At 33.3% G+C, this 57671-nt stretch carries 40 protein-coding genes, 1 tRNA gene and 1 pseudogene; 15 read left to right on the top strand and 27 right to left on the bottom strand.

Translation table 11 applies throughout. The annotated features are described in order from the left end of the window. Window positions 1–174: 174 nt before the first annotated feature. The 10 genes from IR213_RS08345 to IR213_RS08300 form a co-directional block, all read right to left on the bottom strand. Window positions 175–1632, bottom strand: a complete 1458-nt coding sequence (locus IR213_RS08345; RefSeq protein WP_194311851.1) for a glycoside hydrolase family 30 protein — start codon at window positions 1630–1632, stop codon at window positions 175–177. A 108-nt stretch (window positions 1633–1740) separates the two neighbouring features. Next, window positions 1741–3033 (bottom strand): family 16 glycosylhydrolase, encoded by a 1293-nt coding sequence (locus tag IR213_RS08340; RefSeq protein ID WP_194311850.1) that lies wholly within the window; start codon window positions 3031–3033, stop codon window positions 1741–1743. A gap of 19 nt (window positions 3034–3052) precedes the next feature. Then, complete coding sequence (locus IR213_RS08335) at window positions 3053–4615, bottom strand: sugar porter family MFS transporter (RefSeq protein ID WP_194311849.1); 1563 nt, start codon at window positions 4613–4615, stop codon at window positions 3053–3055. Window positions 4616–4666: 51 nt separating this feature from the next. Next, window positions 4667–6115, bottom strand: a complete 1449-nt coding sequence (locus IR213_RS08330; RefSeq protein ID WP_228479131.1) for a glycoside hydrolase family 30 protein — start codon at window positions 6113–6115, stop codon at window positions 4667–4669. Window positions 6116–6131: 16 nt separating this feature from the next. Next, window positions 6132–6965, bottom strand: a complete 834-nt coding sequence (locus IR213_RS08325) for an endonuclease/exonuclease/phosphatase family protein (protein ID WP_194311848.1) — start codon at window positions 6963–6965, stop codon at window positions 6132–6134. Between the two features lie 337 nt (window positions 6966–7302). Further along, window positions 7303–8406, bottom strand: coding sequence for a glycoside hydrolase family 16 protein (locus IR213_RS08320; RefSeq protein ID WP_194311847.1), 1104 nt, complete (start codon window positions 8404–8406; stop codon window positions 7303–7305). 81 nt (window positions 8407–8487) lie between these two features. Beyond that, window positions 8488–9435, bottom strand: coding sequence for a hypothetical protein (locus IR213_RS08315; RefSeq protein ID WP_194311846.1), 948 nt, complete (start codon window positions 9433–9435; stop codon window positions 8488–8490). 10 nt (window positions 9436–9445) lie between these two features. Further along, window positions 9446–10546, bottom strand: coding sequence for a hypothetical protein (locus tag IR213_RS08310; RefSeq protein ID WP_194311845.1), 1101 nt, complete (start codon window positions 10544–10546; stop codon window positions 9446–9448). Between the two features lie 15 nt (window positions 10547–10561). Then, window positions 10562–12070 (bottom strand): RagB/SusD family nutrient uptake outer membrane protein, encoded by a 1509-nt coding sequence (locus IR213_RS08305; RefSeq protein WP_194311844.1) that lies wholly within the window; start codon window positions 12068–12070, stop codon window positions 10562–10564. A gap of 27 nt (window positions 12071–12097) precedes the next feature. Continuing rightward, window positions 12098–15220, bottom strand: coding sequence for a SusC/RagA family TonB-linked outer membrane protein (locus tag IR213_RS08300; RefSeq protein ID WP_194311843.1), 3123 nt, complete (start codon window positions 15218–15220; stop codon window positions 12098–12100). A 345-nt stretch (window positions 15221–15565) separates the two neighbouring features. On the opposite strand from IR213_RS08300, the gene IR213_RS08295 reads away from it, so the two are divergent. After that, the gene (locus IR213_RS08295; RefSeq protein ID WP_194311842.1) at window positions 15566–18439 is read left to right on the top strand and encodes a helix-turn-helix and ligand-binding sensor domain-containing protein; all 2874 of its coding nucleotides are present in this window, start codon (window positions 15566–15568) and stop codon (window positions 18437–18439) included. A gap of 151 nt (window positions 18440–18590) precedes the next feature. On the opposite strand, the gene IR213_RS08290 is transcribed toward IR213_RS08295, so the two are convergent. Continuing rightward, window positions 18591–18665 (bottom strand) — tRNA-Val (locus IR213_RS08290). Between the two features lie 114 nt (window positions 18666–18779). On the opposite strand from IR213_RS08290, the pseudogene IR213_RS08285 reads away from it, so the two are divergent. Next, window positions 18780–20417 (top strand): annotated as a pseudogene (locus IR213_RS08285) (ABC transporter ATP-binding protein); the annotation flags it as partial. A gap of 53 nt (window positions 20418–20470) precedes the next feature. Here IR213_RS08285 and IR213_RS08280 read toward each other — a convergent pair. After that, entirely contained in the window at window positions 20471–21634 is a 1164-nt protein-coding gene (locus tag IR213_RS08280; protein WP_194311841.1) for a proline dehydrogenase family protein, read from the bottom strand. 92 nt (window positions 21635–21726) lie between these two features. Between IR213_RS08280 and aroB the strand changes: the two genes are divergently transcribed. From aroB to IR213_RS08260, 4 genes are all read left to right on the top strand, one after another. Beyond that, on the top strand, window positions 21727–22794 hold the full coding sequence (gene aroB, locus IR213_RS08275; RefSeq protein WP_194311840.1) for a 3-dehydroquinate synthase: 1068 nt from the start codon (window positions 21727–21729) through the stop codon (window positions 22792–22794). A gap of 288 nt (window positions 22795–23082) precedes the next feature. Beyond that, window positions 23083–24483 carry a type III PLP-dependent enzyme domain-containing protein gene (locus tag IR213_RS08270; protein WP_194311839.1) on the top strand — a complete coding sequence of 467 codons (1401 nt, stop codon included), beginning with the start codon at window positions 23083–23085 and terminating at the stop codon, window positions 24481–24483. Window positions 24484–24565: 82 nt separating this feature from the next. Beyond that, window positions 24566–25537: a deoxyhypusine synthase family protein gene (locus IR213_RS08265; RefSeq protein WP_194311838.1), complete on the top strand. Its 972-nt coding sequence runs from the start codon at window positions 24566–24568 to the stop codon at window positions 25535–25537. A gap of 9 nt (window positions 25538–25546) precedes the next feature. Beyond that, window positions 25547–25951, top strand: coding sequence for a DNA primase (locus tag IR213_RS08260; RefSeq protein WP_194311837.1), 405 nt, complete (start codon window positions 25547–25549; stop codon window positions 25949–25951). Window positions 25952–26035: 84 nt separating this feature from the next. Here the strand turns inward: IR213_RS08260 and ettA are convergent, their stop codons facing one another. From ettA to holA, 3 genes are read right to left on the bottom strand one after another with little or no spacing between them, the layout of a single operon-like run. After that, window positions 26036–27730, bottom strand: a complete 1695-nt coding sequence (gene ettA / locus IR213_RS08255) for an energy-dependent translational throttle protein EttA (RefSeq protein ID WP_194311836.1) — start codon at window positions 27728–27730, stop codon at window positions 26036–26038. Between the two features lie 20 nt (window positions 27731–27750). Beyond that, complete coding sequence (locus IR213_RS08250) at window positions 27751–27933, bottom strand: CAL67264 family membrane protein (protein WP_194311835.1); 183 nt, start codon at window positions 27931–27933, stop codon at window positions 27751–27753. Window positions 27934–27983: 50 nt separating this feature from the next. Beyond that, window positions 27984–28988, bottom strand: a complete 1005-nt coding sequence (holA, locus tag IR213_RS08245; protein ID WP_194311834.1) for a DNA polymerase III subunit delta — start codon at window positions 28986–28988, stop codon at window positions 27984–27986. A gap of 48 nt (window positions 28989–29036) precedes the next feature. Between holA and IR213_RS08240 the strand changes: the two genes are divergently transcribed. From IR213_RS08240 to IR213_RS08230, 3 genes are read left to right on the top strand one after another with little or no spacing between them, the layout of a single operon-like run. After that, window positions 29037–29498 carry a type I restriction enzyme HsdR N-terminal domain-containing protein gene (locus tag IR213_RS08240; RefSeq protein ID WP_194311833.1) on the top strand — a complete coding sequence of 154 codons (462 nt, stop codon included), beginning with the start codon at window positions 29037–29039 and terminating at the stop codon, window positions 29496–29498. Next, window positions 29499–30503 carry a glycosyltransferase family 2 protein gene (locus IR213_RS08235; RefSeq protein ID WP_194311832.1) on the top strand — a complete coding sequence of 335 codons (1005 nt, stop codon included), beginning with the start codon at window positions 29499–29501 and terminating at the stop codon, window positions 30501–30503. 45 nt (window positions 30504–30548) lie between these two features. Then, on the top strand, window positions 30549–31382 hold the full coding sequence (locus IR213_RS08230) for an OmpA/MotB family protein (protein ID WP_194311831.1): 834 nt from the start codon (window positions 30549–30551) through the stop codon (window positions 31380–31382). A 111-nt stretch (window positions 31383–31493) separates the two neighbouring features. Here IR213_RS08230 and IR213_RS08225 read toward each other — a convergent pair whose 3' ends face one another. From IR213_RS08225 to IR213_RS08215, 3 genes are all read right to left on the bottom strand, one after another. After that, the gene (locus IR213_RS08225) at window positions 31494–32114 is read right to left on the bottom strand and encodes an L-threonylcarbamoyladenylate synthase (RefSeq protein WP_194311830.1); all 621 of its coding nucleotides are present in this window, start codon (window positions 32112–32114) and stop codon (window positions 31494–31496) included. 79 nt (window positions 32115–32193) lie between these two features. Further along, on the bottom strand, window positions 32194–34518 hold the full coding sequence (locus IR213_RS08220) for an ATP-dependent helicase (protein ID WP_194311829.1): 2325 nt from the start codon (window positions 34516–34518) through the stop codon (window positions 32194–32196). Between the two features lie 58 nt (window positions 34519–34576). Continuing rightward, window positions 34577–35344 carry a sulfite exporter TauE/SafE family protein gene (locus tag IR213_RS08215; protein WP_194311828.1) on the bottom strand — a complete coding sequence of 256 codons (768 nt, stop codon included), beginning with the start codon at window positions 35342–35344 and terminating at the stop codon, window positions 34577–34579. A 100-nt stretch (window positions 35345–35444) separates the two neighbouring features. Between IR213_RS08215 and IR213_RS08210 the strand changes: the two genes are divergently transcribed. After that, window positions 35445–35966 carry a DUF7935 family protein gene (locus IR213_RS08210; protein WP_194311827.1) on the top strand — a complete coding sequence of 174 codons (522 nt, stop codon included), beginning with the start codon at window positions 35445–35447 and terminating at the stop codon, window positions 35964–35966. Here the strand turns inward: IR213_RS08210 and IR213_RS08205 are convergent. From IR213_RS08205 to IR213_RS08180, 6 genes are read right to left on the bottom strand one after another with little or no spacing between them, the layout of a single operon-like run. Further along, window positions 35958–36863, bottom strand: coding sequence for a patatin-like phospholipase family protein (locus IR213_RS08205; protein ID WP_194311826.1), 906 nt, complete (start codon window positions 36861–36863; stop codon window positions 35958–35960). The two genes, IR213_RS08210 and IR213_RS08205, sit on opposite strands and share 9 nt — an antisense overlap. 7 nt (window positions 36864–36870) lie before the next feature. Beyond that, window positions 36871–38937, bottom strand: a complete 2067-nt coding sequence (locus IR213_RS08200) for a M1 family metallopeptidase (protein WP_194311825.1) — start codon at window positions 38935–38937, stop codon at window positions 36871–36873. 1 nt (window position 38938) lies between these two features. Further along, window positions 38939–39562, bottom strand: a complete 624-nt coding sequence (locus tag IR213_RS08195; RefSeq protein ID WP_194311824.1) for a transposase — start codon at window positions 39560–39562, stop codon at window positions 38939–38941. Between the two features lie 24 nt (window positions 39563–39586). After that, window positions 39587–40132, bottom strand: coding sequence for a DUF1697 domain-containing protein (locus IR213_RS08190; RefSeq protein ID WP_194311823.1), 546 nt, complete (start codon window positions 40130–40132; stop codon window positions 39587–39589). A 1-nt stretch (window position 40133) separates the two neighbouring features. Next, window positions 40134–41072 (bottom strand): HNH endonuclease, encoded by a 939-nt coding sequence (locus IR213_RS08185; RefSeq protein ID WP_194311822.1) that lies wholly within the window; start codon window positions 41070–41072, stop codon window positions 40134–40136. Then, window positions 41065–43275 (bottom strand): hypothetical protein, encoded by a 2211-nt coding sequence (locus IR213_RS08180; RefSeq protein ID WP_194311821.1) that lies wholly within the window; start codon window positions 43273–43275, stop codon window positions 41065–41067. Before IR213_RS08180 ends, IR213_RS08185 begins: the two co-directional genes overlap by 8 nt. A 255-nt stretch (window positions 43276–43530) precedes the next feature. Here IR213_RS08180 and recG point away from each other — a divergent pair, with 255 nt between their 5' ends. The 5 genes from recG to pheT all read left to right on the top strand — a co-directional run bounded on the left by recG (window position 43531) and on the right by pheT (window position 54109). Continuing rightward, window positions 43531–45639: an ATP-dependent DNA helicase RecG gene (recG, locus tag IR213_RS08175; RefSeq protein ID WP_194311820.1), complete on the top strand. Its 2109-nt coding sequence runs from the start codon at window positions 43531–43533 to the stop codon at window positions 45637–45639. Window positions 45640–45907: 268 nt separating this feature from the next. Continuing rightward, complete coding sequence (locus tag IR213_RS08170) at window positions 45908–46969, top strand: efflux RND transporter periplasmic adaptor subunit (protein ID WP_194311819.1); 1062 nt, start codon at window positions 45908–45910, stop codon at window positions 46967–46969. Between the two features lie 95 nt (window positions 46970–47064). Beyond that, on the top strand, window positions 47065–50163 hold the full coding sequence (locus IR213_RS08165; protein WP_194311818.1) for an efflux RND transporter permease subunit: 3099 nt from the start codon (window positions 47065–47067) through the stop codon (window positions 50161–50163). Between the two features lie 84 nt (window positions 50164–50247). Continuing rightward, window positions 50248–51561: a TolC family protein gene (locus IR213_RS08160; protein WP_194311817.1), complete on the top strand. Its 1314-nt coding sequence runs from the start codon at window positions 50248–50250 to the stop codon at window positions 51559–51561. Between the two features lie 127 nt (window positions 51562–51688). Beyond that, a complete protein-coding gene (gene pheT / locus IR213_RS08155) occupies window positions 51689–54109 on the top strand; it encodes a phenylalanine--tRNA ligase subunit beta (protein ID WP_194311816.1) in 2421 nt (806 codons plus the stop codon). A gap of 97 nt (window positions 54110–54206) precedes the next feature. Here the strand turns inward: pheT and IR213_RS08150 are convergent, their stop codons facing one another. From IR213_RS08150 to IR213_RS08140, 3 genes are all read right to left on the bottom strand, one after another. Continuing rightward, on the bottom strand, window positions 54207–54764 hold the full coding sequence (locus tag IR213_RS08150) for a fasciclin domain-containing protein (protein ID WP_194311815.1): 558 nt from the start codon (window positions 54762–54764) through the stop codon (window positions 54207–54209). Between the two features lie 172 nt (window positions 54765–54936). Beyond that, window positions 54937–56718, bottom strand: coding sequence for a 30S ribosomal protein S1 (gene rpsA / locus IR213_RS08145; protein ID WP_194311814.1), 1782 nt, complete (start codon window positions 56716–56718; stop codon window positions 54937–54939). Between the two features lie 557 nt (window positions 56719–57275). Beyond that, complete coding sequence (locus tag IR213_RS08140; protein ID WP_194311813.1) at window positions 57276–57503, bottom strand: hypothetical protein; 228 nt, start codon at window positions 57501–57503, stop codon at window positions 57276–57278. Between the last annotated feature and the right edge of the window lie 168 nt (window positions 57504–57671).

The raw sequence follows: 57671 nt of genomic DNA, 5'->3' as shown, positions 1-57671 counted from the left end.
TACTTAACCACCATATTTAAAGAATTGCCGCAACATTACCAGCAGTCCAATTAAAAATGAGTGATCTTCCTTCATTAATCAATTCAACGACTGGTTTTCCTGTAGTCATAATTAAATTATATATAACAAAAAGACTAATAATAGGAGAAAAATTAATATATAATTAACTGTATATTAATACACTAAAGTTTGAATGGCATGAGGCAAAATTGAAACTTCTGTTGCACTTGTGCCAATACATAAATTATAAATCACTTTTTTACTACTTTGATTCATTACAACAGTAACGACTTTTCCATTTTGGTTTAAAAAAGAGGTAGTCATTAAAATACTACGACTTGACACACTGCTGATTCTTTTAGCATTTTTATCAATAAATTTTGAAAAATGTCCAATGAAATAGTATGAAGGTGTATAAATTAATTCACTAGTATTGGTGTCATAATGAATTGGGGCAAAACAGAAATTACCTACGTGATTTGGCCCTCCATTTTCATCTAAAAGGATGTTCCAATCAGTCCAACCCACAGTTCCGTTATTAAAATCGTTAATCATTGATTTACCATAACGTTCTCCGTTTTTCCAAAGTTGGTATTTTTTTGCATTAAAACTTTCAACGCAGCCTTCGGTAAAAAGTAAGTTTTTGTTGGGATACATTTCGTGTACTTTACCCACGTTTTCATACATTTGCTCACCACCACTCCAGTTTTCGTACCAGTGAAAACCAATTCCCCAAACATATTTACTGGCTTCCGGGTCATCAAGAATTGTACTAGCTCTTTGAGATAACAAATCTCTGTTGTGATCCCAAACCGAAATCTTTTTATCGCCAAGCCCTGCTTTATTTAATGTTGGACCAAGATAATTCTTTAAAAAATCACGTTCGTTTTCGGCTGTAAAAATACACGATTCCCATTTTTGAGTCGCCATTGGCTCGTTTTGAATTGTTAATCCCCAAACCGGAATCCCTTCTTTTTGATAACTATTTATAAATTTCACATAATAATTTGCCCATGATTGATAGAATTCAGGTAATAATTTTCCACCTTTCAGCATGTTTTGGTTGTCTTTCATAAAGGCCGGCGGACTCCAAGGAGAGACAAATAATGTTAATTTCCCTCCAGCTGTTTCCATAGCTTTTTTAATCAAAGGAATTTTAAATTTACGGTCATGGTCAATGTTGAAGGTCTTCAATTCCTTATCCCCTTCATCTACATAAGTATATGTATCACTGCTAAAATCACAACTATTTATGTTGGTTCTAATTAAAGTATAGCCAATCCCTTTGTCTTTAGAGAAATAAGCATTCAACAATTCTTGTTGTTTTGCTTTTGATAATTTTGCAAAAACTTCGGCACTGGCATCAGCTATTGCACCTCCAATTCCTAAAAATGTCTGGAAAGTCTTGCTTGGATTTACAAAAATACAAGTCTGGGTTTCAAGAGGTTGTTTTATTTCAGAGAATTTCAAATTATCAGTATTTGTCAATCTTAAATTTGTGCTGTCAGCAGAACTGTAAACACTAATTACTTTGTTTTTTGTAGAAAAAGGTTTCTGCAAAGTTTTGCTTTTTTGCTGAGAAAAGGTACTGGCTGTGATCAGCAAAATGAATGTGATAATTGTTGCTTTCATATTTTAACTTTATTTTAAAATTTTTCTAATTCTTACATTTCCATTTTATTGGAAATATTTTAGTGTTTTTTTCCTGTACGATTTTAAAAACCTTGCAGGTTTATTTATTTATTTTAATTCGTAAACTCTCACATAATCAAAAATTAATTTTTGAGATGTTAATGCCGGATCTATTTCTCCGCCCATTCCCCCTCCCATTGCAAGGTTTAAAATTAGATTTTGCGGTATTTTATTATATGGCCAAGTCAAACTTCTTGGTTCAGTGAGCTGATAGTCAAAATATTTTTTTCCGTCAACATACATTGTCATACCAGATGGCAACCATTCAAGAGTATAATTATGAAATTCTCTATTCATATTTTCAACATCTGTAATAAACGGTGTCTGATTTCCTTTCTTAAAATAATACCCCTCGTAATGGACGGAACCATGTGTTTTACCATTTCCTGTATTGTCATCTATTTCAGAACCCACATTTTCTAATACATCCACTTCACCACAATAAGGCCAAGATAATTCATCTACATATGAATCACCTAATAGCCATGCTGCTGACCAAGTTCCTCTTCCTACAGGGACTTTTGCTCTAAATTCGATTTTTCCATACAAGAAACTTTCTTTACCGCGAGTAGTTAATCTTGCCGAAGTCCAAGGTTTCCCAGCATCATTTTTTCTGGCTTCGATAATAAGGTTTCCTCCTTCTTGTCTTGCGTTTTCAAGCCTTTTTTTAGTATAATATTGTGGTTCATTATTGCCCCAACCCCAATTTCCAATGTCATAAGTCCATTTTGTTTGATCTGGAAATCCCTTTCCGTTAAACTCATCACTCCAAGTTAATTTCCAATCCTTTCCTGTAGTGTTTTGTTTAATTACTAAAGGAGAAGCTTTATGTTCTAGTATTAAAGTGAATTCAATTCTATCAATTAATAATACACTTTTTCCTATATGAAGTTTCATTAAGTGAGTCATTGCAGCCAAGGGAGAACCATCTGTTTGAACAAAACTATTTGAACTATTCTCTGAAACAGTCATATTTCTGGTAATGTTATATTTCCGACCTTCTTTGTTACCTATGTAATCTTCTATCCAACAATTTGCAGCTTTAACTTCTTTGTTTTTTGCAAAAAGACGTACAATGTATCTTCCTGAAACAGGAATGTTTACACTATAATTTAGCCAAGAACCATCTTGACTTGTTTTGACAAATCCATTATTTAACAATGTCACATTTCCAGAATTTTCGGTAAAGTCTTCTGCTTCTACAATTATTACTTTTGGAGTTTGATTCTTATCTTTACTTGTTATTTTTTGAGTTTTTGTATTGGCACAATTGGGCAAAAATAAAGTCATTACCAATGGCAAAATAAATTGCTTTTTGAATTTTCTAAACAGTATTACCATATTTAATTTTTTCAATTAATTATTTTACTAAAATAGCCTCTAATTCTTCTAATGATTTTCCTTTAGTCTCAGGCAATAGTTTTATAATCAAAAGCAATCCAAAAAAAGCAAAAAGTCCGAAAATCAAAAAAGTTAAAGTAGTTCCTAATCTTGATAATTCCCATGGGAAAACGAGTTGAACTAAAAAACTTACCGCTGAATTAATAAATCCAACAAATGAAATGGCAACTCCTCGTATTCTATTTGGGAATAGTTCCGAAAATAACACCCACATTACTGGTCCAAGTGAAATGGCAAAAGAAGCTACAAAACCTAAAATACAAAATAGAATTAAGGTTGAATTCATCTTTATAGAAGCCGTTATAAGTTCTGATTCGTATTTATTTGCCAAAGTTGCTCCTATAGTTGCTGCTACAGCATTTTTAAATTCGGTATCCGTTTCAAAGGTTTTATTTTTTAAAGAATTCAGTTGGCCATCAGTTATTTCGGTTGGCAATTTCCCCACAGAAGTATCGGTCAGGGTGTAAGTTGCTGCATTAAAACTATAAGCCAACACAAACATACTTAGTGCAATACCGCTTACGCCAATAATTAACAAAGGTTTTCTTCCCAATTTATCAATTAAAGCCATTGCTACAATGGTAAACACCACGTTGATTAGTCCTACTAAAATAGCTTGGATAAAAGAAGCGTCGGTACCAATTCCTGATTGTTCAAAAATCATTGGAGCATAGAAAAATACACAATTGATCCCAACAATTTGTTGCAATATTGCGATTCCAATTCCAATGGTCATTACTAATTTCATTGAAGGCGCAAACAATTCTTTAATCGATATTTTTTCTTTTGGAGCAGAATCCAATAAAATACTTTCCTGGATTTCGCTAACGGTTTTCTCGGCAATTTTTTCGTCACCAACGGTTTTCATTATATCTAAAGCTTCACCGAATCTTCCTTTCATAATAAGCCACCTTGGACTTTGAGGAACAAAAAATAAAAAGATAAAATAGAGAAAAGCAGGAATGAATTCTATTCCCAACATCCATCTCCAGTTATATTCCCTGATTTTTAAAGTATCAACCCAAGCTGCATTCGAACTTGCTAAATGAACAATAAGATAATTGGTAAAAAATGCTACTGAAAGTCCAATTACGATATTCAACTGATTGAATGAAACCATTTTTCCCCGTTTGTCAGCAGGAGCGATTTCGGCAATGTACATTGGCGCTATTATTAAAGAAATTCCCACTCCAATTCCAGCTAACATTCGAGCAACTACCAAAATAAAAAAGGTAGGGGCCAAAGCCGATAAAATGGCCGAAAAAGCATATAACAAAGCGGAATATTTCAGAACTACAATTCTACCATATTTGTCACTTATAGGCCCTGCAAACATCATTGCCGCAGTAGCAGATAAGGATAAGGAGGCTACAGCCCATCCTAATTCGATTTTTGAAAGCTGAAATTCGGGTTCTATAAATTTGATTACTCCGGAAATAACCGAGGCATCAAAACCCATTAGAAATCCACCCATTGCTACTACTAAAGCAATTAGCGTTACTGAACTTTTTTTTGTTTGCATAAAATTTGGTTGTTTGGTTGTTATTTAATTTGATTCATTTTTTTGTTTACTTTACCATATGTAAGTACCCACAGAACCACCTTCTAGTGAAGTAGTAATCCATCGTCCATTATATTTTATATTGAATAATTCCGTATTAATTCCATCATTTTCAACAATTAATACAATTTTTCCGTTTGGAGTCTTAAAAGCTGTATTGTTCAAATTCCCGCTTAAATTACTTGCAATTCTGACTGAACCAGTAGGAACAAATTTTGAGGCATGGGCAATTATATAATAGGATACATTTCTGTCAAAATTCTCACTACTAATCAACGTTAATGCCCCTTTGCATTGTGTACAACCGCCAGGCGTATGAGGTCCAAATGATGTATTGTTAGCCAGATTCCATTCTAATGCAACTTTGCTCCAATTTCTCATAGACCCAATAACTACATTTTTTGTATGCCATTTAAGATCTGCACCAAAATTTCCGTCAGATGAAGTCCATTGTTCTGTAAAATAGACATTTTTATTTGGAAATGTATTATGAACAGTCGATAAAGCACTTATATCTCCTCCATATAAATGAAATGCGGAACCATCTATGTAAGGATTTGCTGCAGCATCATTCAATATTGCCAATGGATAATCCGGTTTGTCACAATTATGATCATAAATAATAATTTTGGTTTTAATGCCCGCAGTTTGGAAAACTGGGCCTAAATTATTTTTTATGAATGTTGACTGTTGAACTGCGGCCATCATCATACTTGGATTATTTCCTGGATTCAAAGGTTCATTTTGCGGGCAAATTGCATCAATTGTAATCCCTTCGGCTTTCATTTTTTGAATATATTTTACAAAATATTGGGCATAGACTCCATAGTATTGAGGCTGCAAACTTCCACCTATAGAATTATTATTGTCTTTCATCCAAACCGGAGGAGACCAAGGAGTAGCCATGATTTTTATATTTGGATTTATTACCAAAATTTCTTTCAAAAGAGGTATTAAATTCGTCATATCCGGTGTCAAACTAAAATTGGTCAGGTTCACATCCGTTTGTCCTGTTGGGATATCATCATAAGAAAATGGAGTGCTGTTTAAATCTGAAGCTCCAATACTAATTCTTAAATAGCTTATAGAGATCGAATTACTGGCTGAACCAAATAATTCTTGCAATAATTCCTGTTTTTTGGCAGTACTTAATTGATTGATGACCTCCGCACTTCCTCCTGTTAAAGTAAAACCAAAACCATCTATTGTTTGAAAAGTCTGTGAATCATCTACTTCAATATTTGCATAAATATTATAGGTTGTTCCAAAGGCTAAAATACTTGATTGTTTCTGAAGCTTAACAGATTGATCTGCTTTAGTTAACCAAAAATCAACCTCATTAGTTAAAATTGGGGGTGGTGTTGGTGTTGGCGTAGGCACTGACCCACCATTTGAACTAGAACAATTTGTCACTAGACTGGTTAGTATTACTAAAAAGAAAAATTTCATTATAGTTTTCATTTTGTTAATTTTTATTCTATTTATAGCTTATTTTAACATAAACTGGCAAATGGTCTGATGGATATCTTAAATCCTTTGAATCGCTTAAAACCGCAAATTTCTTTACTTTAAATTCACTGTTTTTAGAAATAAAAATATAATCTATCAATGCAGTTACTGCCTCATTGTGCTTAAATCCGTTGAAAGTTCCCGATGGTCCAAAAGGTTTATCTTCAGAGATTTTTCTGCAATCATTCATTTCTTTATTTAGGGCTATAATTCTTTCCTCTTTAGGTTCAGAATTAAAGTCCCCCATAAAAATAGTTGTATAGTTTTTTGTATTCAATTCCTTTATTTTCGAAAGAATGAGTAAAATTCCATTTGTTCTGGCCAATTCTCCAATATGATCTAAATGGGTATTGAAAACCCAAAATGTCTCTTTAGTTTTTAAATCTTTAAATAAACCATAAGTACAAACTCTATTGCATGCAGCATCCCAACCTTTTGAAATTTTGTCCGGAGTTTCTGAAAGCCAAAAAGTGTTGCTTTCTAATAATTTAAAACCATCTTTTTTATAATAAATATTAGATGATTCTCCTTTTCCAATCCCTTCTCTTCCTATTCCAATGAAACTATATTGATAAAGTGCTGTTGCAATATCAGTAACCTGATGTGGTGTTGCCTCCTGAACTCCCAAAATATCCGGTTCATAAAATTGTATTTGTGAAGTAAAAAAATCTTTGCGATGTGTCCAATCATTTTCTCCATCAACTGCAACATCAAGACGAATGTTATAAGTCATTAATTTTAAATTTTGTGCATTTGAAAAAAATAAGTTAAATATTGCGATAAAAAAAAGGATGTATTTCATTTTATTTATTTTGGTATACCCTTACATAGTTTATATTGAAATTTGAAGAGGTAAAATTTGGATCTATTGATTTGTTATGTGTTCCTTCTATTGCGCAATTAAATATCAAAATGAAATTCTGACTAATGTCACAAACATAATGTTTTTTAAATACAATTTTATAATTTTAAGCTGACTTGTTAGACCTACAAGCCAAGAAAAAATTGAAGTAGATACTAATAAGAGAACGCAAAATACCTTTAAATTATTCATTCTAAAAATTAAATTTTGTTTCCATTATTGCTTCCGTTAATTAACAAACAGAAGCAAATAATGAAAAACTAACTAAACAAAATAATCAATTATAAACTCTAACATAATCAATTTCAAAAGTTGAAGAAACAAAATTTGGATCTATAGTACCACCAAAATTCCCTCCAATTGCTGAATTTATAATCAAGAAAAAATTCTGGTTGAAAGGTAAACTAGCCGAATTCACAAAAGTTTTAAACAACTGATTATCAACATAAAATTTGACAAAATCAGCTCTCCAGTCTAACTTATAAATATGAAACTCTGTAGTTGCATTAGTTATAGTTACATTAGATGAATCACCTGTACCGCCATAATGACCGGGATAATGAAGCGTCCCGTATATTTTATTAAGCTGATTTCCCAAGTGTTCCATCATGTCAATTTCTCCACAAGCCGGCCAAGGAGCAGTATCAATATTGCTTCCCAACATCCATAATGCTGGCCAAGTCCCACCTCCAATAGGCATTTTTGCCTTTATTTCTACTGTACCATATTTAAAAGAAAATTTTCCTTTAGTAATAATTCTTGCAGAAGTATAATTACTACCAAGATAACTTTCTTTTATGGTGTTTATTTTTAGTGTTCCATTTGAAACTGATATGTTTTCTGGCCTATTGGTATAATATTGAGCTTCATTATTTCCCCAGCCACCTGCACCAGTATCATAACTCCAATAATTACTATTAGGAGTGCCTGCCACATTAAATTCGTCGGACCAAAGTGCGGTAGGAGCAACATACAAGCTAATTGAGGCAGAAGTGCTAATAAAATTTGCTCCATTATATGCAGATACATATACAACATAAGTATTAGTGCCTGATGCTGTATAAGTATAAGTGAATACCCCATTTGTAACTTCTTTTACCTCGCCGTTACCAAGTAAAATTTTATAGGAAGTTGCATTAGTTGCACTGATATTAAAATTTACCATTCCGCTACCATCCCCATTTGGATTTTGAACACTTGTTCCAATTACTAGTGCTGAAACTACTAGATTTGTTGGCGTTGTACTTTTAGTGCCACTTCCTCCAGTAGAGCCACTATCGCTACTACAAGAAATTAACATAAAAGCACTAATTAGCAAACAACTTCTAAATAAATTTATTTGCCATTTATTAAGCCTAGAAATTAAGATATTTGGTGTCATTAATATTAAATTAAAATTAAAAAAAATTAAAAAAAAACCCAGAACCAAATAATAGTTCTGGGTCTTATTTAAAAAAAAAACTTATGGTGCTGGTTTTAATTTTAAATACCATGCGTTTCCAGTTTCGGTTCCTCGTACTCTAAGGAACATGTATGTAGGAGTTATTTCCAAAATTTCGTATTCTTTTTGTGTTGCACCATAACCTATGAAAGTATTAACACCTGCTAAATTAATACTTGTTTTAGTTGATGGAAAAGAGGTTGGAATTGCACTTGAAGAAGTAGAAAAAAGGAAACTTGAAGTTCCACCTGCATATGGGTAACAACCCTCAGCTCCAGAAGCTGGAATTCCAGGAAGCCCCCCAGCTAAAGCACCAGTCTTTGTAAAAGCGCCATCAGGAGTAGTAACTGTTAATGAATAGGTGCCAGATTCTACCACTTTAGCAAACTTAAATGTAGCCGTATAAAAACAAGGTGCTTCAGTAACCTTAGCATCTATAGGAGCAGACCACCACCAACCGGATGTTCTAGTTTGATTCCAATCATCTACTCCAAAATGAGCTGGCACACTCTTATCAACAATCCACGTTTTTGAAGAATTGTTCGTTAAATTAGTAACAATAGCTGCATCTGGAGTAAAATCATATCGTACAGTAATATCCTTTGTAAGGTTAGTTGAAGTTCCTCCTGCCCCAGAAGCAACGACTGTTACTCTATATGTATTCACCCCTGTTGCAGCATTAAAAGTTTTGGAGCCTGAATTGCCAGTCAGAAAAACCCAATCAACTGCATCATTAGCATCATAATCAATTTTACTTCCTAGAATATTGTTCCCAGTTACTGAAATATTTACTTTCCCTGAACCATCTCCATTAGGATGGGTAGCGTCTTTGCCAACAATTACCGTATTAATAATCAAGTTATTAGGGGCAGTTAAATCTCCTAAAGAGAAGGTGTCTTGTGTACAACTTGTAACTACAAAAAGCAACAGGAAGAAAACACCAAAAATGTATTTTATATTTGTTTTCATATATTTAATATTAATTAGTTTGTCTGAAGTTATCTACATAGAAAACTTCTTGAGTTCCATTTTGTGAATCGTTAAAACGTAACACAAGCTGACCAAATTTGGCTCCAGCAGGTATGCCTGAAATAGAGCTAAAATCGAAAGTTATTTCTTCCCAAGCACCAGATGTTGTTAATGGCATCTTTACAATAGCAACCCCATTCGAAGGTAATCCACCAATAGCCGCTTCTAATTCAACATTTAATTTTTTACCAATATTGGCAGCACTTGGATTGTAAACCATAACTTTTATTTTTTTTCCGTAAGCAAAATTGATAGGAATATTTAAAGGACTGTAAGTTCCACTCCAAGGAGCATGACCATTAGTATACATTCCAACTTTTAAGCTTGTATCTAATCCTGTTTTGCTAGGATTGTCAACTGTAGAAAACAACTGTTGACCCCAATCATCAAATGTTCCAAAAAAGTCTACATCTCCAGTTTCAAAATCAATAGGTAAGTCAAATAATGTTTTAGTTGCTTCCGTTTTTGCAACGCCACCACTCAATGCGACTACTTTAAGAACAAATGGACTTGCTCCAGCAGCAGAATATGTATGCGCAGGCAATTCTTGACCAATAGCCAATGGCGTGCCCACTTCATTTGCTACATCTCCATAATATACCAAAAATGATTTAGCATATAAGGCAGTTGCACTCACTTTCATTTCACCAGAAGTTGCAATAGTAACATTTTCTGGCGCTCTGTAAGTAACTACTAACGGAAAAGTAGCAGTTGTTTGATGTCCTGCAATATCAGTCGAAAGTATAGAAACGGTGTAAGATCCTTCTGGATAAGAATGTGTAGCGCTTCCGCCAGGTAAAACCACAGCAGATGCGGAAGCTCCAGTTCCTTGACCATAATTTACTGCAAATGATGTTACTCCATCTCCTGTAGGAGTAATTTTTACATTTCCAGAATTATCAGTACTTATGTCAAAAATCTTGGCAACATTCCCTGAAGCGGCAGAATTTACAAAAGAAGTATCGCCGTCGATACCATCTATTTGTTGAGTACAACTTATTGTTACAGCCAGTAGCAATACAAAGCTGAAAACTAATTTTATGTTTTTCATATTTTTCATTATTTATTAATTATACCCTGGATTTTGTTTTATTTGAGTATTTTCTAATTCTATTAATGGAATTGGAAAAATTTCGCTTTTACCAGCCACAAATCCTCTGTCTGCTAGAGCAGTAACAGCTTTCCCTGTTCTAACTAAATCGAACCAACGGTGACCTTCTCCAGCTAATTCAATTCTACGTTCATTGGCAATTGCAGTTAAAGAAACTGGAATAGATGCTAAACCAACTCTCGCTCTAACAGCATCAAGTAAGGCTTGAGCTCTAGTTCCACTACCTCCTAATGCCTCAGCTTCCATAAGATAGGTGTCTGCTAATCTAATGATGTAGGTGTTTTGAGCATAATTTAATATTTGATCTCCACCTGATGGTGCCTTATCAGCTACCCTTGGCATAAATTTATTAAGAAAATAGCCTGTATCTTTATTTGCTGGAGCCCAATCGGCATCACCTGAAGCTTTTAATGCGGCTAAATCCAACACTGTTGCTGAAAAACGAGGGTCGTTTTTTATTACATCATAGAATTTTTGAGTAACAGTATTAAAACTCCATCCACCAGCTAAATCTGGTGCTGCTGCAGTTTTTTTAACATACCCACGTGGACCAACTAATTGATTCAATGTGTTTCCTTCGTCGCTTCCAGAACCCCAGTTTCCAAAACCTGTTTTTCCAAAACTAGAATGATTTTCTTCAATAATTGATTCTGAATTGAATTTATTGGCAACAATCCAAAGGTCTTTAAAGTTAGTTAACAATTTATAACCATAAATACTTGTTCCTCCAGGTGTACCATTTACAACTGCTAATTCTGTAGCTGCCAAAGCATTTTTATTATCATACAAATAAACTTTTCCTAACAAGGCTTGAGCTCCACCTTTTGTTAAACGACCCAATTCAGCCGAAACTACTGTGCTAGGTAAAACCGCTACTGCTTCAACAAGGTCTTTCTCAATTTGAGCATAAACGGCTGTTGGATTGGCTTGAGTAACTGAACTAATATCAGCTGGACCTAATGGGGTTAAAATTAAAGGGACATTTTTAAACATTCTCACTAAATTAAAGTAATACAATGCTCGCAAAGCTTTAGATTCAGCTGTAAATCTTGCTTTTAATGTTGCATCCATAGGAATTCCAGGTAGTTTTTGCAATAAAACATTAGCTCTGTAAATCCCCTGATAATGATCGTTCCAAAAACTTCTAGGGATAGTTACAGCATTTATTGTATAATTAGAAAATCCTTGGATTCCAGCACCATCGCCAGCATCACCACCACCAGCATAAAAATCATCAGATCCTGCATTCATCATGGCTATCATATTTTCAAAACCGCCAGAATTTTTCTGTACTTTATCATAAACTGCTACCAATGCTGCGAAAGCTTCATTCTCATCTTTATAATAGTTGGATTCTAGATCTGTTCCTTTTGGCTCCACGTCCAAAAACTCTTTGGTGCATGAGACCGTTGTTATTGCCATTACTATTATAGCAAGTAAGTACCTCATTTTTATTGTTTTCATAATTCTTGTTTTTTATTGAAAAATTAGTTAAAATTGTAGAGTGCCTCCAAACTGAAATGATCTGGCTTGAGGGTAATAACCTCTATCTATCCCGGAAATATCGCCACCAATTTCTGGGTCAAAACCAGTATATTTTGTTAGTGTCAGTAAATTTTCACCTGTTATAAAAAGTCTAATTTTTTGTATGCCAATCTTACTTATTACTTCTTTTGGTAAAGAATAACCTATTTGAACGACTTTGAAACGTAAGTAATCTCCTTTTTGTAAAAAGAAATCTGAAGGTGTACTAAAATTACCGTTCGAATCATTATCTGTTACTCTAGGGTATGTATTAGAAGTACCTGGAGCTGTCCAGCGACTTAAAACAGAAGTTTGATAATTGGTAACACCTGCATCTAACCTACGTGTTGCATCAAATATTTTGTTGCCAGCAGCACCTTGCATATTTATTAATAAATCAAATCCTTTGTAATCTGCATTCAATGACATTCCAAAAGTATATTTTGGTAGTGGAGTTCCAAGGAATTTTTTATCCTTTGTACTTTCATAAAGTCCATTCCCATCAATATCAACATAACGAAAATCTCCAGGAACAGCATTAGGTTGTATTAAACCACCAGCTGAATTTTTATAGGCGTTAACTTCTGCCACTGTTTGAAAAATTCCATTTGTTTGTGCACCATAAAATGAACTGAATGACTGTCCTACTTGTGTTCTAGTAACAGCTCCCAAATTGTGAACACTTGCGTTTTGATCTGTAATAAATTCTTTACCAGTACCCAAGAAAGTAACTCTATTTTCTATAAAAGATCCATTTGCGTTTATTGAGAAGTTTACTTCACCTATTTTTTTGCGGTAACCCAATTCAATTTCAATTCCTTTATTGCTTAAGTTTGCAACGTTTGCAGAAGGATCTCCAGTCGCTCCAAGAAAACCAGGTAGTGTAACATTTTGTAATATCCCATTTGTTTTCTTATCAAAGGCTTCGATTGTGAAATTTACAGAACTGAAAAGTCTTGTTTCTAAAGCAATATTCGATTGTGTAGTTTCTTCCCATTTTAAATCTGGGTTTGCTGGTGCATCAGGGCTATTTCCAATAAAAATAGTACCATTAGGACCGTAAGTAAAATTTCTGTTGCTTCCAATAAGAGCTAAAAATTTATTATCTCCAATAGCATCATTTCCTACAATTCCATAACCACCTCTTATTTTTAATGTATTAATTATGTTGTTGACTTTCCAAAAACTTTCTTTAGAAACCACCCATCCTGCAGAAAAAGAGGGGAAAATACCATATTTGTTGTTTGCTCCAAATCTTGACGACCCATCACGTCTAATCACACCTGTAAGAAGGTATTTTTCATTATAGTTGTAATTAAACCTTGAGAATAATGATGTTACTCTATGCTCTTGGCCTGTATATGCACTTGATGATCTTTGATCTGGTGTTGATCCAAAATTGAATGAAGCGTCATGATAGTTTGCTGCAGGAATTCCTGCTACAGAAATACTTAAGCCGCTCACTATGTTATCTATATAAGTCCCTTGACCAATTAATAATGAGAAATCATGCTCCTTGATTTTTTTTACATAAGTAGCTGTATTTTCAATATTCCAAGCGAATCCTTTATTTCTATCTCTTGACAGTCTATTTTGAGCAGTTATGTTTGATCCATTTAAATAAGAAACAGGTGTAAAAGACTCGTTACCATAATAGGATAATTTAGAACCAATAGCTGTTTTTATTTTTAAATTTTTTATAGGAGAGACTTCGATAAAAGCATTTCCTACAAAATCATCGGATATACCCTTATTACCTAATCTTGTTTGAGTATAGGCAAGTGGATTTGTAGGTTCACCTGTAACAACACTAGAAATACCATAAGGGTTTCCATTGGCATCCCTGATAGAATTAACAGGATATAAAGTCAAATTATTTGCTTTAGTTGGATCTGTCTCTATTATTGGGGTAATAGGATCCAAATTTATAGCAGAATTCAATGGCCCTCCAAATTCACTGTTTGTGTTTCCTATCCCAATTGATTCTGTATGCGCAAAACCAAGAGTTTGTCCAACAGTAACGTATTTAGAAAGAATATGATTTGAATTTAAACGAATATTCTTTTTGTTATAGTTTGAGATTTCAGTAGTAACAATACCCTCTTGATCTAGAATACCAAATGAAGCATAAAATGTAGAAACATTATTACCCCCACTTATTCCAACTTCGTGATTAAAACGTGCAGCCCTAGTGTTGAAGATTACTTTTTGCCAATCAGTACCGACTCCTAAAGCAGATAAATTTGGATATACTACAGGTTTACCTGCGGCAATAGCTTTTTCGTTGATAATCGCTCCGTATTGTGTAGCGTTTAACAATTTCAAAGTGTTTTCTGGACTAGATACACCATAAAAACCATTATAGCTTACAGAAATTTTACCTTCTTTTCCCTTTTTTGTTGTAACCAAAATTACACCCGAAGCACCGCGAGTACCGTAAATTGCTTGAGATGCGGCATCTTTAAGCACCTCTATAGATTCTATATCAGACTGATTAACATAGCCAATTCCACCGTTGTCAACTACAACGCCATCTACAACCCAAAGAGGGTTATTCCCGCCTTGACCATCAAAAGTGGTTATTCCTCTAACTCTAATTGTTGAGGAAGAACCAGGTTGCCCAGCATTTGCAAAGACAGAAACTCCAGAAACTCTCCCTTGCAATGCATTCTCGATGCGACCATTGTTAGGGATTTTTTCAAGATCTTTTGCCTTAACACTGGAAATAGCTCCAGTTGTAACACTCTTCTTTTGAGTTCCATATCCTACAACTACAACTTCTTGTAAGGATTGTGACTCGGGGCTTAGTTTTACATCAATACCAGTTCTGCCTTTAATGGATTCCTGAATTGAAGTATAACCCACATAACTAAATACTAAAGTACCACTTGAAGCAGCCTTTATTTGATAATTCCCATCAATATCCGAAGATGTTGCCCTAGTAGTCCCCTTAATTAAAATGGTTACTCCCGGAATGGGTAATCCGCTATCATCTATTACTTTTCCTTTTATGGAAACATCTTGTGCTTGCCCATAAACTGAGAATAGAACAGATAAAAAACAAAAAATAAGTGATTTTGTTAATTTCATTTTTCTAAAATTTTGGTTAATTAATTAGTAATTTGGTATAAAAGTAATCGTATTTTTTAACATTTTATTAAAAATATTTTTTTTTAAAGTATACAAAAACACATCAAAGTTAGTTTTGTAATACTACAAAAACCAATCAAATAAATTTTAAAAATCTAATATTAAGCATATTAAAAATAAATTTAACATTATATTTAAAAAAAAATAACACTACAATTTTAAAAATTCAAACAAATCACAATTTTTAGTAATTTTCTGAAGATTTATGATTACTATATAATCATTATATTTGAAAAAAAATCTTTGTACTATAATTATTATCAAACTATATTTTAAAATTCAATTATGCATTTTACAAACCGCTTCGGAATGCTTTTTTTAATTATATCATTTACAACTCTCTTACATTGTCAGGTAAAAAGCATTGGACTTCCAGAAATTAGAAATTATAAAAGAACCGATTACAAAGGAGGTACACAAAACTGGAATATTGACCAAGATAAAAATGGAAATCTCTATTTTGCTAATAATCATGGTCTTTTTCAATTTGATGGTTCTTCTTGGCACAAATATACTTTGCCAAATAATTCTGTGATTAGATGTGTAAAAATTGAAGATACAGGGAAAATTTTTGTCGGAGGCTATAATGAGTTTGGATATTTTAAATCCAATCCAAAAGGAATACTTGTCTATTATTCATTATCTAAATTTCTAAATAAACAAAAGGCAGCATTTGACATTGTCTGGAAAATACACATTAATAATGATGAAGTAATTTTTCAATCTTTTCAAAGTATTTTTGTGTTTAAAAACAATACACTCCAAATACTCAAACCCTTTTCACGATTTCAGTTTTCTTTTCAGGTAGGCAATAGATTTTATTTCCAAGATATATCCATAGGTTTGATGGAGTACCGAAAAGGAAAACTAATCTCACTTTCTGGCACAACTATTTTAAATAACACTGAGGTATGGGGAATGTTTGCATTGACAGAAAAAAAGATTCTTGTTGCCACTCTTGATAAAGGTTTATTCATATATGAAAATAACAAAATAACTTCATGGAACACCGAGGCAAACAATTTTATTAAGAAAAACAGCTGTTTAGGAGGTATTTCCATCATGAACAATTATATAGTACTTAATTCAGTTTTAAACGGAATTATTATTTGTGATAAAACAGGGCGGATAATTCAGCATATTAATCAAAAAAAAGGTCTTCAAAACAATACTGTGCTTACCTCTTTTGTTGACAACAAAAAAAATCTATGGCTAGGTCTTGATAATGGAATTTCATTCATAAATATCAATTCACCCTTCTCATATTTTGGTTATAGTTATGATTTGAGTACGGTTTATGCAACTGTTATTCATAAAGGAAATCTTTATGTAGCTACAAATCAAGGCGTTTTTTATCATTCATGGGATAAGCCATTCAAAGAAGGGGCTTTTACATTAGTTGAAGGAACCACCGGGCAAGCATGGAATATTCAAGTAATTGATGACCAGTTATTATGTGCGCACAATAGAGGTGCTTTATTAATCACAGGAGGTAAATCCATCAAAACTTTGGATAATGTTATGGGGTATTGGAGTTTTAAGAAAGTTCCAAATCATCCGAATTATATGATTGGATCTAATTACAATGGTTTCTCGCTATTTGAAAAAAAGCCAGAAGGATGGAGATTTTCAAATCAAATTAAAGGGTTTTCTAAATCAGTAGGAGATTATGAAATTGATAATGAAAATATTTGGGTTAAAAAAGATGATGTTATTTATAAAATCATACTAAATGATGATTTTAAAACATTTAAATCTGTTGAAACATACGAAAACATTTCTGCTTCAGATAAAGGAATTGAAAGCATACAACGCATTAGAAACAATATTTATTTCCAAACGAATAATCATTTCTATAAATATTCACAGGAAAAAAATGTGTTTTACAAAGACAATATAATTAGTAATTTATTCAAAAACATTCCTAAAATCAGTTCTATTTATGAGGATAGCTATGGCAATATATGGTATGTCATCAAAGAATCTCTTTGTGTTTTAATGAAAAACAACACAGGAGATTATACAAATATTGAAGCTCCGTTTTTAAATTTAACTCAAAATTTAGTTTATAATAAATTGTCCATAAATACTATTGATCCTGAAAACATCTTTATTGGTCTTACTGATGGATTAGTCCATTATGATTCAAAATCATCTAATAGTTTCGTAACTAAACCTAAAGCTTTTATAAGAAGTTTTTCGTTTTTAGGTGATACAATACTATTTGGAAATGGAAAAACTAAGCTTGAAAAATTTAAAATTCCTTATAAATCAAATTATGTTACTTTCACCTTTTCCTCGCCAACCTATGAGAATATTGAGAACATTAAATTCTCCTATCAATTAGAGGGTTTTGAAGACAAATGGAGCAAATGGACTCCAGCATCAATAAAAGAGTATACAAATTTAAGAGAAGGCAATTACAAAATGAAAGTAAGAGTAGAAAACAGCTATGGGATACAATCTGACGAAACGATTGTTCTTTTTACCATTTTGCCTCCGTGGTACAGACATTTCTTAGCTTACATTTTGTATATTATTTGTATAGCCATCATTATATTTTATATCCGAAAAAGAATAAAAATAAAAATAATGAAAAATAAATACTATGAAACTGTTGAGCAAAGAAGACTATATTTAGAAAAAGAATCAAAAATACGACAGGAACAATTTGACTTAGAAAAAGAAATTGAAAAATTAAAAAATGACAAACTACAAATTAAAATTTTAGCAAAAGACAAAGAATTGGTAAACAACTCATTACAAGTAGCAAAAAAGAATAAAATTCTAAATGGGATTATTCACAAGCTAAAGGATATAGATATTAAATCATTTGATGAATCTGCAAAATTTCAATTTACCAAATTAAATAAAAGTATCATAAAAGAGGTAAATTCAGATCAAAGTTGGAAGGATTTAGAAAAACACATTAAGAATGTTCATTTTGATTTTCTAAAAAGATTAAAAGAAAAATGCCCAACAATCTCTCCTCGTGAATTAGATTTATCAACCTATTTATTGATGAACATGTCTACTAAAGAAATTGCCGAGATTATGAACATTTCTATAGGCGGAGTAGAATTAGCGCGTTACAGATTAAGAAAAAAACTGGAACTCAATAAGAAAGAAAATCTTATCGGTTTCTTGATGAACATATGAAACATAGAAAATTGTTAAAAGAAGTCCAAAGTTCTATAGTTTATTTTTTTTAAAAGTTTACTTTTAAATGAGTCCAACTATTTAAATTATTTACTAAAAAAAAGCTATAAAAAAAACCTCAAGAAATAAACTTGAGGTTTTAGGTAACTTGTGGGCGATGAGGGGTTCGAACCCCCGACCCCCTCGGTGTAAACGAGGTGCTCTGAACCAGCTGAGCTAATCGCCCTAATTGTGGGTGCAAATATATATAGTAGATATTGAATTCACAAACAAAAATCAAAAAAATTTAATTTTTATCCAAAATGAAATACAACTTATTTTTTAGCATTGAATCAGTATAGTAGCTTTTCCAAAATTAATGGGAATGTTGGTTGACTGTGTCAAGGATAAAAGTTATTCCCAAGTCAACAAAATCGCTTTATTACTGATTGGAATATTATTTTTGCAATCCATTTTTTCTTTTTTCAGAGTATCCTTATTCGTGAATTTTACGGAACACACCCTCGCCAATCTTCGCCTTTCGTTATACAGCAATTTGGTAAAACTGCCAATGTCTTTTTTTTCGCATAAACGAGTTGGAGAATTAAACAGCCGCATCAGTTCTGATATCACGCAAATTCAAGACACATTAACCACTACTATCGCTGAATTTTTGCGTCAATTCATTTTAATCATTGGTGGCGTAATTTTATTGGCCACTGAGAGCATTAAACTAACCTTATTAATGCTTTCCGTTGTTCCACTTGTTGCTGTTGCTGCAGTTATTTTTGGAAGATTCATTCGGAAATACTCCAAAAAAGTACAAGATCAGGTTGCCGAAAGTCAAGTTATTGTTGAAGAAACAATGCAAGGAATCAGTATTGTGAAGGCTTTCGCCAATGAATGGTATGAAATTGCCCGCTATAAAGGAAAAATAAACGAAGTGGTGAAACTGGCCATCAAAGGCGGAAAATACAGAGGTTACTTTGCTTCCTTCATTATTTTCTGTTTATTTGGCGCTATCGTTGCTGTGGTTTGGTTTGGCGTGAGATTGAGCATCAGCGGCGAAATGAGCGTGGGACAATTAATTTCCTTTGTTTTGTATTCCACATTTGTTGGTGCTTCTTTTGGCGGAATTGCCGAGCTTTATGCCCAGATTCAAAAAGCCGTTGGAGCCACTGAACGCGTTTTTGAATTATTGGATGAAACTCCTGAAAAAATTAACTCTACCCAAATTTTGCATTCCGTTCAAAAGATACAAGGCAATGTTACTTTTAAAAATGTGGGGTTCACCTACCCTTCCAGAAAAGAAATGAAAGTGTTGAAAGGCGTAAATTTTACGGCTAACTTTGGCCAAAAAATAGCCATTGTGGGACCAAGCGGTGTTGGAAAATCCACAATTGCCTCCTTATTGTTGCGCTTTTATGATATTGACAGTGGCGAAATATTGATAGACGGCAAAAACATTTACGATTATGATTTAGAAAATCTTCGCGGGAATATGAGTATTGTACCTCAAGATGTGATTCTTTTTGGAGGAACCATCAAAGAAAATATTGCTTACGGAAAACCAGACGCCACAGATGAAGAAATTATTTTAGCCTCAAAACAAGCCAATGCTTTGAGTTTTATTGAAAGTTTTCCGGAAAAATTTGAAACTGTCGTTGGCGAACGCGGTGTTAAACTTTCTGGAGGACAAAGACAACGTGTTGCCATTGCGAGAGCCTTGCTCAAAAACCCAAGTATTTTAATATTGGACGAAGCCACATCATCATTAGACAGTGAAAGTGAAAAACTGGTTCAAGAAGCCTTGGAAATCTTAATGGAAGGAAGAACGAGTATTATTATTGCACACCGTCTTTCGACTATTCGTAGTGCAGATCAGATTTTAGTGTTGGACAAAGGTGTCATTTCAGAACAAGGAACGCATCAGGAACTGATTGCTTTGGAAAACGGCATTTATAAAAATCTGAGCAATTTGCAGTTTAGTCATTCATAAATAAGAAAAGACCTGACAGGTTATATAAACCTGTCAGTCTTTCCATTAAATAATTACTTTCCTTTTCTTCTGTTTCTTTCCGCTTTTATCATAGACAATTCGCGGCTGGTTTGTCCCGCTACCGAAGTGTTTTCTTCGGCACGGCGAATCAAGTAGGGCATAACATCTTTTACAGGTCCGAAAGGCAAATATTTAGCAACATTATAGCCGTTTGCAGCTAAATTAAAACTGATATTATCACTCATTCCGTATAATTGACCAAACCAAATTCTTTCATCATTTGATTCTATCCCTTTTTCTTCCATTAAATCCATCAAGAAATAAGTACTCAATTCATTATGGGTTCCTGCAAAAACAGCCATCTTATTGTCAACCATATATTTTACAGCGGCATCGTAATTCTCATCTGTAGCTTCTTTTGAAGTGCAAATAGGTGTTGGATACCCCTTTTCAATGGAGCGCTCATTTTCTTTTTCCATATAAGCGCCACGCACTAATTTCATTCCAATGTGAAAACCTTCAGAATTTGCTTTATCGTGTAGTTTTTTCAAGAAATCCAATCGATCCCAACGGTACATTTGCAAAGTATTAAAAACAATTGGTTTTAATTTATTGTATTTCTTCATCATTTTTTCAACCAAAGAATCGACTGCATCTTGCATCCAGCTTTCTTCGGCATCAATTAATAATGCAACATCGTTATCGTAAGATGCCTTGCACACTTTATCAAAACGAGCGACTACTTTGTTCCATTCTTCGTCTTCGACTGGTGTTAGTTTTTTTCCTAAACCAACTTGCTCATACAAATCTATACGACCAAAACCAGATGGTTTAAAAACAGCAAAGGGGATTGCCGTTTTTTCCTTGGCAAAATCAATCAGTTTTAAGGTTTTCTCTAAAACTGCATCAAACTGTTCTTCTTCTTCCTTACCTTCAACAGAATAATCCAAAACAGAGGAAACTCCTTTGGCGAACATTTTATCCACTACAGGAATGCAATCATCTTCGTTAACACCACCACAAAAATGGTCGAAAACAGTAGCACGGATCAAACCTTCGACCGGTAAATTTGCCTTTATGGCAAAATTTGTCACCGCAGTTCCTATTCGAACCAAAGGCTGATTATCAATTAATTTGAAAAGAAAATAAGCTCTATCCAGTTCGGTATCGCTTTTTAATGAAAAGGCAATTTGTGTGTTATTGAATAAATTTTTCATTTTTTGTTATATTTTTACACAAATATAAAGAGAGTTTTGAATATTATTCAGTAAAAATTACCTTATTTTGCGGTTTCAATCAATAAAATAAAATGCAAACTATTCAAGCCAATAATTATCCCATTTATTTTAACGAAAAGGGATATGAAGCCTTAAATTCGTTCCTAAACGAAAGTAAATATTCGAACCTATTTATCATTGTTGACAACAATACCAATGAGTTTTGTTTGTCAAGATTTCTTCCTTTTTTGGAAACCAATCTTACTATAGAAATTGTTGAATTTGAAGCGGGTGAACCCAATAAAAATATTGAGACTTGTGTCCAAATATGGAATGTTCTAACTGAACTTGGTGCCGACAGAAAAAGTCTGATTATCAATGTTGGAGGAGGTGTTGTCACTGATTTAGGCGGTTTTGTAGCTTCAACGTTTAAAAGAGGAATAGATTTCATTCATATTCCAACCACTTTACTTTCTATGGTTGATGCTTCAGTAGGCGGAAAAACCGGTGTTGATTTAGGCAATTTAAAAAACCAGATTGGTGTTATCAATGTTCCAAAAATGGTGCTTATTGACACTCAATATTTAGAAACCCTTTCTAAAAAAGAGATGCGTTCTGGACTTGCCGAAATGCTCAAGCACGGATTAATTTACGACGCAACTTATTGGGGGAAATTCCTGGATTTAAAAGCCATTGATTTCGCCGATTTTGATGAATTAATATACCGTTCTGTCGAAATAAAAAATGAAATTGTCACTCAGGATCCAACCGAAAAAAATATTCGAAAAGCATTAAACTTTGGCCATACCCTTGGCCACGCCATCGAAAGTTATTTTTTAGAGAATGAAAACAAAGAATCATTGTTGCATGGAGAGGCTATTGCCATAGGAATGATATTAGAAAGTTTTATTTCGTTAGAAAAAGGTTTGATTACTCCTGATGAATACCACCAAATAAAATCAACCATAAAAACGATTTATGATGACGTGGTTTTTGAAGAAAGTGACATTGAACCGATATTGGAATTATTGATTCACGACAAAAAAAATGAATACGGAAACATCCAGTTTGCATTGATTGATGGAATTGGAAAAATAATGATTAATCAATCTGTTGAAAACGAATTAATTCTGAAGGCTTTCGAAGATTATAAATCATAATTTTTTTACTCAAAAGGATTACTTTGGTATTCAATATTTTTTTACATTTGCTGCAATGAAAAAAAGTCAAAACACACGAAATTATAGTTTCATAAAAAACGAAAACAGTAGCTCTTTTTTAAGAATATTGAGACGCTTTTTTACTATTAAAGATACTTTTAGTTTTACTCTTTTTTCTTATTTGAAAGCCGAAAATGAGAAACTTCAAATTGTTTATGCCAATATTAGGGTTTGAATTTTAGTATAATTTATTTTTTGAATACAATAATCTAAAATACTAAAAATCAAATGAATACTAAATATTTCGACTTAATAAATCAAACTTACTATTTTCCTCAAGAAGAATTTACTTTAAATAAAGACAACCTTGAGTTTCACAATATTGACTTGATGAAACTTGTGGAAGAATACGGAACACCCTTAAAATTTACCTATTTACCTCAGATTTCCAATAACATCAACAAAGCCAAAAACTGGTTTCGTAAATCGATGGAGAAAAACAATTATGAGGCCAAATACTACTATTGTTATTGCACAAAAAGTTCTCATTTTGAATATGTAATGAACGAAGCTTTCAAGAACAATATCCATATTGAAACCTCTTCGGCTTTTGATATAAATATTGTTGAAAATCTTTTGGCTTCGGGAAAAATCAACAAAAGTACTTATGTGATTTGTAACGGGTTCAAAAGAGATCAATACATCGAAAACATTGCCCGATTAATTAATAACGGACATAAAAACACGATTCCCATTATTGACAATTACGAAGAACTTGACATTTTGCAAGATAAAATCAAAAGAAAATTCAAAATCGGAATTCGTATTGCAGCCGAGGAAGAACCAAAATTTGAATTTTATACTTCCCGTCTTGGAATTGGTTACAAGAACATCGTTCAGTTTTATAAAAAGCAAATTCAGGATAATAAAAAGCTGGAGCTTAAAATGCTGCATTTTTTTATTAATACCGGTATCAATGACAATGCCTATTATTGGAACGAATTAGTGAAATGTATCAAAGTGTACGTTGCGTTGAAAAAAGAATGTCCAACATTGGATGGATTAAACATCGGTGGAGGATTTCCAATCAAAAACTCTTTGGCATTTGAATATGATTACCAATATATGATTGACGAAATTATCAATCAGATTAAGATCGCCTGTGATGAAGCCGAAGTGGATGTACCCAATATTTTTACCGAATTTGGTTCTTATACTGTTGGCGAAAGTGGCGGTGCCATCTATCAAATTCTGTATCAAAAACAACAAAATGACAGAGAAAAATGGGATATGATTGATTCCTCTTTTATTACCACCTTACCGGATACCTGGGCCATAAACAGACGTTTCATCATGTTAGCCATCAACAGATGGAATGACACTTACGAAAGAGTTTTACTAGGCGGAATGACTTGTGACAGTGATGATTATTACAATTCTGAGCAAAATATGAATGCCATTTATTTGCCCAAATACAATAAAGAAAAGCCCCTTTACATTGGTTTTTTTAATACCGGTGCCTATCAGGAAACAATAGGCGGTTACGGAGGGTTGCATCACTGTTTGATTCCTCAACCCAAACACATATTAATTGATCGTGATGAAAACGGAATCCTAGCCACCGAAATTTTCTCAGAACAACAAACTGCTGAGGAGGTTTTGAAAATATTAGGCTACGACAAAAAATAATTTAAAAGTTTTCATTGTAGTTTTCAAAAAAATATATTTTCTTTGAACAGTCAAATATTAGCTTTAAACAATAATAATAAAAATGAGTAAAGGACCAATCAGTCAGTTTATTGAAAAGCATTATTTGCATTTTAATTCAGCATCCTTAGTTGATGCAGCAAAGGCTTACGAGCAACAATTAGCCAACGGGGCAAAAATGATGGTGAGTATGGCTGGTGCAATGAGCACCGCCGAAATAGGTAAAATTTTCGCAGAAATAATTCGTCAGGATAAAGTACAAATTATTTCATGCACAGGAGCAAATCTTGAAGAAGACATAATGAATCTGGTTGCACATTCACATTATGAAAGAGTGCCACATTATCGAGATTTAACACCAGAAGATGAGTGGGCTTTACTGGAAAGAGGATTGAACCGTGTTACAGATACTTGCATACCTGAACATGAAGCATTTCGTCGTTTGCAAAAACATATTTATAAAATATGGAAAGATGCCGATGACAAAGGAGAAAGATATTTCCCTCACGAGTTTATGTATAAAATGTTACTTTCGGGAGTTCTTGAAGAATATTACGAAATTGATTTAAAAGATAGCTGGATGTATGCTGCTGCAGAGAAAAATTTACCTATTATTGTACCGGGATGGGAAGATAGCACGATGGGAAATATTTTTGCTTCCTATGTTATAAAAGGTGATTTAAAAGCATCTACAATGAAATCCGGTATTGAGTATATGGTTTACTTATCTGATTGGTATCCAAAAAACAGTTCAAACGGCGTTGGCTTTTTCCAAATTGGTGGTGGAATTGCGGGAGATTTTCCTATTTGTGTCGTACCAATGTTATATCAGGATATGGAAATCCATGACATACCTTTTTGGAGTTATTTCTGTCAGATTTCGGATTCAACAACCAGTTATGGCTCTTATTCCGGAGCGGTGCCAAACGAAAAAATTACTTGGGGAAAATTGGACATAAAAACTCCAAAATTTATTATCGAGTCGGATGCCACTATAGTGGCTCCCTTAATTTTTGCTTATTTATTAGACCTATAGATTGATTTTATGAAAAGAGTAATTGTAGATTACGCAAAACTAACCCACGAAATTTTAAACCTTTTGGTAGATAAATTTCCTGATGGCTATGACGACTCCAACATTATCCGTTTTAGAAATGCCCAAAACGAGTTAATAGAGGCTGTGGAAGTTAAAACTGAAGATACCATTTTTTTGGTAAAAATCAGCACAAATCTTGCTGATAGAATAGAAAATTATGATGAAGATGATGAAATCGCTGCCGAAATAGAACCATTAGAAGAAGGTCTTGACCTTGACGAAGAAGATGATGATATTGATGATGGTGATAGTCTTGATAAACCTGACTTTAAAGACGAAGATGATTCAGATGACGACGACGACGATGATGATGAAAAAGATGTCGCAGACGAAGATGATGAAGACGAAGATTAAGAATAAATAAACTGTATATAATAAAAAAAGAGGATATCTAAATGGATATCCTCTTTTTGTTTTTGCATTTAAGAAATTTAATATTTAACTCCTAATCAATTTTCTATATTTCAATCGTTTCGGAGTTAAATCTCCGCCTAATCGCTTCTTTTTGTTCTCCTCATAATCAGAAAATCCGCCTTCAAAATAATACACTTCGGAGTTGCCTTCAAAAGCTAGAATGTGGGTGCAAATTCTGTCCAAGAACCATCTGTCGTGCGAAATCACAACGGCACAACCTGCGAAATTTTCCAATCCTTCTTCTAAAGCGCGAAGCGTGTTGATGTCCAAATCATTCGTTGGTTCATCCAGTAACAATACATTTCCTTCTTCTTTTAAAGTCATAGCAAGGTGCAAACGGTTTCGTTCTCCACCCGAAAGCATAGAAACTTTCTTATTTTGTTCACCACCCCCAAAATTGAATCGGCTCAAATAAGCACGAGAATTCACTTGTCGTCCACCCATCATAATCAATTCCTGACCATCGGCAAAGTTTTCCCAAATGGATTTGTTTACATCAATATTAGAATGTGCCTGATCCACATAAGCAATTTTTACGGTGTCACCAATCAAAAATTCACCGGCATCCGGTTCAATTTCACCCATAATCATTTTGAAAATAGTTGATTTACCAGCACCATTTGGCCCAATAATTCCAACAATTCCAGCTTGAGGCAATTTAAAATTCAAGTTGTCATACAGTAATTTATCACCAAAAGCTTTCGCTACATTTCTAGCTTCGATTACATTTGTCCCCAATCTCGGACCATTTGGAATATAGATTTCCAGATTTTCATCCAGTTGTTTTTGATCTTCATTCAAGAGTTTATCGTAGTTCTGCAAACGCGCTTTTTGTTTGGTTTGGCGACCTTTGGCACCTTGACGAACCCAATCCAACTCACGTTCCAAAGTCTTTCTGCGTTTAGAAGCCACTTTTTCTTCCAATGCCATTCGACCTGATTTTTGTTCTAACCAAGATGAATAATTTCCTTTCCAAGGAATACCTTCTCCTCTATCGAGTTCTAAAATCCAACCTGCAACATTGTCTAAGAAATATCTGTCGTGAGTTACGGCAATTACAGTTCCTGCGTATTGTGCCAAATGTTGTTCTAACCAAAGTACACTTTCTGCATCCAGGTGATTCGTAGGCTCATCCAAAAGCAAAACATCAGGTTGTTGCAATAACAAACGACATAAGGCTACACGACGTCGCTCTCCACCAGACAAATTCTTGATGGGTGTATCACCTTCCGGAGTGCGTAACGCATCCATCGCAATTTCTAACTTAGTATCGATTTCCCATGCACCTAGAGCATCAATTTTATCCTGCAAAGCAGCCTGACGATCCATTAACTTGTCCATTTTATCCGCATCTTCATAGTTTTCCGGAAGACCAAACAAATCGTTTATATCATTATACTCTTTTAGAACTGCCATTGTTTCGGCAACTCCCTCTTGAACAATTTCGAGAACAGTTTTTGTTTCGTCCAATTGTGGATCTTGCTCTAAATACCCCACGGTATAGCCGGGCTGAAAAACTACATCACCTTGGTAATTTTTATCAACACCAGCAATAATTCTTAACAATGAAGACTTTCCTGAACCATTTAATCCTAAAATCCCAATTTTTGCACCGTAAAAGAAACTCAAATAGATGTTTTTTAGTACTGGTTTATCTGCTCCTGTATAGGTTTTACTCAATTTTTGCATTGAGAAAATTACTTTTTTATCGTCAGCCATTTTTATATTTTAAATAATTATTACAATCTTCCTTTTAAAGAACTAAATACCCACGCATTAGCCAAAAACCCAACTCCAACTGCTGCAAATCCCCAACCTGCAACATCATCATATCTAAAAGCACCTAATCCTATAAGTAATAATCCCATAACTAACATCAATAGTGTAGCCCATCCTAAAACGGTATTTTTATTCATTCCCATAATTATTCCTTATTATATTTTAAAGATGCAAATATCGCAAATTTTAAATGCTAATTAAATATTTTATATAGCATTTCTCTCAATAAATCCGATTGAGACAAAGCATTAGCGCCAACTCCTTTACTTTTTACATCAACATCGCGCAAAGAAGAAACAATTTGGCTTACCTTTTTCATCGGATAATTTTTGAGTGCCAAATCATAATCCTTTAAGAAAAAAGGATTTACTCCCAAAACTGATGCAACATTTCTTGGGTTTCGATCTTTTAATCCGTGGTATTTCAAAAGTTTGATAAAAAAACCAAATACCGTGCTCGTAGTTACGACCAAAGGATTTGCTTTCTGATTGTCAGAGAAATACTGTACAATTTGAAAGGCTTTCAATTGGTTTTTGGAGCCCAAAGCATTTAACAATTCAAAATTATTGAAGTCTTTGCTGAAACCAATGTTTTCCTCAATATGTTTGGGCGTTATGGTGCTGCCTATTGGCAAAATGATTTGCAATTTTTCGAGTTCATTATTGATTTTACTCAAGTCTGTGCCAAGAAACTCCACCAACATCGCATTGGCTTTAGGCTCTATCGAATAACTTTTTCCGGATAAAACACGTTTAATCCAGTCGCCTACTTGATTATCATATAACTTTTTGCTTTCGTAAACCACGCCTATTTTGTCCAACATTTTGGTCATTTTTTTGCGTTTGTCCAAAGTTTTGTATTTATAACAAAAAACCAAAACCGTTGATTGCAATGGGTTTTCAACATAGCTTTCGAGTTTGTCGATCGTTCTAGACAAATCCTGCGCTTCTTTGACAATCACAACTTGGTGTTCCGCCATCATTGGGTAACGTTTAGCAGTCGAAATAACATCTTCTATAGAAACATCACGTCCATACAAAACGGTTTGATTAAAGCCTTTTTCATCTTCTGACAACACGTTTTGCTCAATATAATCGGACAATTTGTCAATATAATAGGGTTCTTCACCCATCAAAAAATAGATCGGTTTAATGTTGCCTGTTTGTATGTCTTTGACTATTTTTAAAACTTCATCCATTTTGTCTATTCTCTTTTATCTATTCGCTAAAAGTCTTACTTTTGCTTTATGCAGCAACTTAATTTTCCTTCTTATTCTTTCCGTTTCAAAAATAGCGAAAATAAAGTGTCAATTTTTGATGAAATCAGGAAAAAATTTATCATTCTCACACCCGAAGAATGGGTTCGGCAGCACGTCGTTCGGTTTTTATTGGAAGAGAAAAAATATCCAAAATCATTAATTAACGTCGAGAAAGTTCTCAATGTCAATGGGTTGCGAAAAAGATACGATGTTGTCGTTTTCAATCCAGATGGTTCCATCTTTGTTTTAGTCGAATGCAAATCTCCAGAAATTAAAACGGCTCAAGCCACTTTTGACCAAATTGCCCGCTACAATATGACTTTGAAAGCGGAATATATGATGGTAACCAACGGTCATAATCATTACTTTTGTCAAATGGATTTTGAGAACAGGAAATATGAGTTTATGAATGAATTGCCAGATTACAAATCAAAAAATGAAATAATCTAAATGAAAATAGCAGTAGTAATCCTCAATTGGAATGGTGAAAAATTGTTAGAACAGTTTTTACCTTCGATTGTCCAATATTCCCAAGAAGCTACTGTTTATGTTGCCGATAATGCTTCGACAGATGATTCTATTTCCTACATTAAAGCTTTTTTTCCAACGGTTAAAATTATCAAAAACGAAAGCAATCTTGGCTTTGCCGAAGGGTACAATGAAGCTTTAAAAGGTGTTGATGCGGAGCTATTTGCTTTGGTTAATTCGGATATTGAAGTGACTGAAAATTGGTTAAAACCAATCCTTAACACTTTCGAAAAAGAACCTAAAACTGCCATAATCCAACCGAAAATCTTGGATTATAAAAACAAAGAATACTTCGAATATGCCGGTGCTGCCGGTGGTTTTACGGACAAATATGGTTACATGTTTTGCCGGGGACGCATTTTTGAAACTTTGGAAAAAGACAACGGACAATACGATGACAATTGCGAAATATTTTGGGCTTCCGGAGCTTGTTTTTTTATTAGGAGTTCCGTTTATAAGGAACTGAAAGGTTTTGACGGTGATTTTTTTGCGCATCAGGAAGAAATCGATTTGTGTTGGCGCGCATTCAATAAAGGACATATAATAAAATACAATTCGGAATCGGTAGTTTATCACGTTGGCGGAGCAACTTTGCAACAAGGAAACTCAATGAAAACCTTTTTGAATTTTAGAAATTCATTGTTGATGCTGGTAAAAAACCTACCCAAAAATCAATTGTTTCCTGTGATTTCCATTCGTCTTGTTTTGGACGGAATTGCCGGAATACAATTTCTATTGCAAGGAAAATTCAAGCATTTATTGGCTATATTAAAAGCTCATTTTGAATTTTATCGCCTTTTCTCAAATAATTATAAGAAAAGAGACCAATTTCAATCCAATAAATACTATAAAGTTAAAAGTATCGTTTATCTATACTTTATTAAGAAAATTAAAGTATTTAGTAATATATTTGCTACTACTAAATAGTAAAACTAACTTTGTAATTCATGTTTAATTAAAATTTTAACTTTTATGAAAAAAATTGTAATTGCCTTATCCTTCTTTATGCTTTTGACTTCTTGTGTTTCAAAGAAACAATATGCTGCATTAGAAGCCAAAAACAAGGAAACCCAAGATTTATTGAACACTTGTACTGTAAAATTGAATTCTTGTTTAGAAGAAAAAGCAGGTCTTAAAGCTACTGTTGAAGGCTTAAAAGAGCACAATCAGACTTTGATTTCCCAATCTAAAGACATGACTGTTTTGAGTACAAAAGGAGCTGAAAACATTGAAAAAGCCTTAGAATCTATCAAAGAAAAAGATTTAAAAATCAGCAGAATGCAAGACGCTTTAACTAAAAAAGACAGTGTTACTCTAGCTGTTGTAACAAGTTTAAAAGCTTCGGTTGGAATTTCGGATCCAGACATCGAAATAAATGTTGAAAAAGGAGTGGTTTTTATTCAAATTGCCGATAAATTATTATTTAAAAGTGGTAGTTACGATGTAACCGATAAAGCAAAATCAGTTTTGGCAAAAGTAGCAAAAGTGGTGAATGACAAACCAGATTTTGAATGTATGGTGGAAGGGAATACAGATAACGTTCCTTTCAACGGAAATGGTGTTTTGCTTGACAACTGGGATCTAAGTGTAAAACGTTCTACTTCAATCATTCGCGTTTTAGCCGGTGATTTGGGAGTTAATCCAGCTCAATTGATTGCTGCAGGAAGAAGTTCTTATACTCCTTTGGTTGCAAATGACACTCCTGAAAACAGAGCAAAAAATAGAAGAACTCGTATCGTTGTGTTACCAAAAATTGACCAATTTTATGAAATGGTTGAAAAAGAAATGAAAAAACAACAAAATTAAGCAGGCTACTAGCAGATTTCAGTTTGCAGGTGACAGAAACAAAAAAAACGTCTCGAGAAATCGGGACGTTTTTCATTTATATACTGTTATCTGAAATCTGTTATCTGAAAATTAAAGAATATCTAAACTCCCCTTACCTTCTCTTACTACAATTGGTTCATCACCTGATAAATCGATAATGGTAGAAGCTTGATTGTCACCATAACCGCCATCAATAACCATATCGACTAAATTTTGCCATTTCTCGAAAATAAGTTCCGGGTCGGTGGTGTATTCAATCACTTCATCTTCATCATAAATGGATGTGGAAACTATAGGATTGCCTAATTGTCGAACGATTTCCAAAGCAATTGAATTATCCGGAATACGAATACCGACAGTGGTTTTTTTCTTGAATTCTTTGGGTAAATTGTTATTTCCAGGTAAAATAAAAGTGTATGGGCCAGGCAAAGCTCTTTTTAATATTTTGAAAGTCGCCGTGTCAATCTGTTTCACATAATCTGAAAGATTACTCAAATCATAACAAATAAAGGAAAAATTGGCTTTGTCCAACTTCACTCCTTTTATCTTGGCAATGCGTTCCAAAGCCTTAGTATTGGTAATATCGCAACCCAAACCGTAAACAGTGTCGGTTGGATAAATCACTAAACCGCCGTCTTTTAAAACTTTTACGACTTTCGCAATTGCTGCTTCGTTAGGTTTGTCTTCGTATATTTTTATGAACTGTGCCATTTTAATTTAAAGTTTAAATTGTTTAAAGTTTAAAGTTCTTCTAATATACAACTTTAAAACTTAAACTTGAAATATTTTCTTACCCAATCACATCCAATTTTGCAAAACGCAACAACAACTTCTTGATTCCACCTACTTCAAATTTGATTTCTGCTTTTTTGTCTGCTCCAGAACCTTCAAGATTTAGGACTTCTCCTTTGCCAAAACGCTCGTGCATCACGATATTTCCTGCTACCAGTTTGTTGTCAAATAAATTGACACTTCCCGAAGAATTAGTATTGGAAACTGGTTTCAATTTTCTAACGAAAGATGTTGGTCCTTCACCCTGTTTTTTTGGAGGCGTTCCATTTTCGGGTTTAGCCAATCGCAATTTTGATTTATCGATATCACCAAAAATATCACTGTCAATCAAAGGTTTATAACGGTAATTATTTTCCTCTGCTGTCAGATATTCAAGATATTGTCCGTCGATTTCTTCAATAAAACGAGAAGGCTCACTATCGGTCAGTTTTCCCCAGCGGTATCGTGATTGGGCATAGGTCAAATACGCCTGATGTTCCGCTCTTGTGAGCGCTACGTAAAACAAACGGCGCTCTTCCTCCAATTCACTTCGGGTACTCATAGACATAGCACTTGGAAACAAATCTTCTTCCATTCCCACCACAAAAACGTATGGAAATTCCAATCCTTTGGCTAAATGTATTGTCATCAAAGCCACACGATCTTCATCGCTGGTATCTTTGTCCAAATCTGTAGCCAATGCCACGTCTTCCATAAATTCAGATAAAGCCCCACGAGCACCGTCAATTTCTCTTTGACCTTCGGTAAAATCCTTGATCCCGTTTAATAATTCCTCGATATTCTGGATTTTTGCCATTCCTTCCGGTGTCGCATCTTTCTTTAATTCTTGTACCAATCCCGTTTTTTTGGCCACGTGATCCGTGATAAAAAAAGCATCTTGATTTTCGTTGATTACCTGAAAACTCTGGATCATCGTCACAAAATCCTGAAGTTTTTGTTTCGTTCCCGAGTTTAATTTCAAGTCAATCTTATCAATATTCTGCATCACTTCAAAAATGGAACGCTTGTAATGATTGGCCGCAACAGTCAGTTTTTCGACCGTTGTATCCCCAATTCCACGTGCAGGATAATTGATAACCCGAATCAATGCTTCTTCGTCTTTTGGATTGATAACCAGTCGCAAATAGCACAAAACATCCTTAATTTCTTTTCTTTGGTAAAAAGACAAACCTCCATAAATTCGGTATGGAATATCGCGTTTTCGGAGCGCATCTTCCATTGCACGGGATTGTGCATTAGTACGGTATAAAATAGCAAATTGACCATTTTTCATTTGGTGCTGCATCTTTTGTTCGAAAATTGTGCTGGCAACAAAACGTCCTTCTTCGGCATCGGTCATACTGCGATGCACTTTTATTTTGGCTCCGTCCGTATTGGCAGTCCAAACAATTTTGTCGAGTTTGGTCTTGTTTTTTTCGATGATCGAATTGGCGGCTTCCACAATGTTTTTTGTCGAACGGTAATTCTGTTCCAATCTAAAGGTTTTCACGCCTTCATAATCCTTCTGGAAATTCAGGATATTATTGATATTGGCACCACGAAACGCATAAATACTTTGAGCATCATCACCAACGACGCATATATTTTGAAATTTATCCGACAAAGCCCGAACAATCAAATACTGGGAATGATTGGTATCTTGGTACTCATCAACAAGTATATATCGAAAACGGTTTTGGTATTTGGACAAAACTTCCGGAAAACGTGTCAGCAATTCATTGGTTTTCAATAATAAATCATCAAAATCCATGGCACCCGCTTTGAAACATCGATCTACATAATTTTGGTAAATTTCGCCCAAACGAGGCTTTTTACTCATCGCATCTTGCTCTTGTAATTCGGTATTATTAAAATAGGCTTTTACGGTTATTAAACTGTTTTTATAAGAGGAAATTCGGCTTAAAACTTGTTTGGGTTTGTAAACATCTCTATCCAATTGCATTTCCTTGATTACTGCCGAAATCAATCGGACAGAATCTTGAGTGTCATAAATCGTGAAATTAGATGGATAACCTAATTTATCTGCTTCGGAACGAAGGATTCTGGCAAAAACCGAGTGAAAAGTTCCCATCCAAAGATTCTTGGTCTCATTGGAACCTACAATATCGGAGATACGCTTTTTCATTTCGCGCGCTGCTTTATTAGTAAAAGTCAAAGCCAAAATACTAAAAGCATCCACTCCCAAACTCATCAAATAAGCAATCCGAATCGTCAATACACGTGTTTTTCCCGAACCGGCACCGGCAATAATAATCATTGGCCCGTCTTTTTGGAGAACGGGTTCACGTTGGGCTTCGTTAAGTTGGTCGATGTATTTGCGCATAAAAATTTTCTGTTGAATGCAAAAATAAGGATTTAAGAATTAAAAAAAGAGTGGTTTTCTATTTATAAAACACATCATACCCAAACCGAATTAGGGTTCCAATAACGACAACCAAAAAGAAAATCCGGATGAACTTATTCCCTTTATTTATGGCTAATTTTGCACCAAGCCAACCTCCAAATGCATTGCAACAAGCCATAGGAATTGCGATTGCCCAAATGATTTTACCCCTTAACATAAACAAGCAAATCGAACCAAAATTAGTTGCCAGATTAACCATTTTCGCATTGGCTGAAGCGTGCAAAAAATCAAATCCCATCAAGGCGATAAATGCCAAAACCAGGAAACTTCCCGTGCCAGGGCCAATAAATCCGTCATAAAACCCAACAACAAAACTGATTAGAACGGCATATAAAATTTGGGTTCTGGCAGAATGTGCTTTTACAATATGCTGCCCAAAATTTTTCTGGGCATAAGTGTATATGACCAAAAACGAAAGTACAACCAGCAATAAAGGTTTCATAAAATCATTGCTCACATAAGTCAACAAAGTGGAACCCAAAAATGCGGAAGGAAATGCCAGAACCATCATAATAACCAGTAACTTCCAGTTCATATCCACTTTTTTAAGGTATTGATAAGCGGCAAATGAAGTTCCGCTAAAAGCAGGCACTTTCAATGATCCTATAACTGTGGAAACGGGAAGATTGGGCAGCATAATCAATCCAACCGGAGTTTGAATAAGTCCTCCTCCTCCAACGATGGCATCAATAAATCCCGCAACAAAAGCAGCAAGGCAAAGTATAATTATTATGTAGGATTCCATTTTTAATAAAATTTTACCAAATGTAATCTATAAGTTTATTCGTTTATTCGTTAATTTGTCTTTGGTTAAAAAAAAATTAAATAGAAACAGAAAATTACAAATGGATTCAACACGAATAATAGAATTAATAAGCTATACTTTACCAACAATTATTATGGCATTTGTGGCTTATAGTTTCTTTGATCTTTATACAAAAAATGAAAATGCAAAAAGAAAATATTTATTGCAGAAAGATACCAAACCAGATACTTTAACCTTGCGCTTACAGGCTTATGAGCGAATGACCTTGTTTTTAGAACGTATTAATCCAAGTCAATTATTGGTGAGAATCACACCCATTTCAGATGATAAAAATGACTATCAAAACTTTGTGATTGCGCAAATTGAACAAGAATATGAACACAATTTAGCACAACAAATTTATGTTTCTGAGGAATGCTGGTCAACAATCACAACTGCCAAAAATGCAACGATACAAATGATTCTTTTGGCAACAAAAAATGAAAAAATTAATGATGCGAATCAATTGCGTGAAGTGATTTTAAGAGATTTATTAGAAAAACCATCTCCAAGTAGCGCTGCATTGTCTTTCATAAAGAATGAAGTGAATCAATTATGGTAGTTTATTATCACTCATAATTTCGCTCTTGTTTTGCGCATATTCATACCCTTGTTTCCACCACTTTTTCATCTTTTTCTTATTGAAAATGAGTGCATTATTCGTCAATTTCGTTGGAGTATAGTATAAATTTAGCTTGACCTTATTGTTGCTTGCGATTAGTTTGCCAATTGCAATATTGTTTTTTTCAACTTGGTCAAGCGTGACTCGGAATAAATCAATCAACAATGAAAATGGATTTTTTCCAATGGCAGTTCTGGAAATTGAAGTCTCGGTTTCCAAAATAATAACGTCAATTTCTGTGGCTCCACGATGAATCGCTTCCTGAATGGGAACTAAACTCGAGAACCCACCATCTCCATATTCACAATCATTTTTTGAAACTATACTCATAAATGGAATATAATTTCCTGAAATCCAAGTCCATTCGCAAAATTCTGAGTGAGTACAATCCTTAATAGATTTATATTCCGCTTCATTTTTTGAAATATTGGTTACGGTAACCACAACGTCCGTTTCCAAAGCTTTTAAAGCATTAAAATCAGAAATAGGAAAACTTGATTTAATCAATTTTAATAAATTTTTACTTTCTCCAAAAGTTCTTTTCCCTCTTATAAACTGCCAAATCACACTGAAATGGTTGATTGTTACAATGTCAATTCCTTCTTTATTCTTAATAATAAATGGATTAATATCGAATATTTTATCCATATCAACATTGGTATAAATGTTATGAATTTTTGCAATATGTCCCAAAGCCAAGTGCGGTATAAGTAAACTTCCGGTTGATGTACCAAGAAATAAATCATATTTATTTTCTTTGTTTTCCAACAAATATTGGGCTACACCGCCTGCAAATGCTCCTTTACTTCCTCCTCCCGAAATTACTAATGCTCTCATAGAATTACTATTTCTCTTTTAACAATCGGTTCAATTGTAATTGTTCTCTTTCGTCTAAATCCGGTAAAATCCTTTCGAAAGAAACTCTCATTTCCTGATTCTTTAACAAAGTTCGGATATTTTCTCTTCCAAATTTAGAAAATTGCCACATATGATGCGTTGTTGCGTTAACTAAATTTTTCAAAACCGTATCATTAATTAAATGAAAGGCAATCAATTTCTCTAAAGCATTTTGTCTGGTGATTGCTTCGAAATTCGGTGAAGAATAATCAATCAATTCATTGGTTAAAACTTCATTTTTTACTGGATAATCTAACGTTGACAACGCCAGCGATAACCACAAAGTCCTTAAATTATAATCGTTAAAACCAATCCAATTTTTTGATTTATCTAAATATTGAATGCGATGTTCCGGAAAATTATTCCACAAATTATACAAGGCTATTTCCTGTGTTTGATACGATTTATCATTTAGTAAACTTTCATATTCTATTCTGAACTCTTCAGGAATTGATGTCAAAATAGCAGCGACCGCTTGACGAATTTGTAAATTATGGGTTTCCAAAGCAAGAAATAGCAACTGTTTTTTATCCTCAAATTTTTCGTTTTTTAATTGGTAAACAATGGCTTCTTTTACTGAAAAATACACATCCGATTGCATCGTTTTCGTAAAGAATTCCTCTTTCTCGGACAAAGATTTATTTCGAAGTTTTTCAATTTTAATAAGCAAATAGGCTATTTTATTTTTTGAAAGTAAATCATTGGCAATTTGACTGTTAAAATTCGAATTTTCAAGCCATACTTTACTAAAATCATCCAAATCATAATTAGAAAACTTCTTGATTTCATCTAAGAAATCCCGAGTATTTACGCTTTGAAAAGAATGTTTTTTCAAATAACTTCGCACTGATTTTTTAAAGGCTTTGTCACCAATTCCTTCATGCAAAACGTATAACGCCCAAGCTCCTTTTTGGTAGAAACTCAACGAACTTGCATTGGCATTCAGGACAGGAATTGAATCTGTTTTAAACGCTTGTTTAAGTTGTTGCGCATATTCATATAATTTGGAATAAAAATAATCTTCACCATAAATTTCTTTCTCAGCCAGCAAAGCATAATAAGTGGCAAAACCTTCCTGAAGCCAATGGTGTTTGCCACTTTCGGCAGTAACCATGTCTCCAAACCATTGATGTGCTAATTCGTGTGCATTTACATTGGTATAATTTCGATCTTCAAAACCCGTTGAATCAACAATATACCGACTAGAAAATAGGGTCGCCGAAGTGTTTTCCATTCCGGCATACAAAAAATCACGAACCGGAATTTGCCTGTATATTTCCCAAGGATACTTCACTCCTATTTCTTTTTCCAGAAAGTCGAAAATTTTTCTAGAATAGCGAAAAGTAGGTTCAAATTGGGATGAAGTTGAAGGCTCATAGTACATTTCCAAAGGTATTCCAGATTTTGAAACCTCAATTTTCTTATCGAATTTCCCAATGGCAAGCATCAATAAATAGGAACTCATTGGTTTTTGCATTCTATACTCCCAATAAAAAGTATTGTTGTTTTTGTATTTTTCTTGCAAAATTCCGTTCGAAATAACCTGATAATTGGCATCGAAAGTAACTCCTAATTTAAAAATCATTTTTTCATTCACATCGTCAAAACTCGGAAACCAATTGCTGGTATATTTACCTTGCCCTTGTGTCCAAATTTGTAAATTATTTGTGAATTCAGAACCAACAAAATATAAAGTTTGTTTTGGAATCGCTTTATATTTAAAACTTAGAGTGTTTTTGCCTTTTTGGAAAGGATAAATCAATAAAATTTGTTTCCCATTGGTCGTAAATTCTATTTTCTTTTCGTTCATTTCCACCTCGGAAAAAATCATATTCTGAGCGTCAATTTTAAGGGTGTCAATGGGTTTCAAAACCGTAAACCAATACCGAACCGATCCCGAAACAGATTTTTCAACTGGATTAATAGTCAATTGACCATAAACCGATTTAAAATCGACAGATTTAGTTTGTTGTGCAAAAACGATTGTGGAAATTAAAAGGAAAAGGTATTTCATTCTAATCAATATTTATAGAATCCGTATTCCAATTCTTGGGATTGTTTTTTATGTAATAATAAATTGTATCCAATGAATTATAGTTTCGGACAATATGATCGTGATAATTCGTTTGCCAAACAGATTCGCCATCATTATTTTCTATCAATAAATTAATTTGTTTTGTTGTAACCGATTTAAATACTGCAACAAATGACGAAATAGAATTGGGTTTTCGGGATATTTTTTTTGGGTTTAATTGGGGTTCGTGTTCGTACCCGCGTTCGGATTCCCATTCGCGTTGGGATTTGCATTGATGTAGAGACGCACTGCAGTGCGTCTCTACATCGTGCGTCTTTACATTGGATGATGAATCAATTTTAATTTCAATCAACAAATGAATATGATTGGGCATAATAACCCAATTATGAAAAAACCAACGCCCCCGAATTCCAATTGATTTTAACAATTCTTTTTCAATGATCTTTCCATTTTCAATCAAAACCATTTTATCGTCATCAATAACACCAAAAATACATTCTCTATTTCGAGAAACCATCGTGATAAAATAGATAGCTTCACTGGAATAATCCCAGTTTTTCAATCGGTTTGATTCGGTTTTGTATTTGTTTTTGAATAAGTACATGAAAATGAATTATAATTATTTTTGTTATCTTTCATCAAATAGTTGTAACAATTGCGTCACTGTATTCCAATTCCGTATAGTTGCCGTTACGTTAAGTTTTTTCTCGATATATTTCTGGTCAAATCTTGTTTTTCCGGCTCCAACAGCATATTTAATGTAAATTTTATTTTCATCAATACTAGCTTCATCAGGTTTAAATTGACTGATTTTTAAATCATTGATATTATCGCTTCGCAAAATCGTAGAAACAAAAGCCACATATAATTTTTTAATGTCCAATACTACTTCTTTCAAAAAAGGGTTGTTCTTTAAACAGGCTTCTAAATCCGCTTTACCAATAACAACTACTGGAACTTCGTGACCAAAAGCCTTGAAAATTTCCTGCTTGATTTTAAAACCAACGGCAGCAGCATTCTCTTCCTCAGTGTCCACAAAAACATTTCCAGATTGTATATAAGTTTGCACATTTTCGAAACCAATAGCCTCTAATGTAGTTTTCAAAGCTTCCATTTTTATCATATTATGTCCAGAAACATTGATGCCACGAAGAAGTACGAGATGAGTTGTCATTTTATTTTATGTTTTTTAATTCTTCAATTATATCGTGCTTAAATTTACTGAATGGTCTTTTATGATAATCTTCTTCTTTGATTTCTATGCCAAAAATCATACGGTAAATTTCTTCTTTTGACATAATCCCTTTGAATGTTTTATTTATCAAGACATCAATGTAATTCTCTGAATACTTATATCTTAAGTCTAATAAGTCTTTCAATTCTTTGTTAGAATTTGCACTGTAGATTTCTTTGGTTTTATTAAATTCTAATGTATTTTCAGTTTTTATATTGTTAGTCTTTTTTAATTCAACACCAAAATTATTTATAGATATATAAGAATAACTGAATTTAAATTTACTGCATTCTAAATATGGATGATTCAAATTATCTAAAGCATTTTTCCACCAATCTTTAATTTCATTTTGATTGGCTTTTGGCTCTTTTAATAATTGTCTTATTAAAACATCTCCGTTTCCTTTAATATGGTTACAAGAATGACAACTTGGAATTAAATTATAAAAAGACATCGCCAAAATAGGAAATTTTTCTTTAGGATACCAATGGTCAAGTTCTGCTCTTGCATTATTTCCTCCAAAATATAATGTGTAATTTCTATTACAATACACACAAGTATCAATTTTTAAATGGTTTAAAAATTCTTTATTCGGAAAATTATCATAGCACGTTTTTAGAAAAAAACTCTTTATCAATGTTAATTGATGTTTAGAAAAATTTTTATTTTCGAACTCTTGATGTATTTCAAGCAGTCGATTAGGCATTGCATTAATTAATTCATCTTTGTACTTTGTAAGAAAAATCAAAAATGTTTTACAAATATTTTTTTGCTTTTTATCTCTTAAAATATAACCTTTTGATACTAAATCTTCAAAATACTTACTTGCCTTTTTACGATGAAACTCAATAGCATTCGAGGAGGGATTTATCTTAATCATTTCTTTCTTTTATAATCCCTAATTCTATTGCTCTTTTTCTTACATCTTCTTTTTCTTTTTCTAAATCATATTGCTCAGGAAAGATATCAAAATACATTTCTAATAATTTATATTTGAGTAAAGGTTCATCGATTATTTCGATAATCATTTTCGCTTCTTCTTTATTTAAAATTTTACTTTCTTCATTATTTAACCATTTGATTACTTGCTTTATCTTTTCTCTTGCAAAATCTCCAATTAATGCTTTATCACCATTTCCAAAGAAAAAACTATCAGCTAATAAATCTGTAATATTTGCTCCGAAGGAATTTTGAGGTCTCTTATTCCCAAACAAACAATTTCCTTTATCTAAATACATAATATTTTGATTAGGAATATCCGAAAGAATAAATGGAGAATGAGTGACAAAAACAATATTCATATAAATATTCATATGATCAATTCTTTGTAAACTTTTTAATAAATCATTTATAAATGATTTTTGCATTTCTGGATGAAAACATAATTCAATTTCATCAAACATTATATTTACATATCTATATTCATATTTACCCGAAATATTATCAGTATGATTTGAATTTATGTTCATTATATGGTACAAAATAGAGCTAATACTGAATATTTTTTGTTTTTCTCCTGAACTCAAAAAACTAAATTTTCCCATATTATTTTCAAAATCGATATCAATTTCAAAAAAAGAAGGTGGAATAAAATTTATTAAATTGAAGTTCTTCGGAATAAAAAACCATTCTTTATCATTAGAATCTTTTATTGGTTTTAAATACTTTTTTTGCAGATTTTGTAAATTTTCAAAAATTTCTTTGGATAATGATTCAATTGGAATTATAACTTCTTCCTCGTAATTTCTTGTCTTTAAAAAACTCTTATAATCATATTTCAAAAAGTTAATTGCTTGTCGTAATTTAAAAGTAATGTGAGAGTCTTCATTTTTTAATAATTCAAGAAACTCTCTTACCAATAATTTACTTTCAAAATCAAATTTACTTTCTTTACTTCTGAATCTTTTCTTTTCTATTTCATAAACATTAGCTATTTTTTGTATTTTTCTAAAAACATATTCAATAGCATATTTTTCTGCAAGATTTAATTTCTCATCTCCATATTTTTTATCAAATTCATTTTTAGTAATATCGAGTTCATCAGAATGAATTTTAAAAACATTTAAAATATCTAATAAATATAACTCTTTATATTTCTCTAAATAGTCAAATTCAACCTCTCCTTTTTTATTTTTAAATTTATCAAGTTTCAATTTTAAAATTAAATCACTTGCAATCTTATTTTTTACTAAGCATCTAAAACTATCTTCTATTTTTTCATTCTCCCTTACGTAGGTCAAAATATTTGACAATAATCTTGATTTTGACAAATCTGTTTCAGTATTTACATCAATATTACCATCTATTCGCATTGGGTTTATTACAATCGGAGTTTGATAGGAATCGTTTTTATGAAAAATTTTGTTTATCCAATCACCAATTTCATTAGAGTTTAACCCATAAAGAGAATAGTTATTTACAATACTATAAAACAACCCCCAGTTTTGTTTTAGTGATTTAAATTCATCATTATTATTTTCATTTATAATACAATAAAATTGAATGTAATCGCCTTCTTCGTCCTTGTTAAGTTTATGGATTGTGGCAGTTGTCTTTTTTAGATTAATAACGTATATTTCACTTCCAATTGTAAAAAAGATTTGAACATTTATATTATTTTCAATTTCAATTATTTCTTTTTCATTATTCTTATTTTCTAAATAATATTTGTAATCATTTAATATTCTGATATTATTATTGACATCATCCATATTTGAAGATTTAACTATATCATTTAATTCTTCAAAATCAAATTCTATATTTTCTAGAATTTCATCAGCTTTAATAATTCCCTTAATAACAGAAAAATTATAAATAGCTACATAAAAAAGTTCTAAAATACTACTCTTTCCACTTCCATTTTTCCCAACAACGGCTGAAACATTTATATGGCATTTTTTATCATCCCAAAACAATTCTTCTGGCAAAGTTGATTTATATTTTAATTTGATTTCATTTTCATTTAGTGATTTTTCAAAAACAAAATCACTATAAAAAGTGTAAAACTCATTTTCTTTTAAAACTTTCAAGAATTTTGGATTACAACCTTCCAAAGGTCTAATAGCAATTAACTTAAAACTCATACCTAAATATTTTATCTTCCAAATATAACTATTTCTAAACGACAATATTTTCAATTTTGAAAAAGTTGATTATTATTTTAACAGCGTTTTTATTGTCAAATTATTTCAACAGCAAATTTATTGTCAAAAAAAATCAACAATTTCAAATTCCTATTTTCCAAACAAAAAACTATCTTCGCTTCATTAAATTAAGAATCCATTTTAATCAACGTTTTTGTTTTTGCAAATCCGTTTTATCCGTATCCCATAAACAATATGCAGCAAAACCTCCTAGAAACTCCCATCGAATACCTCAAAGGTGTTGGCCCTAACCGTGGCACTTTGCTTCGCAAGGAATTGGGAATTCACAAGTATGGCGATTTGCTTAATTTTTTTCCAAATAGATACATTGACAGAACGCGTTATTACAAGATTAACGAACTGCAAAATAACGTTGCTGAAGTTCAGATTATTGGTAAAATAATCAACGTTAAAACCGTTGAATTTGGTAAAAACCAGAAACGATTAGTTGCTACTTTTGTGGATGATACGGGACAAATGGAACTCGTTTGGTTTCAGGGTCACAAATGGATCCGGGAAAGTTTGAAATTGAATGAAATGTGTGTTATTTTCGGAAAATGTACTTCTTTTGGGAATACTTTCAATATGGCACATCCAGAAATCGAGTTGATGGCAGAACACGAACAAAGCCTTCGTTCAGCGATGCAGCCCGTATATCCTTCGACGGAAACCTTGGCTAATCGAGGAATTTCTAATCGAGTAATCAATAAAATGATGCAACAATTGTTCTTGGAAACCCAAGCCAAATTCTCCGAAACTATGCCGGACTATTTGACTGCGGAATTGAAACTGATTCCAAAAAACGCTGCCTTATTCAACATTCATTTCCCAAAAAGTGCCGAAGCATTGGCGAAAGCCCAATACCGATTGAAATTCGAGGAATTGTTTTATATCCAATTGCAATTAATCACAAAAAACCTAATTCGGAAACATAAAATAAAAGGGCATCCATTTACAAAAGTGGGCGATTATTTCAATGTCTTTTACCAAAAGCATCTGCCTTTCGAATTGACCAATGCACAAAAAAGAGTGATAAAGGAAATCAGAATCGATATGGGTAGCAATGCCCAAATGAACCGGCTACTACAAGGTGACGTGGGTTCCGGTAAAACAATTGTGGCATTGATGAGTATGCTCATAGCGCTGGGTAATGGTTTTCAATCCTGTTTGATGGCGCCAACGGAAATCTTGGCAAATCAGCATTTTAACGGTTTAACTGAATTATCCAAAGACCTGAATATCAACATAAAAATACTAACTGGCTCAACTAAAACTGCAGCCCGAAGAATTATTCACGAAGAACTCGAAAATGGCAGTTTACACATTCTGATTGGAACACACGCTTTATTGGAAGATAAGGTAAAGTTTCAAAATTTAGGTTTGGCCGTGATTGACGAACAGCATCGTTTTGGGGTAGAACAACGGTCGAAACTTTGGAAGAAAAACGAGATTCCGCCACATGTTTTGGTGATGACGGCCACTCCTATTCCGCGAACTTTGGCGATGAGTTTGTATGGCGATTTAGATATTTCGGTCATTGATGAATTACCTCCAGGACGAAAACCTATTCAAACCGTCCATCGTTTTGACAGCAATCGCCTGAAAGTTTGGAAATTTATTCGGGACGAAATTGCTTTGGGTCGTCAAATCTATATTGTCTATCCGTTGATAGAAGAGTCGAAAACTATGGATTTCAAAGATTTAATGGATGGTTACGAAAGTGTTTCTAGAGATTTTCCATTGCCTCAATATGCTATTTCCATCTTGCACGGAAAGATGAAACCAGCGGATAAAGATGCCGAAATGAAGCGATTTTCAGAAGGAAAAACCAATATTATGGTCGCAACAACCGTGATTGAAGTAGGTGTAAATATTCCCAATGCCAGCGTAATGATTATCGAAAGTGCCGAACGTTTTGGATTATCACAACTCCATCAGCTTCGTGGTCGCGTGGGTCGTGGAGCCGAACAAAGTTATTGTATCCTAATGACGAGCCATAAATTAAGTGCCGACAGCAAAACCCGAATGGAAACAATGGTGCAAACGAATGATGGTTTCGAAATTGCCGAAGTGGATCTCAAGCTCCGCGGCCCGGGAGATTTGATGGGAACGCAACAAAGTGGAGTTTTGAATCTCCAAATTGCTGATATTGTTCGCGATCGAGATATTCTGATATTGGCACGAAATTATGCCTTGAAAATTTTAAAAGATGATGCTCCAATGCAAAAACTTGAAAATGCCATTTTGAGAGCTACTTATATCGAATTGACCAAAAAGAAAAATATTTGGAATTATATTAGCTAAAACACTTAAGTTCAAATAATTAAATTTAAACAGTACACGGATGACACTGATTTACTTCGTAAAAACGAGGATTAAAACTGATTTTTTAAATTTAAAGTTAAACCATTTCCTTTTTTATAGTCTTACAAAAGGTTAGATTTTTTGAATATTAATATTTGCTTGTTAGTTGTTAAATAATTGGCAAAACTCCCTTTATTCCAAATTCTAAACCTTAATTTTGTGATTTTTCCTTAAATAGGAGAATTTTAATCTTATTTTTTACATAATTATGAAACTTAAACATGTTATTTATACCATACTAATAATCGGGTTTGGTGCTTTTATAGCTTACAGAATTATCTCAAACAAAAACAAAAACGACGATTCTAAAGACAAAGGTGGAAAAAACAAAACAATGACCGTGAGTGGAATCGTTGTTAAAACGCAAACTTTCGATAATAATCTTTCTCTTTCTGGTTCGATTGAAGCCAATGAACAAGTGGAGATTCGATCTGAAATTTCAGGTATTGTCGAAGGTATTTATTTTAAAGAAGGAAGCAATGTGACTAAAGGCCAATTGCTTTTTAAAGTAAATGATATTGAGTTAAGAGCACAATTGGCTCAAGCCAAGACAAAAGGAGGATTAGCTTCGGAAAACGAAAGAAGAGCTAAATTGTTACTAGAAAAAGAAGCCATAAGCCAAGAAGAATACGATGTTGCAAGAGCCGATTTAAAATTGGCGCAAGCCCAAATTCAATTGATTCAGGCACAAATTGCAAAGACTTCGGTAAAAGCGCCGTTTTCAGGAAAGATAGGATTACGTTCTATTTCGCCGGGATCTTACATCACTCCAAGCCTTTTAGTTGCCAAATTAGTCAACATCAGCAAATTAAAAATCACCTTTTCCATTCCTGAAAAATATGCAAATCAAGTGAAACCAAATTCCAATTTAAGTTTTACTGTTGCTGGATCAACCGAAAAATATACTGCCAAAATATACGCAATTGAGCCAGAAGTTCAAATTTCGACAAGAACATTGCAGGTTCGTGCCATTGCCGAAAATAAAGACGGAAAATTATTGCCAGGTACTTTTGCCAATGTTGAATTGCCTTTGGAAATCATTAAAGATGCTATTGTTATTCCATCAGAAGCCATCATTCCAGTTCAAAACGGAAAGAAAGTCCTAATTTCAAATAATGGTAAAGCCAAAGAAGTTATGGTTGAAACAGCCACTAGAACTGACGCTTCCATTTTAGTCCTTTCAGGTTTAAAAGCAGGAGACACGCTTTTGACAACTGGTGTAGTGTCTTTAAAAGAAGACGATGCCGTAAAAGTGAAAATAAAGTTATAAGTTATGAATTAAGAATTATAAGTTTAGGAGACTAAATCAATACAATAATTCGGAATCCATAATTTATAACTCATAATTTATAATTAGAAAAAAAAATGAGTTTATCCACCATAAGCATAAAAAGACCTGTATTAACCATTGTTTTAAACTTGACAATAGTTTTGTTTGGGATAATTGGATACAGTTTTCTGGGCGTTAGAGAATTTCCTTCAATAGATCCAGCCCAGATTTCGATTCGAACTAATTATTCAGGAGCTAATTCTGATATTATTGAATCTCAAATTACAGAACCCCTCGAAAAAGCAATCAATTCAATTGACGGGATTCGAAACGTAACTTCTTCGAGTACGCAGGGAAGCAGCAACATCACGGTCGAATTCAATTTGAATAAAAATCTGGAAGAAGCCGCAAATGATGTGCGTGATAAAGTCTCGCAAACCATAAGGATTTTGCCAAAAGATATTGATGCACCGCCAGTGGTTTCTAAGGCTGATGCCAATAGTGATGCTATTATTTCGATGACAATTCAAAGTGATTCCCGAAGTGAATTAGAACTAAGCGATTATGCTGAAAATGTAATTTCACAACGAATGGAAACAATCCCCGGAGTTAGTGGTGTTCAAATTTGGGGACAAAAAAAATACGCAATGCGTTTGTGGATAGATCCAGTAAAACTGGCTTCTTATGGTTGTACCGTATCCGAAGTTAGAGATGCATTAAATAAACAAAACGTAGAATTACCATCAGGAAAATTAACTGGGAGCAACACAGAATTGACAGTAAAAACAGTTGGAAACCTTTCAACTCCCGAAGAATTCAACAATATAATTATTCGCACTGATGGAGAAAAAATAGTACGTTTAAGCGATGTTGGATCTGCAGAGCTTGGTCCGGAAAATATTGAAACCAAAATGAGTCAATCCGGTTTGCCATTAGTTGGTATTGGTATTGTGCCAATGCCTGGAGCCAATTATCTTGATATTTCTAAGGAATTTTACAAAGAAGTAGAAATTTTAAAAAGGGATTTACCAAAAGATATTAAACTAAACATTGCAATTGATAATACACTATTTGTAAAAAAGTCAGTTCTTGAAGTGGCTGAAACATTAGGGATTTCATTAATTCTGGTGATTTTAATCATTTATTTATTCTTTAGAGATTGGGCAATCGCTATCCGTCCATTAATAGATATTCCCGTTTCATTGATTGCTACTTTCTTTATAATGTGGCTTTTTGGATTCTCGATAAATGTATTGACTTTACTGGCAGTTGTTCTGGCAACAGGATTAGTAGTCGACGATGGAATTGTGGTTACCGAAAATATTTTCAAAAAAGTAGAAGAAGGAATGTCCCCTATTGAAGCCGCAATTAAAGGTTCAAACGAAATTTTTTTTGCTGTAATATCCATTTCAATAACCTTGGCAGCTGTGTTTTTGCCAGTAATTTTTCTTGAAGGATTTGTGGGCAGATTGTTCCGGGAGTTTGGCGTCGTCATTGGAGCTGCTGTGTTAATTTCTGCCTTTGTTTCACTAACTTTAACACCTATGTTGAATGCCTATTTAATGAAAGGCGGCGAACAAAAAAAATCGAAATTTTATATAGCTACTGAACCTTATTTTCAAAAATTAAACAGTGTTTACGCAAGTGCTTTAGAGCGTTTTATGAAAAGGAAATGGTTAAGTTTTCCAATACTGTTTGTCTGTTTTGGATTAATTGTTTTATTTTTTAATTTAATCCAAAAAGAAACTGCTCCATATGATGATCGAAGTTCAATAATTATGAGTGTTACAACTGCCGAAGGTTCTTCATATGAATACACCGATCGATTTATGCGGGAAATTTCAAGATTAATTGATGATTCCATTCCGGAGAAAAAAGTAGCTTTAGTAATCACATCGCCAGGTTTTATTGCCTCAGCTTCAAACAGTGGAAGAGTTAGAATTGCATTAGTAGATCCTAGCGAAAGAAAAAGAACTCAAAAAGAAATTGCCGATAAATTAACAAAATGGACTAAGAAATATCCAGAAGCAAAAACTTCAGTGACAGAACAACCCACGATTTCAGTAAATAAACGTGGAGGCTTGCCAATTCAGTATATTATTCAGGCACCAAACTTTGAAAAACTACAGGAAAAAATTCCGCTATTTATGGACGAAGCGGCAAAAAATGAAACTTTTTCCACAACTGATGTCAATCTGAAATTCAACAAACCCGAAATCAATGTGACCATCGATCGCGAGAAAGCTGAAAGTTTAGGAATTTCTGTAATTGATATTGCTCAAACGCTGCAACTTTCGCTAAGTGGGCAACGTTTTGGCTATTTTATGCGAAACGGAAAACAATATCAAGTCATTGGACAATTTGACCAAAAAGATCGTTCGAAACCGTTAGACTTAACTTCAATGTTTGTCAAAAACAACAAAGGAGAACTCATTCAAATGGATAATGTCGTGACTATTGAAGAAAAAAGTAATCCCCCTCAATTGTTTCATAATAACAGGTATATGTCGGCAACGGTTTTCGCAGGACTTGCTCCGGGCAAAAGTATTAGCGATGGAATTGATGCAATGAATGAAATAAAAGCAAAAGTGCTGGACGATAGTTTTACTACCGATTTAGGTGGAGAATCCCGAGATTTTGTCGAAAGTAGTTCCAATACTTCGTTTGCTTTTGGACTGGCTTTATTGTTGATATTTTTAATATTGGCGGCTCAATTCGAAAGTTTTATTGATCCTTTCATTATTATTCTAACGGTGCCAATGGCGGTTGCCGGAGCTTTATTTTCACTATGGTTGTTTGACCAAACCTGGAATATTTTCAGCCAAATTGGTACCATAATGCTGATTGGTTTGGTAACTAAAAACGGAATTCTTATCGTGGAATTTGCCAATCAATTACAGGAACAGGGAAAACCAAAATTAGAAGCTATATTAGAAGCATCTGAAGCGCGACTTAGACCTATTTTGATGACAAGTTTAGCTATTTCATTAGGTGCTTTACCAATTGCTTTGTCACTTGGAGCAGCATCAACAAGCAGAATGGGAATGGGAGTTGTCATCGTTGGCGGTACTATTTTCTCTTTGGTTTTAACCTTATTTGTAATTCCTGCTCTCTATTTATTATGGTCAAAAGCAAGAAAACATTATCCGGAATTTGACCATATCGAAGAATATGAAACCAGCATAAAAAAATAGTTTTTTCCAATTAATAAAAAACTGGTTCCTGAAGTCCTTAGGCAAATAAATAATTTAACCTGAAGAAAAAGAAAGTAAATAATTATGAAAAATCTTAAAATCCTACTTCAAAGTGTAGTTTTATTCTTCTTTTGCATTCTAAAAATGAATGCTCAAGAAGTCCTAACCATCGAAGATGCCGTAAAAATAACATTGGAAAATAATTATGAAATCAAAATAGCATCAAACAATTTAAATATTGATAAAGCCAATGTAACCACCGGAAATGCTGGAATGTTACCGAAAGTTACCGCGACTGTAGTGGACAATAATGGTATTCAAAACCTTTCGCAAACACGTGCAGACGGAACAGTAAATTCACTTAATAATGCCAAGAACAGTAATTTAAATTATGGAGCGGGTCTAGATTGGACCGTTTTTAATGGTTTTAAAATGTTTGCAAAATTAGATCAACTAAAAGAATTGCAAAAACTTGGTGAAACCCAATTAAAGCTGACCATCATAACGAAAATTAGCAACTTAAATGCAGTTTATTTTGAATTAGTTAACCAACAACAACAATTGGCAGCGTTAGATACAACCATCGAGATTTCAAATCAACGTTTAACTTTAGCAAAAAATCGTTTTACGATTGGCAAAGCTTCTAAATTAGAAGTTTTGAATGCGCAAGTTGACCTTAATACTGACAAAACAAATTTATTAAGACAAAAAGAATTGTACGCCAACACGAAAATCATTTTGAATCAGGTGATGGCTCGGGATGCAAAAATCGACTTCAAAGTGGTGGATGTAATCGAGGTGGATAAAAGTTTATTACTTCCGGAATTAACAGCATTGGCTGAAAAACAAAATCCAGAATTAGAAACCCAAATTATTAATCAAAGAATTTCTGAATTGCAATTGAAACAAATAAAAGGTGAGAGATACCCAACATTAAATTTGACTTCAGGTTATGTCTTCTCAGAAAATAAATCAGGACTTGGTTTTACGACACAATCGTCAGGGCAAGGGCTTAATTACGGCTTTCGCGCATCATTAAATTTGTTTGATGGATTTGCACAAAACCGTAACGAAAAAATTGCAAAAATAGAAATTGACAATGCAAAATTGGCAATTGATCAACAAAACCAAAAATTGAATTCACAAATAACAGCCTTCTATCAAACGTATTTAACCAATTTAGAATTGATTAATTTAGAATACGAAAACGAAGCTATTGCCAAGCAGAACATGGGAATTACGGTAGATAAATTCCGTATCGGAACCATAACTACATTGGAATTCAGAACGGCGCAATTGAATTATGTCAATGCCAAAGTGAACTACAGTAAAGCCCAATTCCAAGCTAAATTAACCGAGATTTTATTAAAAGAACTAGCAGGAAATTTAACTTTCTAAAAACCTTTTTTTTTGATAAAAATGGATTAAATAATCCCCAAAAGACTTTCAAGATTGTTCCTTTCTAACTTTGAAGCTCGAGAAACATTGATTATATTTGCATCTTTGAAAATTTACTATAAATACAATGAAAATATCTTACAACTGGTTAAAACAATTCATAAAAATAGACTGGAAATCCGAAGAAACAGCTGCTTTACTAACAGATTTAGGTCTCGAAGTAGAAATGGTAGAAAAATACCAATCCGTTAAAGGTGGATTAGAAGGTATTGTTGTAGGTCACGTTCTTACTTGTGTTCAACATCCTGATGCCGACCGTTTGAAAGTTACAACAGTAGATTTAGGCGATGGTATTCCTGTACAGATTGTTTGTGGCGCTGCCAATGTTGCTGCCGGTCAAAAAGTGCCTGTTGCCACAATTGGAACCACTTTATATGATAAAGAAGGTGTTTCTTTTCAAATTAAAAAAGGAAAAATTCGCGGTCAGGAAAGCCACGGAATGATTTGTGCCGAAGATGAATTAGGTCTTGGGGAAAGTCACGATGGCATCATGATACTTGATAATGCTATAAAAGCAGGAACAACAGCCGCAAGTGTTTTTAAAATTGAAAATGACGAAGTTTTCGAAATTGGACTAACTCCTAATCGAGCTGATGCAATGAGTCATCTTGGAACTGCACGTGATTTAAGGGCTGGTTTATCTCAAACTGGTGTTAATGTGGAATTTATTACTCCATCTGTGAGTAATTTTAGAGTGGATAAAAGAACCTTAAAGATTGATGTAAAAGTCGAGGAAACACTCTTAGTTCCAAGATATTGCGGGGTTACCATTTCTGGAATTACTATCAAACCTTCTCCTAGCTGGTTACAAAACAGATTGAAAGCCATTGGAATTAATCCAAAAAACAATATTGTAGATGTCACTAATTACGTATTGCACGAATTAGGACAACCACTTCACGCTTTTGATGCTTCAAAAATAAGTGGAAAGATAATTGTAAAAACACTTCCTTCGGGAACAAAATTCACTACGCTCGATGATGTAGAAAGAACTTTGCACGAAGAAGACTTAATGATTTGTGACGAGAATGGACCTTTATGTATTGCGGGAGTTTTTGGCGGAAAAAGTTCAGGTGTTTCAGAAAATACAACTGCTATTTTTCTTGAAAGTGCATATTTTAATCCTGTAAGTATTCGGAAAAGTGCCAAAAGACATCAATTAAACACGGATGCTTCGTTTCGATTTGAAAGAGGAATAGACCCAAGCATAACAGCTTACGCATTGAAGCGAGCTGCTTTATTAATACAAGAAGTTGCCGGTGGTGAAATAACTTCGGATATTGTTGATGTTTATCCAAAGAAAATTGAAGATTTTCCTGTGGTTTTAAATTTCAATAATGTAAAGAAAATTATTGGCCAAGAATTATCAAAAGAAATTATAAAAAACATATTAGCTTCATTGGAAATCAAAGTGAATAGCGTTTCTGATGCTGGATTAGGCTTGATAATTCCGGCTTACCGTGTTGATGTTCAAAGAGAAATTGATGTTATAGAAGAAATCCTTCGAGTTTATGGCTACAACAATATCAAATTTTCAGAAAAATTAAACGCCACAGTTTCTAATGCTCCAAGAACCGAAGATTATAAGGTTCAAAATATCATTGCAAACCAATTGAATTCTCAAGGATTCAATGAAATTATGGCAAATTCCTTGACCACTCCTTCTTATGTTCAATTAACCGAAAATTTAAAAGAAGAGTGTAATGTAATGATATTAAACCCATTGAGTAATGATTTGTCAGCAATGCGACAATCCTTATTATTCTCAGGATTAGAAGCAATATCGTATAACATCAATCGTAGAAATGCAGATTTGAAATTTTTTGAATTTGGGAAAACCTACCATAAACTTCATTCCGGTTATGAAGAAAATAAACATTTAACGATGTTTATTACTGGAAACAGAAATCAAGAAAGCTGGACAAATACACAAAAACCTTCAGATTTCTTTTTATTCAAAGGGTATGTAAACGGAGTTATTTCGAGACTAGGAATCCAAAAAATACAAAATCTTCCAATAGCTTCGGATATATTTTCAGAAGGAATTGCAATAGGCTTCGGAAATGATATCATTGTAGAATATGGCGTTGTGAAAAAATCAGTTTTAAAACATTTTGATATTAAGCAAGAAGTTTTGTTTGCCGATTTTAATTGGGCTTTGCTTTTGAAATTACTTTCCAATAAAATAAAATTCACCGAAATTCCTAAATATCCAGAAGTTCGCAGAGATTTGTCTTTGTTATTGGACGACAGTGTTTCTTTCGATGCAATATACAATCTAGCCCGACAAACCGAAAAATCATTGTTAAAAGACATCAATTTATTTGATGTTTACCAAGGCAAGAATCTTCCGGAAGGCAAAAAATCGTATGCAGTGAGTTTTACCATTCAGGACAACACAAAAACACTAACCGATGTTCAAATTGACAAAATTATGGGCAAGTTGCAAAAGAATTTTGAAACGGAATTGGGTGCCAGTTTGAGGTAACTTATTGAAAGTATAGAAGTTCATTTAAGTTTGAAAAAATAAAAAACTCCCAATTCTAAAATAGAATTGGGAGTCTTTTTTATAAAAAGAATTTTGTTTATGCTTTTGGCAAAAGTACTGCATTCACAACGTGAATTACTCCATTCGATTGATTCACATCGGCAATAGTGATTTCAGCCATTCCTCCTTTTTCATCAGTGATATACATTTTTTTGCCTTTCTTCCAAGCTGTTAATGTACCACCACTAACCGTTTTTATTGTTGCTTTTCCATTACCCATTTTTATGGCTTTGTTAATATCAGCAACACTCATTCTACCAGCTACTACATGATAGGTTAAAATTGTCTGCAACATTTTTTTGTTTTCTGGTTTTAGCAAAGTCTCCACTGTACCCATTGGTAATTTGTCGAAAGCTGCATTCGTTGGAGCAAAAACGGTAAATGGTCCTTTTCCTTGCAAGGTTTCGACTAAGCTTCCTGCTTTGACAGCTGCAACTAATGTGGTGTGATCTTTTGAGTTGACCGCATTTTCAATAATGTTTTTTGTTGGAAACATTTCCGCTCCACCTACAACAACTGATTTCTGTCCAAACGAGGCTGTCGTTCCAAATACTAATGCAAAAAATGCAACTGATAAAAATTTTCTAGTTTTCATAAATCTATTTATTAAAGTTAATTAATATCATTTACGGGATTAGATTCCTTTTGGATTTAAAAAAAACAGAAATAAAATATTTATTTTCATTAAGCAATAAAAATCAAGTGTTTACACCAAAAAAAAATCCCGATTGCTCGGGACTTTCTATATTCAAAATCAAGAAATCAGATTATTTCTTTTTTTCGTTTTTTTCCATTTTGGCTTTAAGACCAGCAAGAATATCATTTGCATCACCTAAAGTTGCAGCAGGTGCATTTGTAGATGAATTAGATGAAGTATTTTCAGTAACTGCTTTCACATTTTTCTCTTCTTCTTCACGGAAGATAGCTGTGTGAGAAGCAACAACTCTTTTAAATTCTTTGTTAAATTCGATTACTTTGAATTCAGCAGTTTCTCCTTTTTTCAATTTCTTACCGTCTTCTTTTTCAAGGTGACGTGTAGGAATGAAAGCAACGATGTCATCACCAAATTCTACAGTAGCTCCTTTGTCAACGATTTCAGAAATTTCACCTGTGTGGATAGTTCCCACTGCAAATGAATCTTCATATTGATCCCAAGGATTAGCAGTAGTTTGTTTATGACCTAAAGATAATTTACGTCCGTCAACATCTAATTCTAATACAACTACGTCCAGTTTTTCACCAACATTTACAAATTCAGATGGGTGTTTTATTTTCTTAGTCCAAGAAAGGTCAGAGATATAAATCAATCCGTCGATACCTTCTTCAAGTTCAACGAAAATTCCAAAGTTTGTAAAGTTTCTAACAATACCTGTATGTTTAGAACCTACTGGGTATTTAGCAGTGATATCAGTCCAAGGATCTTGCGACAATTGTTTGATACCTAATGACATTTTACGGTCATCTCTATCTAAAGTTAAGATTTGAGCTTCAACAACATCACCTACTTTTACGAAATCTTGAGCAGAACGTAAATGAGTAGACCATGACATTTCAGAAACGTGGATCAAACCTTCAACACCTTCAGCAACTTCGATAAATGCACCGTAATCAGCGATTACAACTACTTTACCTTTTACTTTATCACCAATTTTTAAGTTAGCATCTAAAGCATCCCAAGGGTGAGCGTTCAATTGTTTCAATCCTAATTGGATTCTTGTTTTCTCATCATCAAAATCAAGGATTACCACGTTAAGAACTTGATCTAATTCAAGAACTTCAGATGGGTGATTGATTCTAGACCAAGAAAGGTCAGTAATGTGGATTAATCCATCAACACCACCTAAATCAATAAAGACACCGTAAGAAGTAATGTTTTTAACAACACCTTCTAATACTTGACCTTTTTGTAATTTTCCGATGATTTCTTTTTTCTGTACTTCAATATCCGCTTCAATAAGCGCTTTGTGAGAAACAACAACGTTTTTGAATTCGTGGTTGATTTTTACCACTTTGAATTCCATCATTTTGTTTACATATACATCGTAATCTCTAATTGGTTTAACATCAATTTGAGAACCTGGTAAGAAAGCTTCGATTCCGAAAACGTCAACGATCATACCACCTTTAGTTCTGCATTTTACAAAACCATTAACGATTTCACCTGTTTCGTTAGCCGAAATAACTCTATCCCATGATTTGATAGTACGTGCTTTTCTGTGAGATAATACTAATTGACCTGTTTTATCCTCACGGATGTCAATCAATACTTCTACTTTGTCACCTACTTTTAAAGCTGGATTGTAACGGAATTCGTTTAATGAAATAACACCTTCCGATTTTGCGTTGATATCAACGATAACGTCTCTATCTGTAATTCTAACAACTACACCTTCAACTACTTCTTCTTGATCTGTAGCGATGAAAGTTTTTGAAACTAGTTCTTCGAATTCTTGTAAGTTTTTCTCATCTACTGCATCAATACCTTCTTCAAAGTTGTGCCAGTTAAAATTTGCTAAAAACTCTTCTTGTGATTTTAATTGTTCAGACATGCTGATTAAAAATTTGTATTCTGTATTTTCTCGAGTTTCATAACGTGCTAGAAAACAACAGAAGTTGTTTGTATAATTAGTTTATTCCTAAAGGAAACTCTTATTCACCAAAAGGACTGCAAAAGTAATTCTTTTTTATTTATCTGCAAAATATTTACGAGGAGATAATGGATTGATTCTTAGGAGCAAGACATTTTTGGTTTTTTTTGGAGCTCTGCTCCCGCTATCCGCTGCAATCTTTATGGCCGAACACCGGCCACAAAGGATTTCCACTACTATCGGGGCTAATTATTACGTTTTATTTTCATAATAACAAAAAAAAACAATGATATATATCCTCGTAAGCAGTACTTCTTTAAAAAACATAATAAATCCTTTTGATATGTAAGATTTTTATTTAAATTTGTAGAGTATAAATTAAAAATTATACGCATAAAAAAAGAAAAAAACTTGCGCATAACATACCCAAATGGAATAAAAAAGGTAATTTTATGCGCCTATAAGATAGTTAGCAGATATGGTACGTAGTGACCTAAACACCATATCCGCAATTAATTTTAATCTTCAAAAGTGGAAATAATTCTATCGAAAAAAGAATTTGAACTATCAAATGTTCGTGAATTACCTGCGCCTGATAAAAATGTTCCCATAGCGATACCTCCTTTTATGGGCTTTAGTTTTAAATAAGCCTCTTTTTTAGTTTTCACACCTTCACTTTTTAACCATTCTATAATTGGCTCTCTACTCCCAATCATTGCGTAACATTCTAATGCTCTTTTATCCATAATAAATATTAGATTTGACCTATACAATCGAGGTTTTTAAACCACATCTGCTAACAGCTAGGGGTTCGTTGCGGCTGCAAGCCGAACAATGAACCCCGTGTTGAACGGAACCGGAGTACCTGCCGTTAACACTATGCAGTTATCGTAAAAAAATTAGAGAGAATTTCA

Source organism: Flavobacterium soyangense, assembly GCF_015277675.1.
Taxonomy (GTDB): Bacteria; Bacteroidota; Bacteroidia; order Flavobacteriales; family Flavobacteriaceae; genus Flavobacterium; species Flavobacterium soyangense.
The sequence above is the reverse complement of the archived record's forward strand: the minus strand, read 5'-3'. Positions and strand labels throughout refer to the sequence as shown.

Bases quoted from the DNA above. Each gene is read 5' to 3' on its own strand.
- IR213_RS08345 (WP_194311851.1), bottom strand. From the start codon at position 1,632: ATGAAAGCAACAATTATCACATTCATTTTGCTGATCACAGCCAGTACC.
- IR213_RS08340 (WP_194311850.1), bottom strand. From the start codon at position 3,033: ATGGTAATACTGTTTAGAAAATTCAAAAAGCAATTTATTTTGCCATTG.
- IR213_RS08335 (WP_194311849.1), bottom strand. From the start codon at position 4,615: ATGCAAACAAAAAAAAGTTCAGTAACGCTAATTGCTTTAGTAGTAGCA.
- IR213_RS08330 (WP_228479131.1), bottom strand. From the start codon at position 6,115: ATGAAAACTATAATGAAATTTTTCTTTTTAGTAATACTAACCAGTCTA.
- IR213_RS08325 (WP_194311848.1), bottom strand. From the start codon at position 6,965: ATGAAATACATCCTTTTTTTTATCGCAATATTTAACTTATTTTTTTCA.
- IR213_RS08320 (WP_194311847.1), bottom strand. From the start codon at position 8,406: ATGACACCAAATATCTTAATTTCTAGGCTTAATAAATGGCAAATAAAT.
- IR213_RS08315 (WP_194311846.1), bottom strand. From the start codon at position 9,435: ATGAAAACAAATATAAAATACATTTTTGGTGTTTTCTTCCTGTTGCTT.
- IR213_RS08310 (WP_194311845.1), bottom strand. From the start codon at position 10,546: ATGAAAAACATAAAATTAGTTTTCAGCTTTGTATTGCTACTGGCTGTA.
- IR213_RS08305 (WP_194311844.1), bottom strand. From the start codon at position 12,070: ATGAAAACAATAAAAATGAGGTACTTACTTGCTATAATAGTAATGGCA.
- IR213_RS08300 (WP_194311843.1), bottom strand. From the start codon at position 15,220: ATGAAATTAACAAAATCACTTATTTTTTGTTTTTTATCTGTTCTATTC.
- IR213_RS08295 (WP_194311842.1), top strand. From the start codon at position 15,566: ATGCATTTTACAAACCGCTTCGGAATGCTTTTTTTAATTATATCATTT.
- IR213_RS08280 (WP_194311841.1), bottom strand. From the start codon at position 21,634: ATGAAAAATTTATTCAATAACACACAAATTGCCTTTTCATTAAAAAGC.
- aroB (WP_194311840.1), top strand. From the start codon at position 21,727: ATGCAAACTATTCAAGCCAATAATTATCCCATTTATTTTAACGAAAAG.
- IR213_RS08270 (WP_194311839.1), top strand. From the start codon at position 23,083: ATGAATACTAAATATTTCGACTTAATAAATCAAACTTACTATTTTCCT.
- IR213_RS08265 (WP_194311838.1), top strand. From the start codon at position 24,566: ATGAGTAAAGGACCAATCAGTCAGTTTATTGAAAAGCATTATTTGCAT.
- IR213_RS08260 (WP_194311837.1), top strand. From the start codon at position 25,547: ATGAAAAGAGTAATTGTAGATTACGCAAAACTAACCCACGAAATTTTA.
- ettA (WP_194311836.1), bottom strand. From the start codon at position 27,730: ATGGCTGACGATAAAAAAGTAATTTTCTCAATGCAAAAATTGAGTAAA.
- IR213_RS08250 (WP_194311835.1), bottom strand. From the start codon at position 27,933: ATGGGAATGAATAAAAATACCGTTTTAGGATGGGCTACACTATTGATG.
- holA (WP_194311834.1), bottom strand. From the start codon at position 28,988: ATGGATGAAGTTTTAAAAATAGTCAAAGACATACAAACAGGCAACATT.
- IR213_RS08240 (WP_194311833.1), top strand. From the start codon at position 29,037: ATGCAGCAACTTAATTTTCCTTCTTATTCTTTCCGTTTCAAAAATAGC.
- IR213_RS08235 (WP_194311832.1), top strand. From the start codon at position 29,499: ATGAAAATAGCAGTAGTAATCCTCAATTGGAATGGTGAAAAATTGTTA.
- IR213_RS08230 (WP_194311831.1), top strand. From the start codon at position 30,549: ATGAAAAAAATTGTAATTGCCTTATCCTTCTTTATGCTTTTGACTTCT.
- IR213_RS08225 (WP_194311830.1), bottom strand. From the start codon at position 32,114: ATGGCACAGTTCATAAAAATATACGAAGACAAACCTAACGAAGCAGCA.
- IR213_RS08220 (WP_194311829.1), bottom strand. From the start codon at position 34,518: ATGCGCAAATACATCGACCAACTTAACGAAGCCCAACGTGAACCCGTT.
- IR213_RS08215 (WP_194311828.1), bottom strand. From the start codon at position 35,344: ATGGAATCCTACATAATAATTATACTTTGCCTTGCTGCTTTTGTTGCG.
- IR213_RS08210 (WP_194311827.1), top strand. From the start codon at position 35,445: ATGGATTCAACACGAATAATAGAATTAATAAGCTATACTTTACCAACA.
- IR213_RS08205 (WP_194311826.1), bottom strand. From the start codon at position 36,863: ATGAGAGCATTAGTAATTTCGGGAGGAGGAAGTAAAGGAGCATTTGCA.
- IR213_RS08200 (WP_194311825.1), bottom strand. From the start codon at position 38,937: ATGAAATACCTTTTCCTTTTAATTTCCACAATCGTTTTTGCACAACAA.
- IR213_RS08195 (WP_194311824.1), bottom strand. From the start codon at position 39,562: ATGTACTTATTCAAAAACAAATACAAAACCGAATCAAACCGATTGAAA.
- IR213_RS08190 (WP_194311823.1), bottom strand. From the start codon at position 40,132: ATGACAACTCATCTCGTACTTCTTCGTGGCATCAATGTTTCTGGACAT.
- IR213_RS08185 (WP_194311822.1), bottom strand. From the start codon at position 41,072: ATGATTAAGATAAATCCCTCCTCGAATGCTATTGAGTTTCATCGTAAA.
- IR213_RS08180 (WP_194311821.1), bottom strand. From the start codon at position 43,275: ATGAGTTTTAAGTTAATTGCTATTAGACCTTTGGAAGGTTGTAATCCA.
- recG (WP_194311820.1), top strand. From the start codon at position 43,531: ATGCAGCAAAACCTCCTAGAAACTCCCATCGAATACCTCAAAGGTGTT.
- IR213_RS08170 (WP_194311819.1), top strand. From the start codon at position 45,908: ATGAAACTTAAACATGTTATTTATACCATACTAATAATCGGGTTTGGT.
- IR213_RS08165 (WP_194311818.1), top strand. From the start codon at position 47,065: ATGAGTTTATCCACCATAAGCATAAAAAGACCTGTATTAACCATTGTT.
- IR213_RS08160 (WP_194311817.1), top strand. From the start codon at position 50,248: ATGAAAAATCTTAAAATCCTACTTCAAAGTGTAGTTTTATTCTTCTTT.
- pheT (WP_194311816.1), top strand. From the start codon at position 51,689: ATGAAAATATCTTACAACTGGTTAAAACAATTCATAAAAATAGACTGG.
- IR213_RS08150 (WP_194311815.1), bottom strand. From the start codon at position 54,764: ATGAAAACTAGAAAATTTTTATCAGTTGCATTTTTTGCATTAGTATTT.
- rpsA (WP_194311814.1), bottom strand. From the start codon at position 56,718: ATGTCTGAACAATTAAAATCACAAGAAGAGTTTTTAGCAAATTTTAAC.
- IR213_RS08140 (WP_194311813.1), bottom strand. From the start codon at position 57,503: ATGGATAAAAGAGCATTAGAATGTTACGCAATGATTGGGAGTAGAGAG.